Annotated in this window: 57 protein-coding genes, 1 pseudogene and 1 riboswitch (1 of these 59 running past the window's edge); of the genes and pseudogenes, 33 read left to right on the top strand and 25 right to left on the bottom strand. The window is 45.6% G+C overall.

All coding sequences use genetic code 11. The features are described 5' to 3' along the window. The 5 genes from JMX92_RS02510 to adk all read left to right on the top strand — a co-directional run. Window positions 1-561, top strand: partial view of a heme lyase CcmF/NrfE family subunit gene (locus tag JMX92_RS02510; RefSeq protein WP_155586938.1) — the 3' end only. The gene continues 1,389 nt to the left of window position 1, outside the view; 561 of the gene's 1,950 nt are visible here — the last part of the coding sequence; its start codon lies off the left edge, out of view; its stop codon occupies window positions 559-561. Window positions 562-634: 73 nt separating this feature from the next. Then, complete coding sequence (locus tag JMX92_RS02505; RefSeq protein WP_011960076.1) at window positions 635-1,255, top strand: DsbE family thiol:disulfide interchange protein; 621 nt, start codon at window positions 635-637, stop codon at window positions 1,253-1,255. An 80-nt stretch (window positions 1,256-1,335) separates the two neighbouring features. Next, a complete protein-coding gene (locus JMX92_RS02500) occupies window positions 1,336-1,884 on the top strand; it encodes a cytochrome c-type biogenesis protein (RefSeq protein WP_413786853.1) in 549 nt (182 codons plus the stop codon). A gap of 85 nt (window positions 1,885-1,969) precedes the next feature. Continuing rightward, window positions 1,970-3,385, top strand: a complete 1,416-nt coding sequence (ccmI, locus tag JMX92_RS02495) for a c-type cytochrome biogenesis protein CcmI (RefSeq protein ID WP_201543732.1) — start codon at window positions 1,970-1,972, stop codon at window positions 3,383-3,385. A gap of 419 nt (window positions 3,386-3,804) precedes the next feature. Beyond that, window positions 3,805-4,458, top strand: coding sequence for an adenylate kinase (gene adk / locus JMX92_RS02490; RefSeq protein WP_197708931.1), 654 nt, complete (start codon window positions 3,805-3,807; stop codon window positions 4,456-4,458). 83 nt (window positions 4,459-4,541) lie between these two features. On the opposite strand, the gene secB is transcribed toward adk, so the two are convergent. The 4 genes from secB to rsgA form a co-directional block, all read right to left on the bottom strand. Further along, window positions 4,542-4,991: a protein-export chaperone SecB gene (gene secB, locus JMX92_RS02485; RefSeq protein ID WP_110816336.1), complete on the bottom strand. Its 450-nt coding sequence runs from the start codon at window positions 4,989-4,991 to the stop codon at window positions 4,542-4,544. 93 nt (window positions 4,992-5,084) lie between these two features. Further along, window positions 5,085-5,348: a glutaredoxin 3 gene (grxC, locus tag JMX92_RS02480; RefSeq protein ID WP_011960081.1), complete on the bottom strand. Its 264-nt coding sequence runs from the start codon at window positions 5,346-5,348 to the stop codon at window positions 5,085-5,087. A 215-nt stretch (window positions 5,349-5,563) separates the two neighbouring features. Then, the gene (locus JMX92_RS02475; RefSeq protein ID WP_011960082.1) at window positions 5,564-5,992 is read right to left on the bottom strand and encodes a rhodanese-like domain-containing protein; all 429 of its coding nucleotides are present in this window, start codon (window positions 5,990-5,992) and stop codon (window positions 5,564-5,566) included. A 125-nt stretch (window positions 5,993-6,117) separates the two neighbouring features. Further along, complete coding sequence (rsgA, locus tag JMX92_RS02470; RefSeq protein ID WP_110816337.1) at window positions 6,118-7,242, bottom strand: ribosome small subunit-dependent GTPase A; 1,125 nt, start codon at window positions 7,240-7,242, stop codon at window positions 6,118-6,120. A 542-nt stretch (window positions 7,243-7,784) separates the two neighbouring features. On the opposite strand from rsgA, the gene orn reads away from it, so the two are divergent. After that, on the top strand, window positions 7,785-8,366 hold the full coding sequence (orn, locus tag JMX92_RS02465; protein ID WP_011960084.1) for an oligoribonuclease: 582 nt from the start codon (window positions 7,785-7,787) through the stop codon (window positions 8,364-8,366). Between the two features lie 23 nt (window positions 8,367-8,389). On the opposite strand, the gene JMX92_RS02460 is transcribed toward orn, so the two are convergent. Together JMX92_RS02460 and JMX92_RS02455 are read right to left on the bottom strand one after the other, a co-directional pair. Then, window positions 8,390-9,280 carry a UDP-2,3-diacylglucosamine diphosphatase gene (locus JMX92_RS02460; protein WP_011960085.1) on the bottom strand — a complete coding sequence of 297 codons (891 nt, stop codon included), beginning with the start codon at window positions 9,278-9,280 and terminating at the stop codon, window positions 8,390-8,392. A gap of 18 nt (window positions 9,281-9,298) precedes the next feature. After that, window positions 9,299-9,811 (bottom strand): peptidylprolyl isomerase, encoded by a 513-nt coding sequence (locus JMX92_RS02455; protein WP_041773541.1) that lies wholly within the window; start codon window positions 9,809-9,811, stop codon window positions 9,299-9,301. Between the two features lie 471 nt (window positions 9,812-10,282). Between JMX92_RS02455 and JMX92_RS02450 the strand changes: the two genes are divergently transcribed. After that, window positions 10,283-12,034, top strand: a complete 1,752-nt coding sequence (locus tag JMX92_RS02450; RefSeq protein WP_041773294.1) for a glutamine--tRNA ligase/YqeY domain fusion protein — start codon at window positions 10,283-10,285, stop codon at window positions 12,032-12,034. 98 nt (window positions 12,035-12,132) lie between these two features. Here the strand turns inward: JMX92_RS02450 and JMX92_RS02445 are convergent, their stop codons facing one another. Then, window positions 12,133-13,767, bottom strand: a complete 1,635-nt coding sequence (locus JMX92_RS02445) for an aminotransferase class I/II-fold pyridoxal phosphate-dependent enzyme (RefSeq protein WP_201543723.1) — start codon at window positions 13,765-13,767, stop codon at window positions 12,133-12,135. Window positions 13,768-14,200: 433 nt separating this feature from the next. On the opposite strand from JMX92_RS02445, the gene msrB reads away from it, so the two are divergent. The 12 genes from msrB to radA all read left to right on the top strand — a co-directional run bounded on the left by msrB (window position 14,201) and on the right by radA (window position 26,040). Beyond that, the gene (gene msrB, locus JMX92_RS02440; RefSeq protein WP_011960089.1) at window positions 14,201-14,623 is read left to right on the top strand and encodes a peptide-methionine (R)-S-oxide reductase MsrB; all 423 of its coding nucleotides are present in this window, start codon (window positions 14,201-14,203) and stop codon (window positions 14,621-14,623) included. 218 nt (window positions 14,624-14,841) lie between these two features. Beyond that, entirely contained in the window at window positions 14,842-15,435 is a 594-nt protein-coding gene (locus tag JMX92_RS02435; RefSeq protein WP_011960090.1) for a 6-pyruvoyl trahydropterin synthase family protein, read from the top strand. Between the two features lie 62 nt (window positions 15,436-15,497). Next, window positions 15,498-15,983 (top strand): tRNA (adenosine(37)-N6)-threonylcarbamoyltransferase complex ATPase subunit type 1 TsaE, encoded by a 486-nt coding sequence (gene tsaE, locus JMX92_RS02430; protein ID WP_011960091.1) that lies wholly within the window; start codon window positions 15,498-15,500, stop codon window positions 15,981-15,983. 100 nt (window positions 15,984-16,083) lie between these two features. Continuing rightward, window positions 16,084-18,036 (top strand): DNA mismatch repair endonuclease MutL, encoded by a 1,953-nt coding sequence (gene mutL, locus JMX92_RS02425; RefSeq protein WP_201543721.1) that lies wholly within the window; start codon window positions 16,084-16,086, stop codon window positions 18,034-18,036. An 84-nt stretch (window positions 18,037-18,120) separates the two neighbouring features. Further along, window positions 18,121-19,218 (top strand): tRNA (adenosine(37)-N6)-dimethylallyltransferase MiaA, encoded by a 1,098-nt coding sequence (miaA, locus tag JMX92_RS02420; RefSeq protein ID WP_201543712.1) that lies wholly within the window; start codon window positions 18,121-18,123, stop codon window positions 19,216-19,218. A gap of 369 nt (window positions 19,219-19,587) precedes the next feature. Then, window positions 19,588-20,193, top strand: coding sequence for an RNA chaperone Hfq (gene hfq / locus JMX92_RS02415; RefSeq protein ID WP_011960094.1), 606 nt, complete (start codon window positions 19,588-19,590; stop codon window positions 20,191-20,193). A 291-nt stretch (window positions 20,194-20,484) separates the two neighbouring features. Beyond that, a complete protein-coding gene (locus JMX92_RS02410; protein WP_110816343.1) occupies window positions 20,485-21,483 on the top strand; it encodes a KpsF/GutQ family sugar-phosphate isomerase in 999 nt (332 codons plus the stop codon). Window positions 21,484-21,612: 129 nt separating this feature from the next. Then, window positions 21,613-22,140, top strand: a complete 528-nt coding sequence (locus tag JMX92_RS02405) for a KdsC family phosphatase (protein ID WP_011960096.1) — start codon at window positions 21,613-21,615, stop codon at window positions 22,138-22,140. 48 nt (window positions 22,141-22,188) lie between these two features. Next, window positions 22,189-22,776, top strand: coding sequence for an LPS export ABC transporter periplasmic protein LptC (gene lptC, locus JMX92_RS02400; protein WP_011960097.1), 588 nt, complete (start codon window positions 22,189-22,191; stop codon window positions 22,774-22,776). 221 nt (window positions 22,777-22,997) lie between these two features. Then, window positions 22,998-23,471: a lipopolysaccharide transport periplasmic protein LptA gene (lptA, locus tag JMX92_RS02395; RefSeq protein WP_011960098.1), complete on the top strand. Its 474-nt coding sequence runs from the start codon at window positions 22,998-23,000 to the stop codon at window positions 23,469-23,471. 108 nt (window positions 23,472-23,579) lie between these two features. Beyond that, entirely contained in the window at window positions 23,580-24,290 is a 711-nt protein-coding gene (gene lptB, locus JMX92_RS02390) for an LPS export ABC transporter ATP-binding protein (protein WP_110817297.1), read from the top strand. Between the two features lie 301 nt (window positions 24,291-24,591). After that, a complete protein-coding gene (gene radA / locus JMX92_RS02385) occupies window positions 24,592-26,040 on the top strand; it encodes a DNA repair protein RadA (protein ID WP_110816346.1) in 1,449 nt (482 codons plus the stop codon). Between the two features lie 18 nt (window positions 26,041-26,058). Here the strand turns inward: radA and thiD are convergent, their stop codons facing one another. From thiD to JMX92_RS02340, 9 genes are all read right to left on the bottom strand, one after another. Next, a complete protein-coding gene (gene thiD / locus JMX92_RS02380; protein ID WP_011960101.1) occupies window positions 26,059-26,853 on the bottom strand; it encodes a bifunctional hydroxymethylpyrimidine kinase/phosphomethylpyrimidine kinase in 795 nt (264 codons plus the stop codon). A gap of 48 nt (window positions 26,854-26,901) precedes the next feature. Further along, window positions 26,902-27,543 (bottom strand): thiamine phosphate synthase, encoded by a 642-nt coding sequence (gene thiE / locus JMX92_RS02375; RefSeq protein ID WP_201543704.1) that lies wholly within the window; start codon window positions 27,541-27,543, stop codon window positions 26,902-26,904. Then, window positions 27,536-28,336: a hydroxyethylthiazole kinase gene (thiM, locus tag JMX92_RS02370; RefSeq protein WP_201543703.1), complete on the bottom strand. Its 801-nt coding sequence runs from the start codon at window positions 28,334-28,336 to the stop codon at window positions 27,536-27,538. Before thiM ends, thiE begins: the two co-directional genes overlap by 8 nt. Before the next feature lie 101 nt (window positions 28,337-28,437). Beyond that, window positions 28,438-28,526, bottom strand: a riboswitch (TPP riboswitch). Window positions 28,527-28,572: 46 nt separating this feature from the next. Further along, window positions 28,573-28,824: a hypothetical protein gene (locus JMX92_RS02365; protein WP_201543702.1), complete on the bottom strand. Its 252-nt coding sequence runs from the start codon at window positions 28,822-28,824 to the stop codon at window positions 28,573-28,575. Continuing rightward, window positions 28,802-29,398, bottom strand: coding sequence for a septal ring lytic transglycosylase RlpA family protein (locus JMX92_RS02360; protein WP_011960104.1), 597 nt, complete (start codon window positions 29,396-29,398; stop codon window positions 28,802-28,804). Before JMX92_RS02360 ends, JMX92_RS02365 begins: the two co-directional genes overlap by 23 nt. A gap of 352 nt (window positions 29,399-29,750) precedes the next feature. Beyond that, window positions 29,751-30,227, bottom strand: a complete 477-nt coding sequence (greA, locus tag JMX92_RS02355; protein ID WP_011960105.1) for a transcription elongation factor GreA — start codon at window positions 30,225-30,227, stop codon at window positions 29,751-29,753. 577 nt (window positions 30,228-30,804) lie between these two features. Next, entirely contained in the window at window positions 30,805-34,065 is a 3,261-nt protein-coding gene (carB, locus tag JMX92_RS02350; RefSeq protein WP_201543701.1) for a carbamoyl-phosphate synthase large subunit, read from the bottom strand. A 79-nt stretch (window positions 34,066-34,144) separates the two neighbouring features. Further along, complete coding sequence (gene carA, locus JMX92_RS02345) at window positions 34,145-35,401, bottom strand: glutamine-hydrolyzing carbamoyl-phosphate synthase small subunit (protein ID WP_155586923.1); 1,257 nt, start codon at window positions 35,399-35,401, stop codon at window positions 34,145-34,147. Window positions 35,402-35,671: 270 nt separating this feature from the next. Then, a complete protein-coding gene (locus JMX92_RS02340; protein WP_011960108.1) occupies window positions 35,672-36,217 on the bottom strand; it encodes a phosphatase PAP2 family protein in 546 nt (181 codons plus the stop codon). 316 nt (window positions 36,218-36,533) lie between these two features. Between JMX92_RS02340 and JMX92_RS02335 the strand changes: the two genes are divergently transcribed. From JMX92_RS02335 to JMX92_RS02320, 4 genes are all read left to right on the top strand, one after another. Next, window positions 36,534-37,070 (top strand): gamma carbonic anhydrase family protein, encoded by a 537-nt coding sequence (locus JMX92_RS02335; protein ID WP_011960109.1) that lies wholly within the window; start codon window positions 36,534-36,536, stop codon window positions 37,068-37,070. A 122-nt stretch (window positions 37,071-37,192) separates the two neighbouring features. Further along, the gene (locus tag JMX92_RS02330; RefSeq protein ID WP_201543695.1) at window positions 37,193-37,888 is read left to right on the top strand and encodes an HAD family hydrolase; all 696 of its coding nucleotides are present in this window, start codon (window positions 37,193-37,195) and stop codon (window positions 37,886-37,888) included. Window positions 37,889-38,041: 153 nt separating this feature from the next. Further along, window positions 38,042-39,137, top strand: a protein-coding gene (gene prfB / locus JMX92_RS02325) for a peptide chain release factor 2 (RefSeq protein WP_110816354.1) whose coding sequence is annotated in 2 segments (ribosomal slippage) — window positions 38,042-38,113 and window positions 38,115-39,137 — 1,095 coding nt in all. Because the reading frame shifts where the segments join, the coding sequence is not laid out codon by codon here. A gap of 272 nt (window positions 39,138-39,409) precedes the next feature. Further along, complete coding sequence (locus tag JMX92_RS02320) at window positions 39,410-39,844, top strand: DoxX family protein (RefSeq protein ID WP_011960112.1); 435 nt, start codon at window positions 39,410-39,412, stop codon at window positions 39,842-39,844. Window positions 39,845-39,906: 62 nt separating this feature from the next. Here JMX92_RS02320 and JMX92_RS02315 read toward each other — a convergent pair whose 3' ends face one another. Further along, complete coding sequence (locus JMX92_RS02315) at window positions 39,907-40,728, bottom strand: HAD family hydrolase (RefSeq protein ID WP_201543693.1); 822 nt, start codon at window positions 40,726-40,728, stop codon at window positions 39,907-39,909. 330 nt (window positions 40,729-41,058) lie between these two features. Between JMX92_RS02315 and JMX92_RS02310 the strand changes: the two genes are divergently transcribed. The 5 genes from JMX92_RS02310 (at window position 41,059) to JMX92_RS02290 (ending at window position 44,475) form a co-directional block, all read left to right on the top strand. Beyond that, entirely contained in the window at window positions 41,059-41,346 is a 288-nt protein-coding gene (locus JMX92_RS02310; RefSeq protein WP_201543691.1) for a hypothetical protein, read from the top strand. Between the two features lie 145 nt (window positions 41,347-41,491). Continuing rightward, window positions 41,492-41,914 (top strand): tetratricopeptide repeat protein, encoded by a 423-nt coding sequence (locus JMX92_RS02305; RefSeq protein ID WP_201543689.1) that lies wholly within the window; start codon window positions 41,492-41,494, stop codon window positions 41,912-41,914. Window positions 41,915-41,939: 25 nt separating this feature from the next. Continuing rightward, window positions 41,940-43,049, top strand: a complete 1,110-nt coding sequence (gene cobT, locus JMX92_RS02300) for a nicotinate-nucleotide--dimethylbenzimidazole phosphoribosyltransferase (protein WP_201543687.1) — start codon at window positions 41,940-41,942, stop codon at window positions 43,047-43,049. Window positions 43,050-43,054: 5 nt separating this feature from the next. Further along, on the top strand, window positions 43,055-43,849 hold the full coding sequence (gene cobS / locus JMX92_RS02295) for an adenosylcobinamide-GDP ribazoletransferase (protein ID WP_201543685.1): 795 nt from the start codon (window positions 43,055-43,057) through the stop codon (window positions 43,847-43,849). Between the two features lie 11 nt (window positions 43,850-43,860). Continuing rightward, window positions 43,861-44,475: a histidine phosphatase family protein gene (locus JMX92_RS02290; protein WP_201543683.1), complete on the top strand. Its 615-nt coding sequence runs from the start codon at window positions 43,861-43,863 to the stop codon at window positions 44,473-44,475. 92 nt (window positions 44,476-44,567) lie between these two features. On the opposite strand, the pseudogene JMX92_RS02285 reads toward JMX92_RS02290, so the two are convergent. Beyond that, a pseudogene (locus tag JMX92_RS02285) lies at window positions 44,568-45,095 on the bottom strand (HPP family protein); the annotation flags it as partial. 456 nt (window positions 45,096-45,551) lie between these two features. On the opposite strand from JMX92_RS02285, the gene JMX92_RS02280 reads away from it, so the two are divergent. Then, window positions 45,552-46,142 (top strand): YhgN family NAAT transporter, encoded by a 591-nt coding sequence (locus JMX92_RS02280; RefSeq protein ID WP_201543681.1) that lies wholly within the window; start codon window positions 45,552-45,554, stop codon window positions 46,140-46,142. Window positions 46,143-46,219: 77 nt separating this feature from the next. Here JMX92_RS02280 and hutI read toward each other — a convergent pair whose 3' ends face one another. From hutI to hutU, 5 genes are all read right to left on the bottom strand, one after another. Then, window positions 46,220-47,560: an imidazolonepropionase gene (hutI, locus tag JMX92_RS02275; protein WP_201543679.1), complete on the bottom strand. Its 1,341-nt coding sequence runs from the start codon at window positions 47,558-47,560 to the stop codon at window positions 46,220-46,222. Window positions 47,561-47,600: 40 nt separating this feature from the next. Continuing rightward, window positions 47,601-48,677, bottom strand: a complete 1,077-nt coding sequence (gene hutG, locus JMX92_RS02270; protein WP_201543678.1) for a formimidoylglutamase — start codon at window positions 48,675-48,677, stop codon at window positions 47,601-47,603. A 55-nt stretch (window positions 48,678-48,732) separates the two neighbouring features. After that, window positions 48,733-50,292 (bottom strand): histidine ammonia-lyase, encoded by a 1,560-nt coding sequence (gene hutH, locus JMX92_RS02265; RefSeq protein WP_201543677.1) that lies wholly within the window; start codon window positions 50,290-50,292, stop codon window positions 48,733-48,735. 163 nt (window positions 50,293-50,455) lie between these two features. Further along, the gene (locus tag JMX92_RS02260) at window positions 50,456-51,847 is read right to left on the bottom strand and encodes a YjiH family protein (protein WP_201543676.1); all 1,392 of its coding nucleotides are present in this window, start codon (window positions 51,845-51,847) and stop codon (window positions 50,456-50,458) included. A gap of 243 nt (window positions 51,848-52,090) precedes the next feature. Continuing rightward, window positions 52,091-53,812 carry a urocanate hydratase gene (gene hutU, locus JMX92_RS02255; protein ID WP_201543675.1) on the bottom strand — a complete coding sequence of 574 codons (1,722 nt, stop codon included), beginning with the start codon at window positions 53,810-53,812 and terminating at the stop codon, window positions 52,091-52,093. Between the two features lie 247 nt (window positions 53,813-54,059). Here hutU and JMX92_RS02250 point away from each other — a divergent pair, with 247 nt between their 5' ends. The 4 genes from JMX92_RS02250 to JMX92_RS02235 all read left to right on the top strand — a co-directional run bounded on the left by JMX92_RS02250 (window position 54,060) and on the right by JMX92_RS02235 (window position 56,602). Beyond that, on the top strand, window positions 54,060-54,851 hold the full coding sequence (locus tag JMX92_RS02250; RefSeq protein ID WP_049750986.1) for a UTRA domain-containing protein: 792 nt from the start codon (window positions 54,060-54,062) through the stop codon (window positions 54,849-54,851). A gap of 318 nt (window positions 54,852-55,169) precedes the next feature. Next, on the top strand, window positions 55,170-55,571 hold the full coding sequence (locus JMX92_RS02245) for an ArsR/SmtB family transcription factor (RefSeq protein WP_265089762.1): 402 nt from the start codon (window positions 55,170-55,172) through the stop codon (window positions 55,569-55,571). A 96-nt stretch (window positions 55,572-55,667) separates the two neighbouring features. Beyond that, window positions 55,668-56,096 (top strand): YeeE/YedE family protein, encoded by a 429-nt coding sequence (locus JMX92_RS02240; RefSeq protein ID WP_201543674.1) that lies wholly within the window; start codon window positions 55,668-55,670, stop codon window positions 56,094-56,096. A gap of 56 nt (window positions 56,097-56,152) precedes the next feature. Next, window positions 56,153-56,602 carry a DUF6691 family protein gene (locus tag JMX92_RS02235; protein WP_201543673.1) on the top strand — a complete coding sequence of 150 codons (450 nt, stop codon included), beginning with the start codon at window positions 56,153-56,155 and terminating at the stop codon, window positions 56,600-56,602. Window positions 56,603-56,756: 154 nt separating this feature from the next. Here the strand turns inward: JMX92_RS02235 and JMX92_RS02230 are convergent, their stop codons facing one another. Together JMX92_RS02230 and JMX92_RS02225 are read right to left on the bottom strand one after the other, a co-directional pair. Continuing rightward, window positions 56,757-57,254, bottom strand: a complete 498-nt coding sequence (locus JMX92_RS02230) for a GNAT family N-acetyltransferase (RefSeq protein ID WP_201543671.1) — start codon at window positions 57,252-57,254, stop codon at window positions 56,757-56,759. Between the two features lie 3 nt (window positions 57,255-57,257). Next, the gene (locus JMX92_RS02225; protein WP_201543669.1) at window positions 57,258-57,515 is read right to left on the bottom strand and encodes a hypothetical protein; all 258 of its coding nucleotides are present in this window, start codon (window positions 57,513-57,515) and stop codon (window positions 57,258-57,260) included. Window positions 57,516-57,671: the final 156 nt, after the last annotated feature.

Genomic DNA, 57,671 nt, shown 5'->3' with positions numbered 1-57,671 from the left:
GGCTGGATGTTGTATGACATCAAAGAAAAAACCCGCAATGCACCAAGCCTTGGGCAAGGTCTAAAGCGTTTAAAAGCTCATTATTGGGGCATGCAAATTGCGCATGTGGGCGTATTGATTGTCGCTTTGGGTATTGGTGTGACCACCGCGCTGAGTGTCGAAAAAGATGTGGCAATGACGGTGGGCGATACTGTGGATGTCAATGATTACCACTTTACTTTAGTTGACTTCGAACAAGTGCGCGGCAAAAACTATGATGCCACTCAAGCGGAGATTAAGGTCGAAAAAGACGGTAAGTTTGTGACCACGTTATATCCACAAAAACGTGATTATGTGGTCAGTAGCATGCCTATGACCGAAGCGGGTATCCAAACCACTATGCTACGAGATGTCTATGTGGCCCTAGGCGAGCCGATTAATGTCAATGAGCCTGAGGGTAATTGGGCAGTGCGTGTGTATGTTAAGCCCATGATTGCATGGCTATGGCTTGGTGCCATAGTGATGGCGTTAGGCGGCATTATCAGTATGCTAGATCGTCGTTATCGCCTAAAAAAATCTTAATTAAGATTGGTTAGGCGTAGTCAGTCGTATACGTTAAGCTAGGTTCATAACTTGTTATTTAAGGAAGCTATAAATGTCTGATCCGGTCATGAAGAAGTCACAATTTAAGGTCTGGTTTTTAATTCCACTGATTGTCTTTGCAGGTCTGATTGTCATGTTCTTTGCTCGGTTGGGTAAACCGACAGAGGTGGTCATTGATAATGCGCTCAACCGTCCGGTTCCGACTTTTGACTTGCCGCTTTTGTCTGACCCTTCAAAAAATGTGACCAATGCAGATTTACCTAAGACGCCATTTTTAATTAACGTCTGGGGCTCTTGGTGCCCAACCTGTATCGTTGAACACCCTTATTTAATGCAGCTGCATGAGCAGGGCGTCCCTATTGTGGGTGTTAACTATAAAGATGAGCTTGAAAATGCCAATGGCTATCTGGCGGATGGTGGCGATCCTTTCTTATTTAGCTTCCGTGATTATTCAGGTAGCTTTGCCATTGATCTAGGTCTGACAGGAGCGCCTGAGACCTTTGTCGTGGATTCGGAGAATAACATTCGCCAACACATTATCGGTGAGGTGGCTGAGGAGAACTGGAAGGCGCGTATTGAACCTTGTGTCTCTTTGCTCAATAAGCTTGGTGAACAACAAGCGGATTTATCTGCCGCAGATACCGCCAAAAATATCGCAGAGGTGTGTAAATGAATGCATCAAGCCTAACATTACAGTCATTTGGCCGAGCCCTAAAATATAGCCTAAGTATCTTAGTTCTGGCCTTTAGCCTTATGGGATTTCATACTTCGGCGCATGCTGCCATTGAGGTGTACGAGTTTAACAGCCCCAGCCAAGAGGCGCAGTATAAAGCCTTGATTGAAGAGTTTCGTTGCCCAAAGTGCCAAAACCAAAACTTAGCCGGCTCTGACTCACAAATTGCACAAGACCTAAAGCGTAAAACTTATGAGATGGTCATCGCCGGACAAAGTGATGCGCAAATTCGCGAATACATGTATGAGCGTTACGGCGACTTTATCAGCTATAAACCGCCTGTACGTCCTTCTACTTGGATCTTATGGTATTTTCCACCACTGATTTTAATTTTATTGGTAGCGGGCTGGTTGTGGCGTACCAAACAAGGCCAGAGAAATAAGGCGTTGGCCACAGCACAGGCTGCTCAAAGTGATACAAAAGCGGCGAGCCGCCTAACCGATGCTGACAAAATTGAGTCAGAATTATCCAGTGAAGAAGCAGCCAAGCTAAATGCGTTACTACGCAAACACGGCTCAACATCTGATGCAAATAGCCCAACAAAACGCTCCGATAGCGATTTAAAATAGCCTAAGCTTTTATAACGCAGCAGTGAATGTAGGCTTCACAGCCTATCTTATGCGCTTTATACCTCAACTTGTAAGGAGTTAAATCATGCCAACGTTAGTGATTTTTGTCGCGCTGGCAATAATATTGACACTTGTCTTGGCGGTTATTGTCTTAATGCCTTGGCTTAGAGTGGATAAATCTGCTCAAAATAATCAACTGATCGTGCTAAATATTGAGGTATTTAAAGAGCGTCTAGAGGAGCTAAAAGCCGACTATAATTTAGGCGGCATGAGTGAGGCTGAGTTTAAAACTCAAAAAACTGAGCTTGAGCGTCAACTGCTTTTGGCCAGTGATGATAAAAACAGCCTTATTTTGGACGATAACCTAGATACCGATTTGGCACATAATGGGCATAGCAGCAGCGCCATTGCCAAGGCCCAGCGTGAGCAAAGATTCACCCGCAGTGCCAAAGCACGCTTAACTATCTTAATCTGTGTGCCCATTTTGATGATCATGGCATACTTTTTGTCTGGTGATCGAACCGCTGTGACGAATCTGTGGCAAGCGCAAGATAAGGTGGGGCAGGTAGCAGATGACTTATTGACCGGCAAAATTGATGCCCCGCCTGAGTGGGCCACCGAAGATAGTATTGGTCTGATGGGCGCCATCCAGACCAACGTGCATCATCATGCCTATGACCCTATGCGCTGGATGCGATTGGCCGATATTTTAATGGCATTTGAAGCCAACGACCAAGCTTTAGAAGCCCAGTCACGTGCTTATCGCTTAAGCCCAGAAGATGAAGAAGTCGCCGTTGCCTACGCTCAGACCAAGTTCTTCACCAGTGGCGGCATGCTAGATAGCAGCAGCCGTGAAGCATTACAAAATGTACTAAGAAAAAATCCAGAGCATCAAGGCGCCCAAATGCTTATGGCAATGGGTGAGGCCCGCTCAGGTAACTATGAGCAGGCACAAGCATGGGTTGAGCGTTTAAGACAAGGCATTGCTGCCAGAGATGGCGATCACAGTGAGGCTTTAAATAGCTTAAATGAGTTAAGCCGTAATATTGCTCAGCAGCAACAGGCAGCGTTACAAGCACAAACCTCAGGAGCCAAGAGCACTACAGATAGCGCTGCTTTTGCTCAGTCTGTGGCAGTTACCGTGACGTTAAACAAAAGCTTGGACAGTATGGTTGAGCCCAGCGATATACTGTTTGTGACCGTTCAAGAGGCCACAGGCGGTGCCCCATTGGCAGTGAAGCGCGTGCCGGCTACTCAGTTAAGCAGTGCAGTGAGTGGCTTTAATATCGAGCTTAATGACAATGATGCGATGATGCCCACCCATACCTTGTCAAAAGCTATGGCTGAAGGCAAGTCTTTGGTAGTAAAAGCCCGTATTAGTAAATCAGGGCAAGCGATGACAGCGTCCGGTGATTTAGAAGCCACTGATTTACCCTTAGAGTATCAGGGGGTAGCGGGTGATTTAAAAGTGGCACTTGAGATTAATAAACAGGTGCCTTAATGGGCATGGGTTTTGAGATCAGTTGCAACAAAGCTTTTCTCAAAACCGTAGGGCAAAGCACAAACAGGGCATAACAAAAATAGGGTAAAATAAAATAACAAAGTGAGCCGTTACCCTAGCCATAAGCGTGGCTATGCTGTTGTCATAAAAGTGACTTAATTTTGACTAATAAGTTTTCGTTATATCGGTATTTATTATCAAAATAGCTTGAGCTTTTTTTCAGCACAATGTAAGGTATTTGTGTTTTATATGACAGGATTAAAGCGTCCCTAGTGGCTACTAGCGAATGAGAAGTTGTCACCACCTTATGATAAATAGTATATTTAGGGCTTGTGGTTATCGATGCTCAATTAATTTAGGCGCTTTATTTTTTGGATGATATTTGCTCATCTACACAACTTAAGAGGATTACGACTATGATGCGTATTATTTTGCTAGGGCCTCCAGGGGCAGGTAAAGGCACCCAAGCACAATTCATATCTAAACAATATGATATTCCACAGATTTCTACCGGTGATATGCTACGTGCTGCCATCAAAGAGGGCACTGAGCTTGGCAAAAAAGCAGAAGGTATTATGAAATCTGGTGGCTTAGTATCAGACGACTTAATCATTAATTTGGTGAAAGAACGTATCGCTAAGCCTGACTGCGCTAATGGTTGTATCTTCGATGGCTTTCCACGCACTATTCCACAAGCTGAAGCGTTGATTGAAGCGGGTGTGGACATCGATCATGTGGTAGAAATCAGCGTACCTGATGATGAGATCGTCTCTCGTTTATCAGGCCGTCGTCAGCACCCAGGCTCAGGCCGTGTGTATCACCTAAAATACAATCCGCCTAAGCAAGAAGGCTTAGATGATGAGACAGGTGAGCCACTTATCCAGCGTGATGACGATAAAGAAGAAACCATCCGTGATCGCTTAGCTACTTATCATGAGCAAACCTCTACTTTGGTTGGTTTTTACCAAAACAAAGCCAAAGAAGATGCCAATGCCCCTAAATATCATCAATTCGATGGTACCAAAGATATTGAAGTGGTTAAAGAAAATATTCTTAGTGCTCTAAAAGGCTAGTCTTCAACGTTATTTTAAGCATTAACGTAAAAAAACCTCAGTTCATCTTTGAACTGAGGTTTTTTTATATCACAATAAGCTGATTAAGCGTTGCCTTCACCATCAGTAACCTGCTGCTGGCTTTGAGCATAAGCTTGATCAAAGTTAACAGGCGCTAGTAGCAATTGAGGGAAGCTACCACGAGTCACGATATCACTGATGACTTCACGGGCGTAAGGGAATAGGATATTAGGGCAGTAAGCACCTAAAATTTGACCCACTTGATCTTCTGGGATGTCTTTGATTAAGAAGATACCCGCTTGATGCACTTCAGCGATAAAGGCAGCAGCACCTGCGTTTTGTGCATTAACGGTTACTGTTAAAATCACTTGATAATGATCTTCATCAAGTGGCTCAGCTGTGGTGGCCAAATTAATATCAAGCTCTGGTTGCCACTCTTTGGTAAATACTTCGGCACCGGCCACTTCAAGTGACATGTCTTTTACGTAAATACGTTCAAGGGCTAGTTGAGGTTGGGCTTGCTGTTCTGCCATGAAAATTATCCTTAGTTATGGGTTGTAAATTGTAAGCGGGGTTATCCGTTGAAAGTTAAATATCTGGCGCAAAATAATAAAAGGCGTGGGTGATTAGCCGTTTACCATTTCATCTAGTTTACCGCTTTGGTTAAGCTGATTTAACTGATCAAAACCACCCACAAACGTGTCGCCAATGAAGATTTGAGGGACAGTTCTGTAGTTATTGGTTTTTTTCATAAGCTCCATACGCTCATCCGAGCTGATATCATGCATACCAATTTCTTTAAATTCAATACCTTTTGATTTCAAAAGTTGTTTGGCATTAGAGCAGTAAGGGCAAATGGGGGTGGTATATACAGTAACAGGAGCAGTCATGTCATAATCCTTTTTGTTATTTATTAAAATAGGCCAATCATTAAACCAGCAAAATTAGGGTAAGATGATACAATCCTTGATTTTACTAAACTGGGCCTGGTTTATAATGGGTTATTTAACTGTTTTTTGTATTCAATGTATTACTTAAGATACCAATCTGACACAAGGGTGGCCTATAGGTGTCAATAGGCAAAGCGACTTCTTATGCTAGTCAATTAACGGGCTTTGGCTTTGCCATTTACAGTTTTAGTGGTTTTTACGGTACCACCCACTAAAGGCATGCCGGCTGCCTGCCAACCGCCGATACCGCCATCTAGGCGAAATACATTAGGTTTGCCAATCATTTGTACGGCAGCTCCTGCTTGAAGGCCCATATCACAGACGATGACCACAGGGGCTTCAATGGCACGAATCTCTTCTAGACGGTCTTTAAGCTGAGTAAAAGGAATGTTGCGGCTGCCTTGAATGTAACCGGTTTCAAATTTCTTCTTGGCACGAATATCAATGATTTGTGCATTTTGTGAGTTCACTAAGGTGCCCAAAGTATTGGGAGACACCTTTTTACCACTGCGTTGGTTTTCTACAGTGAAGAACAAAAAGATAAGCACGGCCAATGTGCCGAATAAAAACGGGTGGTGGGCCATGAACTCAAGCCAGCGATCTAAAGACAAAACACTTCTCCAATAAAATTTTTATGGCAATTATTATAACGTGATAAGGCTATAAATGCATTAGCGACTGTAGACTATTGCTACTAGGGCACTCATACTTAATAAGTGGGGGTATCGGCCTCAGCTTGCAAGGTCACCAAGCTCTCTACCCGGCGCTGTAGCACCCTGCCTTCAGCGACCGCTTCCCAAAGTGCGCAGCCTTTACTGTTATGGGTATGCTTGCAATCTCTAAATTGACAATCTGCCGCTAAGGCAGAGAGCTCAATGAAGCCTGCAATAATATCATCAGGGGTCAAATGCCAGATACCATATTCACGAATACCAGGCGTATCGACAATGCCGCCTTGGGTCAAGTCGTCACGATTAAAGGGCAAAAGGCGACTGGTCGTGGTGGTGTGCTGGCCAAGCTTAGAGTTGGTGGATATGACGTTCACGCTTTGCTCAGAGTCTGGCAATAACGCATTGACCAAGGTGCTTTTACCGACCCCAGATTGACCGGCGAAGATAACCAACTTATCTTTAATTTTTTGCTGCAAGTCCGACAAGCCCAGCTGAGCTTTAGGCTGATCCTCACTTTGGGCACCATGTAAGATATTTTCAGGACAAGGCGCGGCGGTGAGCACCGTCTCATAACCTAGGTTTTGGTACTCATCTAGCAAGGCTTGGGTAAACGCATAATCTTCAATGGATAATAAGTCAGCTTTATTGAGCACCAATAGCGGCTTAACATCGGCATGATGACAGACCACCAAGTAGCGGTCAATCAAATTAGGCGCAGCTGCTGGCAAGGGGGCAAAGACGATGGCTAAGATATCTACGTTGGCGGCCACAGGCTTAAGCTTGTGATAGCGATCGGGGCGTGATATTAGTGAGGTTCTAGGCTGCACCGACTCAATGCGACCAAAGCCGGTATTGGGATCGGCCACCCAGCGTACTTTATCGCCTGTGGCTATCATAGGTAGATTGGTACGCACATGACAGCGCCAGATATCACCCAGCTCAATGGCCTGCCAAAATGGTTCAGGCTCTCCTTCGACCACTTCAGGTCGCTCAGGTATGAGGGTAGGCAGTGAGGTCACTTGCACCTCTAATTGCTTACCATAATGGGCCATTACTACGCCATCCATCAAGCTGCCATCTATCGATTCTTGTTGCTGAGCTTGCTGTTTATCAATGCGTCTTAGTTGTTGTTTGGTCAGCTTACGTTGTCGTATTAAAGCCATAAATTCAAATTACCTGTGGTTTGTTCTAAAAGAAGTTTTTTGTAATATCTGGATGGTCAATGAGGGTGAATGCAGTCTGGCTCAAGGGCTATTAGCATATCGCTTAATGACCGGCTATACAATAAAGTGACAGTTTACGCCTTCTAGGCGCACAATAGTTACGGCCAAAGCGTCGAAATTTGTTACCATAGAGGGCTGACGAGCTGGCAGCTTAAATCGATAGCGCCAAACCGGATATCAAGCGGCAGTGATGCCGCATAGCGTGATGTCTCTTGTCGTGTGTCCTTGATGGTGCACCCTAGGCAATGTGCCCTGTATTGTACCCTGATTTGACGCGTTGTTTTGCCCCATTGTTTTGACCCTATGCGGCTAGTGTCTAAAATAACGAGTGGCTAAACAGATGGCCAAATGGGTGGCCAAAATAAGAGGCGCAGCGGGCTCGTGATGTTTTACAGGCTATCTATAATAGTTTATTACCGTGATTTACGCTTTAAATTAGCAGCGTTTATGTTTTTTGTATATTGGCAGGTTTAGGAAAAATTATGAGTGACCACCCCAACAAAATTAGAATTAAGAATCAAGGCAAAAAAGGGCTTATCTGGATCGATTTAGAAATGACCGGCCTAGACACAATGAATGATGACATCATTGAAATTGCGACCATAGTCACCGATGAGGATTTAAACATATTGGCAGAAGGTCCAGTATTTGCCATTAAAGTCTCAGACCAAAAGCTAAACGCGATGGATGACTGGAATACCAAGCAGCATGGGCAGTCAGGTTTAATTGATAGGGTGCGCCGTAGCAGCGTAACTTTAGAGCAAGCCGAGCAAGAAACCATTGCCTTTTTGAATAAATGGGTCGATGAGGGTAAGTCTCCAATGTGTGGCAACTCAATCTGCCAAGACCGCCGTTTTTTAGCGCGTCAGATGCCGCAGCTAGAGCGCTTTTTTCATTACCGAAACCTAGATGTGTCCTCTATCAAAGAGCTGTGCTATCGCTGGCGACCTGATATCTTAAAGGGTGTTGAAAAAACGGGCAGCCACTTAGCGATGGACGATATTCGTGATTCTATTCGTGAGTTGAAGCACTATCGTCAGCATTTTTTCAAACTGTTGGATTAAGCACTTAAATAAAGGGCAGCGGCTTAACGGGTTGGCCACTCAAACGTAACCAGCTCAAAGCTTGAGCTAATCTGAGTGTCCAAAGCCAAGCCAATCACCGCTTGTACTTGTTCACAGCGGGTATCTGGGTCTAGGATACGCCAATCCCCGAGCACATAGCGTTTTTTAAACTCAAGGGTTTGAGAGCGGGCTTTGGCGTTTAACGCCAGGTGAGTTTGATGGCAGGCTGGGCGGTGGGTATGACCATGAATGAGGCCATCGACTTTTTTAAGAGCACAGGTGACCGCCTGCTCATTTACATCCATAATTTGTAACGATTTGGCTGATTTATCGAGCGCACTTTGACTGCGTATCTTTTGTGCTAAGGCTTGGCGCTTATGTAGCGGCTGCTTAAGTAATAGCCACTGTACCAATGGATTACGCATGACCTTACGAAAGCGCTGATAGCGCTTATCATCTGTGCACAAGGCATCGCCATGCTCTAGCCGATACGTCATCTTGCCAAGCTTTAATAGATAGGGCTCATCAATCAGCTGTCCACCGAAGCTGTCACAAAAATCTTGACCGATTAAAAAGTCGCGATTGCCATGCATCACAAAGCTTTGGCAGCCTTTATTTTTAAGCTCAGTAAGTTTGGTTATGAGGGGAGTTAGCCAATGGCGTTTTTGCTCTGTAGCAGACAATGACAAATACGCATCGTCGCCAATCCAAGCATCAAACCAGTCGCCTAAAATATATAGCTGATGTACATTGGGCAGCACCAACACATCATCAAGTAAAGCCAAAAAAGCCTGCACTAAGGCAGGCTCATCAGCGGATAAATGCAAATCACTGATAACCACCCGATTGATATCATAGGGTCGGGTGGTTATCAGGTGATGATAGCTGCTAATAGCAAAATCTTGATTAGACATAAATCAGCTAAAACTTACTTATTCGCTGACCACAACCGCAGAGTTGATAATCACAGGCTCTTTTGGTACATCAGCGTGCATGCCATAACGGCCAGTAGGTACGCCTTCAATTTTCTTAACCACGTCCATACCGCTGGTTACTTTACCAAATACGGTATAGCCCCAACCTTGCATGTTTTTGCCAGAATGGTTTAAGAAAGCATTGTTTTTTACGTTAATAAAGAACTGACTGGTGGCTGAGTGTGGATCTTGAGTACGCGCCATAGCAATGGTGCCTTCCTCGTTCTTCAAACCATTGTCTGCTTCGTTTTCGATAGGCGCGTTGGTGCTTTTTTCATTCATGTCAGCATCCATACCGCCGCCTTGAATCATGAAATCTGGAATAACACGGTGAAAAATCGTGCCGTCATAATGGCCTGATTTTACATAAGACACAAAGTTTTCAACAGTTTTAGGTGCTTTTTCAGCGTTAAGTTCGATTACGATCTCACCCATAGAGGTGTTTAGTTGTACTACTGGCATATCGCTCATTTGTGTATCCTTAGAATTTGTAGTGATGTTGGTACTGGGGGTTTGAGTAGCAGTGGTATTGGTACAGCCCATCAAAAAAAGAGGCAAAATTAAGCTACCAAAACCTAACGTTTTAAGTGTGCTCACAGGGTGTCCTTATCGGATGAAATGGGCTGGTTATTGGTTAAACTACCCGTTATGTCCTAAATATAAGTGATGAGGCAACCGGCAAAATACCAAAAAGGTAGGGTTTATCACCTGTGGTTAGCGAATGAGTTCTCGCCAGCTAGGCAACAAAATGGTCAGTTATCCCCTTGTTTAAGAGCACAATGGGCTCTATATAGAGCAGATGCTCTTAAATTTAAAGGGGTAGTCTAACCTCTTTTTTTTGGGTTGTCATGTGTCTAGCTGTTACAGGGTTTGGTAAACCTGATAGAATGGGGCAAAATTATGAATGATACCCCCAAGTTTTATAATAGGAGAAGTAATTCGATGAGCACTGAAAATAATAAAGCGAATGCCTCAGCTGAGCACAAAGAGGATCAAAAAAACGATTTTATTCGTCATATTATTCGTGAAGATTTGGCCCAAGATAAATACAATCAAATCGTGACCCGATTTCCGCCTGAGCCAAATGGCTACTTGCATTTGGGTCATGTCAAATCTATCTGTCTAAACTTTGGAATTGCCAAAGAGTTTGGCGGTATTTGTAATCTGCGCTTTGACGATACCAACCCCACTGCCGAGAAGCAGGATTATATTGATAACATCAAAAACGACGTACAGTGGTTGGGCTTTGAGTGGGCCGATCAGCCTTATTATGCGTCAGGCTACTTCGATCAGCTACATGAATGGGCCATTAAACTGATCAAGCAAGGCGATGCCTATGTTGACTTGCAAACACCGGAGCAAATTAAAGAAAACCGTGGTTCATTTAATGAGCCAGGTAAGCCGTCGCCACAGCGTGATACCAGCGTAGAAGAAAACTTGCAGCGCTTTGATGATATGAAAAATGGTAAATATGCCGAGGGTGAGGCGGTACTGCGTGCCAAGATTGATATGGCAAGCCCCAATATGAATATGCGTGACCCTGTTATTTATCGCGTTATGCATCAAGCACATCACCAAACGGGTGATAAATGGTGTATCTATCCGATGTATGATTATGCGCATCCCTTATCGGACGCCATTGAAGGGATTACACACTCCTTATGTACGCTAGAGTTTGAAGATCATCGTCCGTTTTATGATTGGGCTGTAGAGAAGATTGGCTTTGATGTACCACCACATCAGTATGAGTTTAGCCGCTTAAACGTCGATCACACCATGACCAGTAAGCGTAAGCTTAAGCAGTTGGTTGATGAGCACATTGTCAGCGGCTGGGATGATCCACGTATGCCGACCATTGCTGGCATGCGTCGCCGTGGCTATACGCCAGAAGGTCTACGTGATTTTTGTGACCGTGTTGGTGTGACCAAAGCCGATAGCGTGGTAGATTTCCGTTTGCTTGAATTTAGTATTCGTCAATCGCTTGAGAACACCACCGCGCGTGGTATGGCGGTATTAAAACCTCTAAAAGTGACCATTACTAACTTTGATGAGGCGTTAAGTGAGTGGGAAAGCCTAAAAGATGACGGCGTTAATGCGCGCTGGGATGAGGCGAGCAAGACCTTATGGATCAATCAGCCCAAGCACCCAAATATTGATATGGGCGAGCGTGAGATTCCTTTTACTGAAACCATCTATATCGATCAAGGTGATTATGAGCTTGAGCCGCCAAAAGGTTATAAGCGTCTGTCTCCTGAGAAGCCAGAGATTCGTCTGCGCAATACCTATGTATTGGCCGTGACTGAGCATGTGCTAGATGATGCAGGCAATGTGGTAGAGCTAAAAGCCACTATCGATAAGACGACGCTGGGTAAAAACCCAGAAGACCGCAAAGTAAAAGGTGTGATTCACTGGGTATCAGCCACGCAAGGCGTACCCGCAACCGTGCGTTTGTATGAGCATCTGTTTGCAGCAGAGAACCCAAGTGCGGTAGAGGACGTACATCAAGCACTTAATGATCAGTCTTTAGTTGAGCTAGAGGCAGTCGTTGAGCCCGCTTTGGCCAATGCTGAGCCGGGCACTCGCTTCCAGTTTGAGCGTGAAGGCTATTTTGTGGCGGATGAGGTAGAGCACAGCAGTGATAAGCCTGTGTTCAACCGCACTGTGACGTTACGCGATAGCTTTAAGCCAGAATAAAATAAATAGCCTGGTAATCTTTGATAGACTAAAAGGCGCTAACGACATCTCGTTAGCGCCTTTTTTGGGGTGGTAGCAGTAACATAAACGCCAGCACTTTACCCTAAACTATCAGTACCATACTGTTTGCGCTTGTTGCTGAAGAACCTGTCCAATCTGTCCATGGCATCTTCTAAATCTAATAAGTTAGGTAAGAACACCACACGGAAGTGATCGGGCGCATCCCAGTTAAAGCCCGTGCCTTGTACCATCAGCACTTTTTCTTCGATTAATAAGTCCATCATAAACTGCATGTCATCTTCAATAGGGTAGATGCTGCGGTCAATTTTTGGGAAGCAATAAAAGGCGCCTTGCGGCATGGTGCATGAGATACCTGGGATGGCATTTAGACGCTCTACCGCTAATTGGCGCTGCTTGTATAAGCGGCCTGTTTCGGCCGTTAAGTCCTGCATGCTTTGATAGCCGCCTACTGCAGTTTGGATGGCATGCTGAGCTGGCACGTTAGCACACAAGCGCATCGAGGCGAGCATATCTAGGCCTTCAATGAAGTCGCTGGCATGTTCTTTATTGCCAGAGAGCATAAGCCACCCCGCTCTAAAGCCGGCAATCCTATGTGACTTTGACAGACCATTGTAGGTCAAAATCAGGACATCTTGCGCTAAGGTACACATGGGGGTGTGCACTGCATTATCATATAAAATGCGGTCGTAGATTTCATCTGCCATCAGGACTAAATTGTACTCACGTGCCAGATCGATAATTTGTAGCAGCACATCGTTAGAGTAGAGCGCGCCGGTGGGATTATTGGGGTTAATCACCACTATGCCACGGGTCTTATCGGTAATTTTTGCACGGATATCTTCAATATCAGGCTGCCAGTTATTCTCCTCATTACAGCGATAATGTACCGCGGTGCCGCCAGCAAGATTGGCCGCGGCTGTCCATAGTGGATAATCTGGCATAGGGATAAGCACCTCATCACCATCATTCATCAAAGCTTGCATGGTCATGACAATAAGCTCTGATACGCCATTGCCTAGGTACACATCACGCACATCAACCGCTGATAACAGCCCCTTTGATTGATAATATTGTAAGACGGCCTTTCGGGCTGAGAAAATACCTTGTGAGTCTGAATAACCGGTCGCATTGTGCAAATTTAGCGCCACATCTTGCAAGATTTCATGCGGGGCATCTAAGTTAAATGGCGCGGGGTTGCCGACATTAAGCTTTAAGATGCGCTGACCTTGAGCTTCCATTTGCATTGCTGTCTTAAGGAGCGGGCCTCGGATGTCGTAGCAAACGTTTTGTAATTTATCAGATTTTTTTAAGGGCTTACGGATAGGGGCGGTGTTTTTCATGATGCTGTTGCTCGTACTTAGGTGAGAAGAAGGGGTCTGGATAACGCTTGGAGTAGCATTGGTGCTTGAGTTAATAGAGGGTGGGTTGCTGGCAAGGCTTGAGCGTTGAGTACTATTATCTGGCTCAGCGTTGTCTGCTGGCTCACCACGCAATAAATAGCCCTCAGAGCAGCCTAAGATATGAGCCAAAGCGGGCAGCTTGGAGGAGACAATCCCATTTATGCCACGTTCCCAATTAGATATGGCGCCACGACTGACTTTAGAACCGGACGCTGTCATTGCCGTAGCCAATTGCTCAGCCGTAAGACCCTTGGCCTTACGCAGCTTACTGAGCCTTGCGCCTTGTGCCTTAAATTCAGATTGCTCACTCATAACGGCTACTCTTTGTTGTTTGGTTTATATGCTTTTAGCCACCGTCTAACCTAGGTGTGCTAAACAATTTGATGTAGAAATTCTCTAATGCAAGATATTATTGCATTAAATGGTTTTTTTCAATGGGCTATAATGCAAGTAAATCTTGCATTGCGAGAGGTGCATTTGAAATCACAGAGGTTTCTAATAACAGGTTTTTTATAAAAAGTATTTAAAATTAATGGCTTAGCTATGATTAATGAGCCAGGCGCGTCTGCTAAAGGTATCCTATTGTCACGCCTATCTTTGATGATAAGAAGTTTTATGATTATGTAATCAAGCTCTATATTTGGTAAGATTAGGCAAAGGGGTGATTGAAGTTATCAAGGATGCCCGCATAATTGACAGTAGCGCACTCAAATAACTGATGATAAAAATACCAAAAGGACATGTTATGCAAGACTCACAATTGACCCCAGAAGAAATCGCCCAATTAACCGACGCAGACTGGCGGGCGCGCTTAAGCGATGAGGAATATCGTGTGCTGCGTCAAAAAGGCACAGAGCGCCCTTTCACCGGCATCCATAACGACATGAGCGAGCAGGGCGTGTATCGCTGTAAAGGCTGCGGTGCCAAATTATTTGATTCAAGCAATAAGTTTGATGCCGGCTGTGGTTGGCCAAGCTTCGATGCCACCTTAGATGAGTCGGCCGTAGATGAGCACTTAGATACATCGCATGGCATGCGCCGCGTTGAGGTCACTTGTCGTAATTGTGGCGGTCATTTGGGACATGTGTTTCCTGATGGCCCAAGAGAAACCACAGGGCTGCGCTACTGCATTAATTCAGTGGCCATTGACTTGGAGCCAAAACCCTAAGTTCAAGGGTAGCGATTGTGGCTAAAATCTAGTAACTGAGGCTCTACATTTAAGGACTGAGCTTCTATTAATGATTGAGCGTCAAGTCTTGGGCCGCCATTAATTTAAACAATGGGTAACACTGACAGGTGTTATCCATTTTGTTTTTTGTCTATAGTGGTAAACTATGGCGTAATATCGAAAAAACCTATTGACTCTAAGTTTTAGTGAGAATAATCATGCGAATACGTAAGCTGTTTAAATTTGAAAACGCCCATATTGTGCGTAACTGCAGCTCGGATAGATGCAAGCGCTCTATTCATGGACACAGCTATCAAATTGAGCTGATTTTGCAAGCAGACAGACTAGATAATGGTCAAATGGTATATGACTTTGGCCTGTTAAAATCCTCTATCAAAGACATTATTGATAGCTTTGATCATGCCATTTGTTTTTGGAACAAAGATGATCCTGAATACATTGCAATGTGTAAAAAATTCAGCGCCCGCTGGATCAGCTTGCCGGTATCACCTTCAGCGGAGCAGTTTTCTCGGGTCATTTTCTTTTGGGCCCAAAGTATTTTAGAGCAGACCAAAATGGCCAATGGCGAGGCAGATGTCAGCGTGTATTCGGTGATTGCTCATGAGACGGCAACTGGCTACGCTCAGTGCTTTGCTGAAGATGTGAGCAACGAGCACATGGGTAAATTGGCGCTAGAGGATTTTGAATTTAGCGATCAAATCAAGCAAGAGTGGAGTGATCCGGCGATGTATGACAAGCTAAAAGCAGGTGAAGCTTTTATAAACCCTGAAGTGGCACTGCAAGTAAAATAATAATCAGCAGCTGATAACCAGTCATCAACCTATGGGCTACAAAGAGAATAAAAGGAGTGCCAATGACGCGCCGCAATGTACAGCTTACGCTAACCTCTGAGAGCGATACTCAGGCCTTGGCCAAACAGTTGGCCCAAGCCCACATCAAAGGTAGTGTCTGGCTATCAGGAGATCTGGGTGCCGGAAAGACCACTTTAACCCGCTACTGGCTGCGTGCCCTAGGCCATGAAGGCGCGGTAAAAAGCCCGACCTATACTTTGGTTGAGCCTTATGAGCTAAAAAATAGCACGAATGTGGCGGTTGATCGGGTATATCATGCCGACTTGTATCGTCTACAAGACCCAGAAGAGCTGTCATTTATAGGCTTTGAAGAGTATTTGGAGGATGAGCGGGCGTTGGTAATTATCGAATGGGCCAGCCGTGCTGAGGCGTATTTGCCGCCACCGGTAATGACAGTCACCCTTACTGTGGTCAGTGATGAGCAAGGCACACGCCGAGAGGTGAGCGTGGACTTTGATGACGCTATTGATTTTGTTGCACCAGATTAATGACTTGATCTTTTGCAGTGATTTGGATGCTCATATCCTTAATTATTTACCTTAATTTATTGGTCCTCATTTATTTATCGTCCAGCTTTGAGCTTTATACATGATGTTTCGCCGTAACCCGCTCGATGGCTTAGCCGACACTGGCCTACAGGTCAGCACTCAGGCTCAGCATAGCAATCGCATAAAAAAACTGCCGCCTTTATTGGTCAATCAGCTGGCAGCAGGCGAGGTGGTGACTCGGCCTGCCTCAGTGGTCAAAGAGCTGATTGAAAATGCGCTTGATGCTGGCGCGCGCCAAATTGATGTGCGCATTACTCAAGGCGGTATGGGCATTATTGAGGTGGCCGATGATGGCTGCGGCATTCATCCTGAGGATATGGTAATGGCGGTGACCCGCTTTGCCACCAGTAAAATCGCTGATGTGGCGCATTTGCAAGGCATAGCCACTTTAGGGTTTCGTGGTGAAGCACTGGCCGCTACAGCTGCTGTGTCCCGATTGAGCTTAACCAGCTGCTGTGATGACAGCGGTATTGGCCGACAGCTTAATGTGGCCGGTATTTTAGAGGACACGCCGCAATTGGTGCCGGTAGTGCATCGCCGTGGCACCACAGTAAGCGTAAAGGACTTGTATTTTAATGTGCCGGCAAGACGTGGCAATCTAAAGGCCATCTCGACTGAGTTTATGCACATCGAGACGGTGGTCAAACAGTTGGCATTGGTAGCAAGTGATGTCAGCTTTAGCCTTTGGCATAATGACAAACGTCGTTTTAATTTTGCCGCCATCCATGCTGAGCCGTCATCGCCGTTAACCGTATCTTCGTCTAACCTTGCCTCAGAAGCCTTATCTACCCAAGTGATGCAAGCCTTGCTGACACGATTAAAATCGGTGCTACCCCCAAGTCATGAGCAAGCAAGTTTATTACATGACAACAACTTGCAGGTGTTATCCTTAGATTTAGAGGCGCTGCGTGTGCAATATGAGGGCATGCGCGGCATCAACAGCAGCCAAGAGCCACTAGGCATTGAAGGGCTGATAATTCCAAGTACAAAGGCACTGGCCAATCATCCTTATAAGCTGATTTATATCAATGGTCGCTTGGTCAAAGATAAGCGTATTGCCCAGAGCCTACGTGAGAGCATTAATGGCTTTGATCACATTGCCAGCCTAGGCTACGTGCTGTTTTTTAATCTGCCCAAGGCGTGGCTAAATCTTAATGTGCATCCCTCGAAGCTGTGCATAAAAATCCAAAATCTGGCCAATGTCATGGCGCACTTTGAGGTGGGCGTGCGTGAGGCCTTGCAGCGTTGGCAGAAGCGTCAGCCGATAATACAGCCGATAGTGCAGCCGCCGCAATACCAGATCAACGCCCAAGCATCAGTGCAAGTGGCGCAGTCCCACTCTCACCAGATATCTGTCAGCCAAGGCTCTAAGCGGATTGCACCATCTAATCACATAGACTACCCGCACAATAGCAGTGCTACAGCGTCTGAGACGACAGTACCTCAGTTAAAACAGCCGGTACAGACAAATGAGTCGATAGCCTATTATCAGACACAGGGCCACCACGGCCAGTATACGCAAAGCCACCCCCATGTCGTCTCTGATTCACGCTTATCAGGTTTTGACACTGTAACAGACTTGCCTCCTGTGTCTTTTACCCAAAAAGATGGCCCAGTGCAGTGCTTATATTTGTTAAAGGACAGTCTGTTGAATGAGAGTCTGTTGAGTGACAGTCTTTTAAGTGATCAGCAGCTGGCGTTATTACAAATACAGCACACCCTGTATGTTTTTTTGGAGACTGAGTTGATACGGTGGCTACAGGCTAGCTTCTGTACGCTGCTAGAGGATGAATGGCAGAGACACTATAAAGACTATCAAGCCTGCGTGAGTCAAGGGCAAAAACTAGCCTGGATAAACACCCAGCTACAAAATCTAGCTAAAGCGGCTCAAAACCAATGGAAGCAGCCTTGGAGCAAGCAATTGGCCGACCAAGCGCTTGGCGAGCTGCCTTTATCGCAGCTGATTCAATTAATACTAAAAAACGACCCGTAAAATCAGTTAGGTTTATGACAGTGTCCAAGCCGTTTATAACCGCTAATCCAATCAAAAAAAACCATAACCATAAGAGTAGATACCATGGGTGATGTTGATAATTTAAGCTTGCCAACAAAGCTGCCAGACAATGCGGTGGTGTGCTTAATGGCTCCCACAGCCAGCGGTAAAACCTCGTTGGCTTATGAATTGTATGAGACCGGACGCTTTGAGATTGTTTCGGTCGACTCTGCGCTTATTTATAAAGACATGAATATAGGTACCGCTAAGCCCACACAAAGTGAGCTTGAGCAATATCCGCATCATTTGGTGGATATCATCGATCCGACGCAAAGCTATAGTGTGGCAAACTTCGTCAGCGACACACAGCAGCTTGTTGAGCAAATTCATCAGCGCGGCAAAATTCCGCTATTGGTTGGCGGTACCTTGATGTATTACATGGCACTGTTTAACGGCTTATCTCCAATTCCCGATACCGACCCAAACGTTCGTGCCCAAGTAGAGGCTCAGCGTCAGCAGCAAGGGATTGAAGCCTTGCATGACTATTTATCTAAGATAGATCCACTGCTGGCTGAACGCTTACCTATAGGTGATACCCAAAGAATTACCCGCGCCATCGAGGTATATCAACAAACCGGTAAACCCTTAAGCTATTGGCAGCAACTTCCCAAACAGGCCTTATCAGACAATCCTCAGCAGTACTGGCTAGGCTTAGCGGTCATTCCAGATAGAGCGTGGCTCCATGAGCGTATTGCCTTAAGGCTTGAGATGATGTGGGCAGATGGTTTTTTTGATGAGGTGGGGCAGCTGCTTACCAATTACTCATTGGATGCGCAGATGCCATCGATGCGCTGTGTGGGCTACCGCCAAGTCATTGATTACCTGATAGCCACCGATCATCCTCTGATTAGTCGGCTGAAAATAAACGGCCAATCTGTTGATAATAAAGGGCTAGAAGTGAATGAGGCGCACAAGTCAATTGCTTGTCAAGATATGAAAAATAAGGCATTATATGCGACGCGACAGCTGGCTAAGCGCCAATATACCTGGCTTAGAAACCTGGTAGCAAGCCATCAGCCCTCTGATACGCTACAGACAAGCGGTGCACAAACTGAGCAAAAAGTGGTGCACAGCTTCGATACCATACAAGACGCTAAGGCCTATTTATTCTCCCGTCTTTAATAAAAGCACAATAAAAAGTGTCACAAAAGATGTCAAAGGCAATGTAGCCGATGCGTAAGTAATATATCTTGAGCGTAGTTCGCTATAAAGGGTATGGACTGGATTTTGAGAGTGAAAATAGCCCGCTTAATATTGTGAACATCAAATATAAGCCAGCCAAACGTATATAAAACCTGTGCTTCACTTTTTTTGTAAGACGAAGAGCAAAAAAAATGCTATGGTAAAGACAACTTAAGTATTGACAACTTCATTTAGAAATACAACCAATTAATAACGAAACGTAATAGCTATTTTGGGATTACAGTATTACCCTAATTACTTATTTGTCATCCATCTATAATAAATTAAAAAATTCAGGAGACATACCTCATGTCAAAAGGACAAACGCTTCAAGATCCATTTTTAAATTCTTTGCGCAAAGATCGCATACCCGTATCTATCTTTTTGGTAAATGGTATTAAACTACAAGGTCAAATTGAATCTTTTGACCAGTATGTGGTGTTGTTAAAAAACACGGTCAGCCAAATGGTATATAAGCATGCCATATCAACAGTAGTACCTGCCCGCAATCCACGTAGCAGTGGAGCAACACCGGGCGGCTCTATTCAACAACCTGCAGGCTACCCTAGTGCAGGCGGCTTTAGTGCACCGCCAGCTGCAGGGGGATTTGATCGAGGCGCGCCTGGTTTTGAGCCGGGTGGTTTCGCCAGTAAGCGCAGCGGCTTTAATCGTGGCGGCTTTGCCGATCGCGGTTTTAATCAAGAGCGTGGCGGCTTTGCCCAAGAGCGTGGTTTTGGGGTAGAGCGCGGCTTTGAAGGCGATCGTGGTTTTGATTCTGATAGAAGCTTTGGCGCCAGTCGTCCACAACCACAGCGCGGCTTCGATGAGCGTAGCTTTGAAAAGCGCGGCTTTGCAGCGCCCAACCAGGTCGATAATGATGAAGACTTAGGTGGTGGTTTTGGCAGTGATGATTAACTGTTGATGCTGATTTCAAGAGCAATACTCAACAGCCGCCCATTTAAATCTAACGGCTTTGAGTCAACAATAAAAAAACCTGCTTTCTGGCAGGTTTTTTTATGCCTAAAATCGGATAAGGTTAGATATTATTACATTCTATTGACATCTAGAGCTGCTCGTAGCTTGGTGGAATATGCTAAACTTACCCCTTATAGTGAGCTATGAAATAGACCCTGAAGCGTAAGGGTTAAAAAAGCCATATTCTAATAAAAAATTACATTCCAATAACTCATAAAGCCTGATTTTATTATGCAAACACAACTGCCACCGCCCACTTATGAACAGTATATCAAGTATGCGGTAGATGCCATCCGTACTGAGCAAGCTGCATTACAGTTACTAATTGAGCAGCTTGATGAGCGTTTTGTCGAAGCGTGCGAGCTGATTCGCAATTGCAAAGGCCGAGTGGTGGTCACTGGTATGGGCAAGTCAGGCCATATTGGCCGTAAAATTGCTGCCACCTTTGCCTCAACCGGTTCTCCCTCCTTTTTTATGCATCCTGGGGAGGCAGGCCATGGTGATTTGGGCATGTTGGTGGCAGGGGATGTGCTGCTGGCCATCTCAAACTCTGGTGAGTCTGATGAGATTAAGACCTTGTTGCCTGTGGTCAAGCAATTGGCCATTCCTTTAATCAGTATCAGCCGTGATAAGCGCGGTATGCTGCCTAAGTCTGCAGATGTGGCGCTCACTTTGGGTGCTTCTGAAGAGGCTTGTCCTTTGGGGCTGGCTCCCACTTCAAGTACCACAGCGACTTTGGCCTTAGGCGATGCTATTGCTGTGGCATTGGTACATGCGCGTCATTTTACCTCAGAGGATTTTGCGCTGTCACATCCAGCAGGTGCGCTAGGACGTAAGTTATTGATGCGAGTTAGTGACTTGATGCATCAAGCCCAAAAAGATTTGCAGCTGCCCCTGGTATCGACCGATACCACGTTACATCAGGCACTATTTGTCATGACCAATGGGCGCTTAGGCATGGCGGTGGTTATGGATGAGGCGCACAAGGTAGTGGGGATTTTCACCGATGGTGATTTGCGCCGTGCACTTGAAAAACACATTGATTTGCAAACCCCTATGTCACAAATTATGACCCCCAATCCCAAACAAATCTCAAAAGATATGCGGGCCTCAGATGCTTTAAGTTTAATGAACGAAAAAGCCATCAGCCAGCTACTGGTAGTCGATGAGCAGCAGCAGCTTGAAGGGGTGATTAGCATTCATGACTTACTACAAGCGGGCGTGAGTTAGGCGTGATCATAAGCTTGTTATCTTAAATCATAAAAGGCTGTGCGCTTTTTACAGCTGTTGAGCCACTAAATACTGTCTTATTTTTTAATACATTTCAATTCGCGACGACACATAGGGTAAGTAGATATTATGCAAGACTTAATCCAAGCTGCAGGCAAAGTAAAATTGTTGGTGCTCGATGTAGATGGCATCTTATCTAATGGCTATATTATTTATGATGGCGAAGAGATAGAGACCAAGTGTTTTAATGTGAAAGATGGCATGGGCATCAAAGCAGTAAAATGGGCTGGCGTTAAAACGGCTATTATCACAGGTCGATCAAGTCCTATGGTCAATAAAAGGGCCAAAGAGATGGGTATTGATTATGTGATCCAAGGCCGTGATGATAAGCTTGAAGCGCTTAATCAGCTCCTATTAGATTTGCCAATAAGCTTAGAGCAGTGTGCTTATATGGGTGATGATCTGCCAGATATTAAGGCCCTGCAGTCGGTGGGTTTCTCTGCTACAGTAGCTAATGCCCATGCTGAGGTATTAAGCCGAGTGATGATGGTCACCACGCGTGCAGGTGGAGAGGGTGCCGTACGTGAGGTTTGTGATTTGATTTTAAAAGGTCATGGCAAGTACGAGCAATATATTAGCCAGTATGTGCTTGATTAATCAGCACTTAACACCATTTATTTTTTGTTATGGTCATAAAGAGGTGTAATGAATACCCGATTTTTATTTATCCTATCCTTGCTTGTGGCAGTATTTGCGGTATGGTTTTATCGCAATCAGGGCGAGCTTGACTCGATTATCAACTTATCTACTACCAATATTGAGTATGAAGCTACCGATATTTTGGCAGTTCAGACCAATGATGATGGGGTGGCTGAGTATTCATTAGCTGCCGATACTTTGACCCATTATGCCGATCAAAACTTGGATAAATTGGAGGCGATGAAGCTTAACTGGCGCCCCAGTCCCAATCGCAGTGTGTTGATTAATGCTGACGAAGCGGTGATGTATCATGAACAATCCAAAGTGGTGATGACCAATAATGTGTTGTTCTCGAGCCAAACTGCCGCAAATAATCTGGACAATAAGCCGCCTATGAAATTAGTGGCTTCAGAGCTTATAGGCGATTTGGAACAAAAAAGGGTCTATAGCAACACGCCCATTAAAGTGACCCAAGGACAAAACAGCTTTGAATCTTCAAGATTTTTGGCAGATGTGAACACAGGTGATTACGAGTTTGCCCAAGTGGCGGTTACCTTCATGCCACCGGCCCGCAAAGACGTGCCCTTATTTTAGATAGCTGTCTATTTTAAATGACGACTTATTTTTGATAGCTACTTATTCATTATTGTAGATAGCTACTGACTTTAAATAATTACTTTAGGCCATAATTTAGGAAAAACATTGTGAATAAACGCTCAAATACGCTAGCGCCAATACTCTCAACCCCGCACTCACCAAGCTTGATACCGGTGCTGAGCAAAATCACGCTTTTTGCCGCCACTGCTTTGGCGTCTATGGTCTCATTTAATGCCAATGCCTTGCCCTCTGATGCGCAGCAACCTATCCATCTGTTGGCGGATAAAGCCACTTATAGTGAGCGCACCGGTGTGACCTCCTACTCAGGCAATGTCACCATTACTCAAGGTACTTTAAAGCTTGCAGCAGATAATATTACCGTGAATTTATCTAATAGCCGCAGTATCTTATCCGCTGTCGCCACAGGCCGCCCAGCCACCATGCAGCAAGTGGTCACCAAAGAAAAAGGCTTGGCTCGCGGTCAAGCCAACAAGATTGATTACAATGCCCAAAATGGTATTGTGACTTTGACCGGTAACGCCAAGCTTACCCAAAATGGCGCAAGTTTCGCCGGCAACGTTATTCGCTATAGCTTAAAAGTGGGTGACGTTGAGGCTACTGCAGGCGGCAGTCAGCGTGTTGAGCTTGTTTTCCCGCCCAGTGAATCCAATAGTCGTACAGGAATTAGGTAGGTTATGAGTAACTCTGCATCGAATGCCCCAAAGCCTGAAGTGATAAGCCCTTTAGAGAAAACCCCCGTGTCGATAGCGCAGCCAGTTAGCTCGGATACTGCGTTGACCATGCTTAATCTGGCCAAGCGCTACGGTAAGCGCTGGGTGGTAAAAGATGTATCATTTAGCGTAGAGCCAGGTCAGGTTGTGGGTTTGTTAGGCCCGAACGGCGCTGGTAAGACCACCAGCTTTTATATGGTGGTAGGGCTGGTGAATATGGATAAAGGCATGGTAAAGCTTGGCAATCAAGACCTGTCTAAATACGCCATGCATGAGCGCGCGCGCGCCGGTATTGGTTATCTACCCCAAGAGGCTTCTATTTTTCGTAAGCTGACCGTACGAGAGAACATTCTTGCGATTTTACAAACCCGAAAAGACTTAGATAAAGCGGCGCAGGAGCAAGAGCTTAACAAACTCATCGCTGATTTTAGCTTAGAGCATGTGTGCCATTCGCTCGGTATGAGTGTATCAGGGGGTGAGCGTCGGCGCTGTGAGATTGCACGTGCACTGGCGGCCAATCCGAAGTTTATTTTATTGGATGAACCCTTTGCTGGTGTTGATCCTATCTCAGTCAGTGACATCAAAGAGGTGATTGTGGCGCTAAAACGCCGCGGTATTGGGGTGCTGATTACCGACCATAACGTGCGTGAGACGCTGGCGATTTGTGAGCATGCGTATATCGTAAGTGAGGGCGCTATTATTGCCCATGGTACCTCAGAGGAGGTGTTAAATAACGAGCTGGTGCAAGAGGTGTATTTAGGCCGCGACTTCCAGGCTTAGTCGTCACCTATTGTCAGCGGGGGGTCAGCCGGTGGCATCACTATTAAACACAGCCTTTTAGACAATCCGTTATAGATTAAATGAGGCAGATGTCGTAGACGCATAGGCTTTTTAGTCCGTTGTTTATGGCATGCCCATACTTATTGCTATTTTCATTCTCCTCGCATCCTAAAGATAGCTGGCTGTTACAGGCTGGCTATTTTTAACGCCAAAGTTTGTCGCAATCGGCGCATCTTTATTAATCAACCATTTTGCATATGAGACGCCTCATATGTAGCATCACTTACTAAGGGTAGCGGTTATGGCCAAATCAAAATCAAGTTATGTCTGCCAAAATTGCGGCGCCTATTTTGGTAAATGGGCCGGACAATGCTCTGACTGTGGGGAGTGGAATACTCTTGTTGAGGCGCCCAATGTCAGCCTACCGCATCACAATAAGTCGGCGGCTAAAGGCGCTATGGCAGCACATACAGGCCCTAAGGTGTTGGCTGGTGCAAAGTCTGATCGTATGAATTATTCAGGCTCACAAAGCGGCGTTGTCACGTTAGGCTCAGTCAATGTCACCTTCGATACCCGTCTGCCTACTGGGATTAGTGAATTTGACCGCGTCCTTGGTGGCGGCTTAGTGGCCGGCTCAGTGGTGCTTATTGGTGGTGACCCTGGTATTGGTAAATCGACCATTTTATTGCAGACAGCGGCCAATATGGCAGACCCTGAGTCTTTGTCCGGCAGTGCATTGTATGTGACCGGAGAGGAGTCGTTATCGCAAGTGGCCATGCGGGCACAGCGCTTAGGGTTATCCAGCGATCACTTAAAGGTCATGACAGAGACCAATGTGGAGACCATCTGCGCAGCACTGACCCAAGAGCAGCCTGCGGTGGCTATTATTGACTCTATTCAGACTATTTATACCGATGCCATAAACTCGGCACCCGGGGGCGTCAGTCAAATTCGAGAGTCAGCAGCAATGCTCACCCGCTATGCCAAGCAAACCGGTACGGCCTTATTCTTGGTGGGTCATGTGACCAAAGAGGGTACGTTGGCTGGGCCACGCGTGCTTGAGCACATGGTGGATACGGTGTTGTATTTCGAGGGTCAGTCTGATTCTCGCTTTCGTATGATACGTGCGGTAAAAAACCGCTTTGGCGCGGTCAACGAGCTGGGTATTTTTGGAATGACAGATACCGGTCTAAAAGAAGTGGCCAATCCTTCAGCCATATTCTTAAGTCGTTATGATAAGCCGATATCTGGATCCATTGTCATGGTTAGCCGTGAAGGCACTCGGCCGCTATTGGTAGAGGTGCAAGCGTTGGTCGATGATTCTGCGGGGCAGCCCAGACGTATGGCATTAGGCCTAGATCCTCAGCGCTTGGCGATGCTGCTGGCGGTCATGCACCGTCATGGCGGTATACATACCAGCGGACAGGATGTGTATGTCAACGTGGTGGGCGGGGTAAAAGTGATGGAGACCGGCTCAGACTTGGCGGTACTGTTAGCTTGTGCCTCAAGTATTAAGGAGCGGCCGTTGCCCTCATCTTTGGCGGTATTTGGTGAGGTGGGGCTATCGGGCGAGATACGCCCGGTTCCCAACGGTCAAGAGCGCCTAAAAGAGGCAATGAAACACGGCTTCACCCACGCCATCGTACCCAAAGCCAATGCCCCAAAAAACCTTATGGGGCAGTTTAAGGGTATCACAGTGATAACGGCTGATCGCTTGGATGATGCCATTGACCGAGCGTTTGAAATTTAAGGCGCTGAGTGTTTTAAATTAGCGCTCATAATACGCGTAAAAATGATGCACCGGACCATGGCCATGACCGACATTAAGCTCATCTGCATGCGCTAGAGCACCCGTCAGATAAGCTTTGGCCTTAGCACAAGCTAGGCTTAAGCTGTCTCCTTGACTCCAAAAAGTCGCGATGGCGGCAGATAGGGTGCAGCCAGTGCCGTGGCTGTTTTTAGTAGCGATACGCGCCGCCTCCAGCCACTGACTTTGACCCTCTACCCATAACAGATCTGGAGAGTCTGGCTGATTAAGCAGGTGACCGCCTTTTAAAAAGGTGGCGACCCCTAAACGCTCTGCCTGCTCGAGCATCTGTTCTCGGGTGGTGGCCTCAGCTTCACCCAGTAAATCAGCAGCTTCTGGCAGGTTGGGGGTAATCAGCCCCACTTGGGGCAATAATAGCTCACGCAAGGCCGCCACCGCATCACTGTCCAGCAGTCTATCGCCGCTTTTAGCAACCATGACCGGGTCTAGCACTACCTTGGTGGGTTGGTAAGTCTGAAGCGCTTCTGCCACACAGCGGATGACCTCAGCGGTACCTAACATTCCAATTTTCACCGCATCGACCTGTACATCGCTAAATACAGAATCTAATTGAGCACGAATTAAGTCAGTTGGCATCATCTGAATTTGCTGCACACCTTGGGTGTTTTGTGCCACCACGGCGGTGATGACACTCATCGCATAGCTACCATTGGCGCTAATGGCCTTAATGTCGGCTTGAATACCGGCGCCGCCTGTACAGTCTGTACCAGCAATAGTTAATACATTTTTAATCACCGCTACGCTCCTTAAAAATTAGGATGGTTATTGATAGCCTATCTTATGTTATCGCTGTGCTATCAGCAGCTCAGCTGCTTGCTTTGGATCATCGGCCGCACAAATCGCAGAGACTACAGCGATCCCATGACAGCCTGTTTGGTACACTTGCCTGGCATTAGCATGGTTAATGCCGCCAATGGCCACTGTGGGCAATACGCTGGCCTTGGATAAAGTGCTCAATCCCTCTAAGCCTATAGGCTCGGCATGATCTTGTTTGGTAGCGGTAGCGAATACAGGGCCTAGTCCGACATAATCGAGCAGATCAAGGTGATGGTGGTGCGTCTGCTGTAACTGCGCTAAAGCATTAATAGACAGCCCCAGCCAAGCATCATGGCCTAAAATATTTCGGGCCTGTTCAACACTCAAGTCGCCTTGACCGATATGAGCACCATCGAGTTTGGCTTTATGTGCAATCTGCACTTTGTCATTGATAACCAAAGGAACACGACCAGCAATGGCCTCTTTAAGCTCACAGGCTGTGGTATACAAGGCCTCATCGCTGGCGTGTTTGTCACGCAACTGCACTAGGGTCACGCCGCCATCGATGGCAGCAAGCACCGTCTCAATCAGTCCCTTATCAGCGCATAGAGCGCTATCGGTGACCAAATATAGCGATAAGGCATCGGCAGATTTATTATGTTTATTCATAAAATATTACTCGTGCTTGTTGAGAGACATCGGTTGCCTGTAGGGCATACAAACTATCGAGGAAGTGGATATAAAAGCTGCCAGGCCCTTGAGCAATCTGCATGGCGTGCTCAGCGGCCTGTCCGTAATAACATAAGGCGGTGACAGCCGCTTGTGCCATAGCCTTCTTATTGGCGCCTACAAAGCCGGCTATGAGCGCCGTTAAGGCACAGCCAATGGCGGTGACTTGAGTCATCATAGGATGGCCATGATTAATAGCCCAGCGGTTCATGCCATCGGTCACCCAGTCAATCTCTCCGGTAACCACCACTACCTTGGCATATTGGGTCAAGGCTTCAGCTGCTGCATGGGCCGCCGCCACGCTATCGCCGCTATCGGTGCCCCTGCTTTGACTACTCATACCCGCCAGAGCCAATATTTCTGAAGCATTGCCGCGAATGACATCAGGCTGTAGTGACAGTAGCTGCCGGCAAGCTTGTTGCCGAAATGCAGTGGCACCCACAGCGACTGGGTCTAGCACCCAAGGAATGCCTTTGCTGTGTGCCATCTTGGCCGTGGCCAGCATGCTGTTTAGACGAGTTTGGGTCAGCGTACCGATGTTAATCGCTAGGGCATCAGATAAGCACACAAAGTCAGGGGCTTCTTGAATGTCATGTACCATAGCAGGCGAGGCGCGACAGGCCAAAAGCACATTGGCAACCGTATTATGGGCGACATCATTGGTGAGGTTATGGACCAAAGCAGATTGGTCTTTAAAGGCGTGAAAACAAGACTCGATGAATGGTAACTGCATCTTCCCTCCGAATAGGATAAGAGGGCGTTTAGAAACACACAGCATGACGGCACGCTTATGATAAAGGTGGCAAGTTAACAATCAACCCTTACCCAAAGATGCCGTTATCGCTATACACTCCCTACGCCAGTATAATCTGGATCAGGTTCAAAGGGTGCATCTCAGCCCAAGGGCGCCCCTGTGATAACTTAAAAACAAATAAAACAGCTGCTTATCATAGCTAAGATGGCTTTTTTTCACAAGGGTTTGAGCGGCCTATCTTGCTCAGCTTTTTTAAACTTAGGGCTTTGAAGTTGCCGACTCAAAAATTGGGCATAAAAAAAGACCTGCCGTTTACGGTGCAGATCTTCTTTTGATCCTGGTTTTAGCCCACCAGGCCGCTTATCGACAAGCGTAAATTTATCACCCTGACTTGATTTAGCAACTGTACTTTTAAAAACCAGCAGCTTACTAAGATTAGCAGGATTAAGGTGAACCCACTCTTTCAATGGTCACATTGGCAATACCACGGCTTACCAAACCGATCTGCTTAGCAGCAGCATAAGATAAATCCAACACACGGTTACCATGGTAAGGACCACGGTCATTCACTTTGACTACCACGCTCTTACCGTTACCTTTGTTGGTGACACGTAAGTAAGTATTAAAAGGTAAAGAGGGGTGTGCTGCGGTTAATGAGTTCATATCAAAGCGCTCACCACTGGCAGTCTTTCTGCCATGGAACTTGCCACCGTACCAAGAGGCACGACCACTTTGTTTGAATTTGTTAACAGCATTTGAGGCTACTAACGTTAAATGAGATAACACATCATCGTTATCTTGGCTAACTTTACTACCTTTGGCATTCATCAATGAGCTGCTGGCAGCTAAAGATGAGGGCTCAAAGGAGGTTTGTAATAAAGAGGTGGGTTGGCTTTTTTTGCGTGCTAACTCGTTGAGTACACTGTCGATATCGCTTGGGCTTTTAACGCTGATAGTTTGCTTAGAATCCGTAGCGTGAGCCAGATTAGTGGCTCCTACCATGCATGCTAGCGCACATAGAGCTGATGTGAATTTCTTCATAATTGCCTCGTAAGCATTTATCTTAAGTAATGGAAACTCAAAAGATTATGCATTTACTATAAAAATACTACTTAATTAAATAGCTTAAATAAAAATGGGTTAAATAAAAAATACTTATCTAAATTGTTAACATTGGCTATAAAACCATAGGAGGTAAAGATACACACGAAGTGTCACATTTAGATTTGCCAATGTTATCTTTTTGTAACTTAACATTAAGCAAAGGGGATTTGCAAGTGACGCTAGAGTTCAATTTTATAGATAATAGACCATTTTTTGATCTATGAATAGTAAAAATATTGAACTCTAGCTAAATAAAGGACGCAATAAATTAAAATTTATTGGTTAAGCATTACTGATAAATAACTTCGATAATTTCAAATTCTACCAGGCCGCTTGGGGTCTCAATACGTGCCTCATCACCCTCTGATTTACCGATTAAACCTCGAGCAATAGGGGAGTTGACGGAGATTTTGTTGTTCTTAAAGTCTGCCTCATCATCGCCCACAATCTGATAGCGCTTTTGCTCTTCAGTGTCTAGGTTTTCGATAACCACAGTCACACCAAATACGACGCGGCCCTCACGTGGTAAGGTAGCCGGATCAATAACTTGAGCGCCAGAGAGTTTGGCTTCAATGTCACGAATACGAGCTTCACAAAAACCTTGTTGCTCACGGGCGGCGTGGTATTCTGCATTTTCTTTTAAGTCGCCATGTTCGCGGGCTTCAGCAATCGCAGCCGTGATGCGCGGACGATCTACGCTTTTGAGTTGCTTAAGCTCGGCTTCTAACGCAGCATGTCCTTGCGGAGTCATTGGGTAACGTTGCATATCATCTTCCTCATATACATATATGGATGAATAAATTAATAAACAAAAAACACCCCAGCACTCATCACTAAGAGGGTGCTGTTGGTGTCAGGCTTAGGTTAAGTTGTGTGTCGACCTTCTATTTTCAGCGCTGAGCTAAAAAAAGACGACTTATAACAAAAATTGCTAACCGAAGCTGTCGATTAGCAATTAAAAAAAACATAAGGTGGTACGTTATCAAGCCAGTGTATTAATGTTGAACAAAAAGCGACTGCTTAATAACAAGCCTAGAGTTATTAGCCTAAACTTTTTAGGTCAATAAGTCCACTTTTATATTAGGGTTTTCACATCAATAACGGTATCATATAAATGATAAGAGGTCTTATTATAAAAGCTCATCTTGGTTTGTATCGCTAAATTTTGTTACCGGCGACTGCCATGAGCTGTGACAATTTAGAGCCATCACAACACACAACAGCCACCCGCGAAACTTACGTTTTAGCTTTCAGTTTATAGTAGCCAAGCAGCTTACTTAATAGCTGCTTGCAACCCGTTGGCTTTATAAGTCTACTTTTGGCAGCTTTAATCAAACCAGTGACTAAAGTGCGGCTTCGTGTAACGCTTGTAATTTATAGACATCAAAAGGCAAGTCGATGGCATAAGACTTACATACCGCATCGGCTGCGCCTAAAGTGGTGACATAGAACACCTTGCTTTGAAGGGCATTGCGGCGAATTGAGAACGAGTCCTCTTGCGCTTGCTTACCTTCGGTTGTATTGATAATAAGGTCGATTTCACCATTTTTCAAGGCATCAACGACATGAGGACGACCTTCAGTCACTTTATTAATGCGTTTGCACTCGATGCCTTGCTCGGTGAGATACTGCTCAGTACCTGCGGTGGCCACCAATTTAAAGCCAAAATCAATGAGCTGTTTGGCGATAGGTGCAATGTTAGGCTTGTCGCTATCACGCACTGAGATGAATACCGTCTTAGTCTCGCCCTGTTTTGGTAGGCCTGGTAGACGCTCATTAGAGCCGATAATGCCTTTATAGAAAGCTTCACCGAAGGTTTTGCCAACGCCCATCACTTCACCGGTTGACTTCATTTCAGGGCTTAAGATAGGGTCCACACCTGGGAATTTAGCGAATGGGAAGACCGACTCTTTCACTGCAAAGAAAGTGGGCTTAATTTCTTGGGTGAATTTTTGATCCTGTAGTGAGGTACCAGCCATACAGCGAGCCGCCACTTGAGCCAGTGACTTGCCAATGCATTTAGAAACAAAAGGCACGGTACGCGCAGCACGAGGGTTCACCTCTAAGATGTAAACGGTGCCATCTTTTACCGCAAACTGTACGTTCATTAAGCCTACCACGCCAAGCTCTTTGGCCATGGCCACGGTTTGAGCGCGCATCTCATCACAAATCTCATCAGATAGAGAATAAGGCGGTAATGAGCAGGCTGAGTCGCCTGAGTGAACACCGGCTTGTTCGATGTGCTGCATGATCCCGCCGATAACCACTTCATTGCCGTCACTAACACAGTCTACGTCCACCTCAATGGCGTCATCTAAGAAGCGATCTAACAGTACTGGTGCTTCATTAGAAGCTTGTACCGCTGTGCGCAAATAGTGCTTAAGCTCTTCTTCGTTGTAGACAATCTCCATGGCACGGCCGCCGAGTACATAAGATGGGCGAACGACTAATGGATAGCCGACGCTGCTGGCCTTCATTAAGCCATCTTCCATGCTGGTGGCTAGGGCGTTTGGTGGCTGAATCAGATTTAGCTGCTGAATCATGTGTTGGAAGCGCTCACGGTCTTCAGCGCGGTCAATGGCATCAGGAGAGGTACCAATGATGTTCACGCCTGCAGCTTCTAAGGCACGAGCTAATTTAAGTGGGGTTTGACCACCGAATTGCACGATAACCCCTTCAGGTTTTTCGATACGGACAATTTCTAGCACATCCTCTAGGGTGATCGACTCAAAGTACAAGCGGTCTGAGGTATCATAGTCGGTTGAAACCGTTTCTGGGTTACAGTTCACCATGATGGTCTCATAGCCGTCTTCACGCATGGCAAGGGCTGCGTGCACACAGCAGTAATCAAACTCAATACCTTGACCAATACGGTTTGGGCCACCGCCAATAACCATGATTTTTTTGTTATCGGTTGGATTCGCCTCGCACTCTTCATCATAGGTTGAGTACATATAAGCGGTAGAGGTCGCAAATTCAGCGGCACAAGTATCCACACGCTTATAAACCGGATAGACCTGTAAGTCCCAGCGCTTTTTGCGCAGCTGCTTTTGAGATACGCCGAGCAGTTTGGCCAAGCGTAAATCAGATAGGCCTTTGCGCTTAAACTTGCGTAGATTTGCGGCATTAAGACCACCGAAGCCTAGCAGCTTAACCTGCTCTTCGGTTTTTACAATGTCTTGAATTTGAACCAAGAACCAAGGGTCGATATTGGTCAGTTTAAATACTTCATCAACACTCATACCTAAGCGGAAGGCATCTGCGATATAGAAGATACGCTCAGGAGTAGGGACGGTTAAACGGTTTTTAATCTCAGCCTTTACTTTGTCCTCGCTGATTTTGCCGGCTTTTAGAGCAGCAAAGTCGATTTGCTCATCAAAACCATCAGCACCCGTCTCAAGGCCACGCAGCGCTTTGTGCATCGACTCTTGGAAGTTACGGCCGATAGCCATGACTTCACCCACAGACTTCATCTGGGTTGATAAGATGTTTTCTGCTTGTGGGAATTTTTCGAAGTTAAAGCGTGGAATCTTGGTGACAACATAGTCAATAGATGGCTCAAAGCTGGCTGGTGTTTTACCGCCAGTGATGTCGTTTTGCAGCTCATCAAGTGTATAACCCACGGCCAATTTGGCAGCGATTTTAGCAATTGGGAAGCCGGTTGCTTTTGAGGCCAGAGCTGATGAGCGAGATACACGAGGGTTCATCTCAATCACCACCATACGGCCGGTTTTTGGGTTCACCCCAAACTGAACGTTAGAGCCGCCGGTTTCCACACCAATCTCACGCAGTACGGCCAGTGACGCGTTACGCATGATTTGGTATTCTTTGTCGGTAAGCGTCTGAGCAGGGGCAACTGTTATTGAGTCGCCGGTGTGCACGCCCATTGGGTCGACGTTTTCGATGGCACAGATAATGATACAGTTATCATTTTTGTCGCGTACCACTTCCATCTCATATTCTTTCCAGCCGATTAATGATTCATCAATCAATAACTGGTTGGTAGGCGATAAGTCAAAACCACGCTCACAAATTTCGATAAACTCGTCACGGTTGTAAGCGATACCACCGCCTGAGCCGCCCATAGTGAATGATGGACGGATGATACATGGGAAGCCAAGTCTACTTTGAATGTCAAAGGCTTCTTCCATGCTCTCAGCAATCTCAGCGCGTGGACATTCAAGGCCAATACGCTTCATGGCTTGGTCAAACAGTTCGCGGTCTTCAGCCATCTCGATGGCATCTTTGGTTGCCCCGATGAGCTCAACGTTGTATTTTTCTAAGACGCCGTTTCTATCTAAGTCTAGTGCACAGTTAAGTGCCGTCTGACCACCCATGGTCGGCAAGATAGCGTCTGGACGTTCTTTATCAATAATTTGCTCAACCGTTTGCCAAGTAATCGGTTCAATATAGGTGGCATCAGCCATCACAGGGTCAGTCATGATGGTGGCGGGGTTTGAGTTGACTAAGATAACGCGGTAGCCTTCCTCGCGAAGTGCTTTACAAGCTTGTGCGCCTGAGTAGTCAAACTCACAAGCTTGACCGATAACGATAGGGCCGGCGCCAATAATTAGGATGCTTTTAATATCAGTACGTTTTGGCATAAGTCTCTCTTTTTTATATATTTAGTTCTGTGTCTATGGGTGACAATCAGCAAAATGCGTCGAGCGTATTGGCTGGTGATTAAGCCTGTTTGTTCTGCTGCATTAAGTCAGCAAATCTCTTAAATAAGGGCGCCGCATCTTGAGGGCCAGGGCTTGCCTCTGGGTGACCTTGGAAACTAAATACAGGTTTGTTGGTCAGCTCAATACCTTGGTTGGTGCCATCGAATAATGAGCGGTGCGTGGCTTTGACATTGTCTGGTAAGGTGGATTCGTCTACGGCAAAGCCATGGTTTTGAGAGGTAATCATCACCTTTTTGCTGGCCAAATCCTGTACAGGGTGGTTGGCACCGTGGTGACCGGTTTTCATTTTCATGGTCTTGGCACCGCTGGCAAGGCCGACCAGCTGATGACCTAAGCAGATACCAAAGGTTGGGATGTCTGTCTCTTCAATGATGTGACGTACCGCATCGATGGCGTAATCACAAGCGGCAGGGTCACCAGGGCCATTTGATAAGAAAATACCGTCTGGGTTTTGTGCCAAGACATCAGCAATAGGCGTTTGCGCCGGTACCACAGTCACTTTACAGCCCAAATCTACTAACATGCGTAGGATATTGGTTTTGGTGCCAAAATCGTAAGCGACCACGTCATATTGATGATCAATATGCTCGCCAAGCTTTTTGTAATAGCCGCCGGTTTGGCTCTCGGTTACCCCATGTACGCCACGGTCTGCCAGCTCCCAAGTGCCTTCTGTCCACTCAAAGCCTTCAGGGTTGCAGCACTCTTTGGCCAAGTCCATACCTTCTAGGCCTTCCCACTGCTGGGCAATTTCGATGGCTTTTTGGATATCTTCTTCACTGATGGTCGCGCCATTGCTGGCAGTCATGATACAGCCATTTTGAGCGCCTTTATCACGCAGGATACGGGTCAGTTTGCGGGTATCAATCTCAGCGATAGCCACAGTCTGCTGGCGCTGTAAATAATCGCTTAAGCTTTCTGAGTTGCGGAAGTTTGAGGTGGTCATGGTGGCATCACGAATGATTAAGCCCTCTGCCCAAACTTGGTTGTTTTGATAGATGTTGCCAGATTCGGCATCTTCAACGTTGGTACCTGTATTACCGATGTGTGGGTAGGTTAGGGTAACGATTTGTTTGGCATAACTTGGGTCAGTCAGGATTTCTTGATACCCAGTCATTGAAGTATTGAAGACTACTTCACCTACGCGGCTACCTGCTGCACCAATTGAGATGCCACGAAAAATATTACCATCGGCCAAAGCCAAAATAGCTTCAACTTCATTAGAGATATTGTGTGTTGTGTCTTGTTGTACGCCCATATTACCACCCTTATAATTCGTGTTTATCATGACCTAGTAATTGTGAAGGTTGCGGCTATGTTGTGACCTAAAAACCGCTAAGGCACAAATTTTAGTCGCAAAAAAAGCGAGTAGCACGGTAACAGAAAACAACAATATCACTAAAAGAAAAGTCATTAGTGAACGTTGCAAACTGTGTCATGTCTACTCGCTTAGGTACAGATTTTGCGTATTATACAAAACCTGACTGCAAATGGCTAGGCAATCCTAAAAATATTACATAAAACAAAGTTAGAATTGATAGTGAACCGCCAATTGATAAGACTCAGGGGCTAAATTGGCACTGATTAATAAGTCGTCATTGTGATAGCTTTTGGTTAAAAACATGCTGCTGGCTATCCCAAGCGCTGCGCCAGCCAGCACATCTGAGGTATGATGTTTGTCTGACTCTACGCGGCTGTAGCCCACAAATGTTGCACCAACATAGGCGGGTATACTGTACTCAAGTCCATAGCGCTTGTGAATAAAGCTTGCTCCCTGAAAAGCAATGGAGGTATGTCCTGACGGAAATGAGTCATTGTCACTGTGATCAGGGCGCTCTCTATCAATGCTCTTTTTTAATCCATACGTCACCACAGCATTGGTCGCAAAGGATTTATAAAATTGACTGCGCCCCTCAGGGTCATCCATATAATAGGTAGAGCCATAAGCCAGGGCGGGAATTGTGACGGCGATAACATCACCTGCAGTTTCGATGTCTGATTTTGCATACGCGGGGCTGGCAGCCAAAGCTGAGCCTGAAAGTAGTAAAGCGGCGGTAAGGTGCTTGTGATGCATCAAAGAAATCCTAAATTAAGGGACAACATTTAACTAAAAAGTGACAGATAAGCTGAACTGGCTCTATAGTACTATGCCAGCTTTGTATGACAGCGATATATCTTTGTCGTTTTTTGTGAAAAATTTGCTAATAACAGCTTAAAGCATTGATAATAGCACGGGATGAAATCTCAATGCACGAGCTTGTATAGGCTTGGATAACATTTTACTTAATGACGTTAAAAATATATGTAATTAATGCTAGCCTAGTCAGAGAACTGACATCAAGGTAGGGTCAGCAATAACCGCAAACAAATAACTTAAAAGGATGTCACCGATGATTTATAAATTTTTGGACAAAGCCCCGCAGTTTGCCACCCCTTTTCAAGGCTGGGTTGCCGATAGCGCCCGCGTGATTGGGGATGTGTATTTAGGCCATCAAGCCAGCGTTTGGTTTGGTGCGGTAATCCGTGGTGATAATGAGCGCATTCATATTGGTGATTACAGTAATGTGCAAGAAAATGCGGTGATTCACACGGATGCTGGCATACAGGTCACTATCGGTGAGTATGTCACCATAGGACACTTGGCCATGTTGCATGGTTGCACAGTCGGCGATAATAGCTTAATTGGCATCGGCGCTGTGGTATTAAACAATGCCAAAATTGGTAAAAACTGTATTATTGGTGCCAAGGCCTTGGTGACTGAAGGCAAGGAGATTCCTGACAACTCATTGGTGATGGGCGCGCCGGCCAAAGTGGTTAAAACCTTAACTGAAGAGCAGGTGGCTTTTTTAAAAATGTCAGCGCTGCACTATGCAAAAAAGTGTCAACAATTTAAAGCAGGCTTAGAGCCAGTGAGCGCACCTGAATAATGAAATGAGCATAAATACCACACATCAAAACGACGCTAAACACAACATATAAAACGATGGGCAGCTTTTACAGTGTTTAAGTATGGCCCATCCACTTATGACCCATGCACTAAGGAAAATACATGCAGCAAAGTGATGCCCAGCAAAAAGAATTGGCCTTGTTCGACTTAGACCACACCTTACTTGATGTCGATAGTGACTATCTGTGGGGCGAGTATATTGTAAAAAATGGCTTGGTCGATGAGGCGCAGTACCGCACTGCCAATCAAAAATTTTATGAGCAGTACATAGAAGGTACCCTAGATGCGACTGAATACAATGAATTTGTGGCTCAGTTTTTAACCAGTTTGCCTCTTGATGAGCTGTGTCAAATCCGTGAGGCGTATATAAAAACTGAAATTGAGCCACACATACGGCCAAAAGCCATTAGTGCCATCCAGCATCATATCGAAGCGGGGCATGACGTGGTCATTATTTCAGCCACCAATGATTTTGTGGTATCTGCTATCGCTCAGCGCTTCGGTATCGAGCCGGTCAATGTGCTGGCCACGCCGCTTGAGGTGCAGGATAATCGTTATACGGGCAAATTAACCCACAAACCCAACTTCAAAGAAGGTAAAATATATCATCTAAATAAGTGGTTAGAGGCCAAGCACGCACAAGGCACTCGTTACAGTAAGACTTATGCTTATTCTGACTCAAAAAATGATCTGCCTTTATTACAATGGGCAGATATACCAGTGGCAGTTACCCCAGATGAGGTGCTGCACGCGCATGCTTTAGCGCACCGCTGGGCAGTTGAGGACTGGAAATTATAACCTCTTGTCCCCAGTATGACGCCTTCACGATATTTATATGGTTGATAGGCTCATTAGAGGGGTAGGTCGATTTATGACACTTATCTACTTAATGAGCGCTATCCATTCATTCTTTTTTATTCCTTATAGCTGACAAACAACCGCGGAAACCCTATGGAAATTAACCAATATCAAGAACAAATCAAAGATTTAAGCGAGCGCTCACAGGACATGCGGAGGTATCTTTGACTTCGATGGTAAGTCAGAGCGCCTAGAGGAGGTTAATCTTGAGATGGCGTCGCCAGAGCTTTGGAATGACCCAGAGCGCGCGACCAAAATCAGCAAAGAAAAAAGCCAGCTTGATGCAGTGATTACTACCATTACCGGTCTAGACACTACTCTTGAAGATGCCGCTGCCATGCTTGAGCTGGCGGTAGAGGCCGATGATGAAGGCTTGCTTGAAGAGGTGCAAAATGAGCTTAATGCTGCCCAAGCTTTGGTAGAGGATTTAGAGTTTAAGCGCATGTTCGATGGCGAGATGGATGCCAATAACTGCTTCGTTGATATTCAATCAGGCAGTGGGGGTACCGAGGCGCAAGACTGGGCGGAGATGCTGCTACGCATGTATACCCGTTGGTGTGAGTCGCACGGATTTAAGGTTGAGATTATTGAGGTGTCAGCGGGTAGTGTGGCTGGCGTGAAATCAGCCTCATTTAAAGTCAGCGGTGATTATGCCTTTGGCTGGCTGCGAACCGAGACAGGTGTACATCGCTTGGTGCGCAAATCACCCTTTGATAGCAATAATGGCCGTCATACCTCGTTTGCTGCGGTGTTTGTGTCGCCTGAGATTGATGATGATTTTGAGATTGATATTAATCCGGCTGATTTACGTATTGATACCTATCGCTCAAGTGGGGCAGGTGGTCAACACGTCAACACCACCGACTCTGCGGTGCGTATTACCCACGTACCGACGGGTACCGTGGTGCAGTGTCAAAATGAGCGCAGCCAACACGGCAACAAAGCCACGGCCATGAAGATGCTACGCGCTAAATTGTATGAGCTTGAGATGCAAAAGCGTATGGAGCAGCAGCAAGCCGTTGAAGATAATAAATCTGATGTGGGCTGGGGCAGTCAAATTCGCTCGTATGTGCTTGATGACTCACGTATTAAAGATTTACGTACTGGTGTTGAGACCTTTAATACCGGTGCAGTATTAGATGGTGATTTGGATCAATTTATTGAGGCAAGTCTTAAAGCAGGATTATAAACAGGCTCATCAGGCCCTAGGCGAACAGCAGTAAACAGGTACTATTCTTAAACAATTCTTAAACATTTTTTATTTGGTAAAATTTTACTTATCAATGTAGGCTAAGTGTCGTTCAGATTTTTTGGGCCAAGCGCCCAATAATCAAAGATCTTTAAGCATAACGATGCAGTAGGATGTCTTGAGCTTTTGATGATGGTTTTGTCTAGTCATCAAAGCGCACCACAGAGTACTTAATGTTAATCATGATAAGAAAACAGTTTAAGGAGCGGTCTATGAGAGTGTACTTTAGTCCTATGAGTCGTTTTGAGCCTTATGTATTAGCCGTCTTACGCATTGTCACCGCGTATGCTTATTTATTAAACGGCACAACTAAGCTATTTGGTATTCCCATGAGTGAGCACCCCATGCCTGAGGTGTTCTCATTTATGTGGACAGGCAGTGTGCTTGAAGTGGTGTTGGGTGTGATGTTATTAATCGGTTTTCAGACCAGATTGGCGGCGTTTATCAGCTCGGGTATGATGGCTGTTGCTTATTTTGGCTTTCATGCCCAAGTAGATAACTTCTGGTTGCCGCTGAATAATGAAGGGGAAGCGGCCGTTTTATATTGCTTTATTTTCTTATATCTATGGGTGCGAGGCTCGGGTGCTTGGGCGGTGGATAAAGAGACTTATTTGCCAGCAACGCACACGGATACGCGCCGCCACTAAGCTTAGCGTATGAATGACCCTAAGGACTAATGGCTTGTAACATACCGCACATCACACCACTTTTAGTCTAAAAGGTGGCGTACTGCTGCCTGTATTCCATACTCTTCAATGGTGCCTGTCACCCAGTCTGCCCTTTGTTTAAGTGCAGGCTGGGCATCTCCCATGGCCACACCAAAACCCACCACATCGAACATCTCTAAGTCATTAAAACCATCTCCAATGGCCATTGCTTCACTAACATCAATACCAAAGTAATGGCAAACGTCCCGAACCCCGCGCTCTTTTGAAGCTTCAATCGGCAAAATATCACCGCCAATTTTATGCCAGTGCACCAGCTTTAATCCAAACTCTGCGAAATCCACGTGTTGCATTTTGTCTTTTTTGCTTTCAAAAAAAACCGAGCATTGATAGACCGGATGCGTTTTGTAATAGTCAGGGTCAATGATTGAGCTGGGATTATTGGGAATAAAAGCCCGTATATTCTCGTTATCATTGGCCCAAGCCAAGTGGGTCGCTGAATCAAATTTGTGAATAAGATGGTCTTGGCGACACAATTTATCGATATTACTGGCCTGCTCAAGTGTGAGTGGATAATGACTGATGATGCCGTGCTTATCAAAGCTGTATTGACCATTGGTACAGACAATGGCGTCAAAAATATGTGATTCAAACAGTGCCATAATATCTTTGGGAATGATGGACTTTGAGCGGCCGGTGGCGATGACTAACTTAATATCTGTTTTGGCAAGATCTTCTAAAGTGGCTTTGTTGTGCGGCGCGATGCTGCCATTGCGGCTTAAGGTATCGTCAATATCAAAGAATATAATCTTTGGGATAAATATAGGCTGAGTGGGCGTTACGTCGGTTGCCAAAATTTGAGTCATGACGGTCCTATTTTTGAGTTATCTATTTTATCAGGTATCTGTATTTTTACGAATTTACGAACATGGCGGTATCAATTTGTTGTCTATTCTGGTGAGCAAGCCACCGAGCAACAACTTATTGTACTTAAGTATACGCAAGTATAGACACAGTAATTTTTCATAGCAACCATATAGAGAAATAGAGGATTGAACAGCAGAGGATTGCAAATCAAAGGCTGATGACGGGCTTTTGTACAGTCAAGGTTATAGACAATTTTTGTAGATGATTTTAAACTTATTTGTGTTTCATCTAAAATATACACGGTAAAAATCATTTATTTGGAGAAGTAGATGCCCGCTTTCGCTTTGGTTTGTGTTGTCATAGGTTTTATTATTCTATGGTTTTATGGTATTCAGCTTATCATTATCGCGTTTAGAGAGTCGATAGCGTGGGGCCTGATGTATTTATTTGTGCCTTTTGCTAACCTTTATTATGTGACTAGCCGCTGGGATAAATGTAAGTCTCCTTTTTTAAAGTCGCTGTTGGCCTTGCCTTTTATTATCCTAGGTTTTTATTGGCTCAATACCAGTATAGCTGGCCCAGGCTATGAAATGATTGACGGTCTAACTCAGCTCTAAGCGCTTAAAGTGGTGACAACCTCAGTGGCTCGCCTGTATATAAGGTATAATCAATAACACACTCATTTTTAGCAAGTTTTTAGCCAATGGCTTGCCGCTGCAAGGGCGGCTATTGAGCGTTATTCATCCCCACTAAGGCCCATTTATGATTAATACAAAAATATATCGCGCAATTTATAATTTAGCTGAAGACTTATTAGAGGCCGATAGCAAAAACGATCAAGCCCGCTTTGATAAGCTGTATGCTGATCTTAAAGCCATTTGTGACGACAATGAAAATAGCGATAAAGACCATCCGGAGCAGTGGGAAACGTTGGCGGACTTTACCGCCGATCTGGATCAGGCATTGGTCATCTATGACAAAGCCTTGGCCAAAGCCACTGCCATTAATTCCAAAGATCATATGTCCTCCATCGCTTTTTCGATGGCAGAGCTGCAGTTAGAATTGGGTCAGACTGAGGCGGCCATTAAGAGTCTAAAGCAGGCCAAAATTACGGCCAATAAAATCGAAGACAAAGAATTTAAGCAAGAGATTGATACGCTGCTGACCAAGTTGTTAACTCATTAATTTGTTAGATTGATAAGGATGTACCTTGGACTGCTTAAACTTCCCCGCTATTGCTAATATCGATAATCCTCAATTGGCAGCTGATCTACAGCAGCTTCTGGATAACAAAACCAAGCCACTTGGTGCACTGGGCCGGCTAGAAACGCTAGCGCTAAAAATCGGGCTTATCCAAGGGACAACGCAGCCAAAGATTGTTAGCCCGCACATTCGAGTGTTCGCCGCTGATCATGGGTTAACCAAACATGGTACCTCGGCTTTCCCTAGTGAGGTAACGGCGCAAATGGTGCTCAATTTCTTAAAAGGGGGCGCGGCAATTAATGTGCTGGCTCGTCAGCATAATATTGAGCTCAAGGTGGTCGATGCGGGCGTGGCCACTGACTTTGCTGAATATGGGGTAGACCATCATCCGCAGCTTTTGGATTACAAAGTGCGCCTGGGGAGCCGTGATGCGCTCACTGAACCGGCCATGAATAGTGAAGAATGTATCGAAGCGCTTAAGGCAGGTATGCAGGTTGCCAAGTCTCTAAAAGGTAATCTGTTTATTGCAGGTGAGATGGGTATCGGTAATACCTCAGCGGCAAGCTTACTGCTCGCCAAGTTAGAAGATATACCTATTGCCCAGTGTGTTGGCCGTGGTACGGGACTTGATGATGCTGGCTTACAGCACAAAGTTGACGTGCTAAGCCAAGTATTGCAGCGTTATGAGCACGTGATCACGCCACTTGAAGTGTTGGCGGCTGTGGGCGGGCTTGAGATTGCCATGATGGCCGGCGCCTTTATCCAAGCGGCCAGTGACCGACGTATTTTATTAATAGATGGTTTTATTGCCAGCAGTGCGCTACTGGTCGCAGAGCGTTTGGTACCCGGTGTGGCCCAATTTGCGATATTTGCCCATCAGTCGGTAGAGCCTGGCCACAGCAGGATGTTGGCGGCGCTAGATGCTGAGCCCCTACTGGGCTTTGAGTTGCGATTGGGCGAGGGCAGTGGTGCGGCGCTGGCGTATCATTTATTGCAATCAGCGTGCGCCATTATCAATGAGATGGCAAGCTTTAGTGATGCGGGGATTAGCACGCAAAGTGAGCCAGGTTCACAAGCCAATATAGCCGCAGTTGTGGCCACTAGTGATGGGCAATAACGCCAATGTCTGTTAAGCACGAGTGGCGCTTATTACAGGTTGCTACTCAGTTTTTGACCCGCATTCCTGTAAAAATGGATGATTATCAGCCTGACTGGTTACATCAAAGCAGCCGTCATTTTTCGGGTGTCGGGCTATTGGTGGGCATACTTTGCGCCGCTGTGTTTTGGGCAGTGAGCTTGGGGTTTCCCTCTTTGGTAGCAGCCATCGCCAGTACCACCTTTGGCATTAAACTGACGGGCGCTTTTCATGAAGATGGGCTGGCGGATACTTGTGATGGGCTTGGCGGCGGGCTTACTCGAGAACGCACCTTAACCATTATGAAAGACTCTCGTCTTGGTACTTATGGCACCCTAGGCTTGGTGTGTGCTTTGTTATTAAAAGTGAGTCTGCTTGCGGCAATGCCGATTATGACAGCCGTGGTGGCTTTGATTGTCGCCCACAGTGCCTCGCGCCTGTTGTGCACCTCGCTGATAGTGCTGCTGCCTTATGGCGGTGAAATAGAGCATGCCAAGGCCAAGCCCATGGCGCAGCAAATGACATTTAGGCAGTGGCTGGCAAGTGCACTGTGGCTGATACTTATTGGTCTGCTACTGCCTTTGTTGCTGCCACAAGCTATGCACAGTATCAGCTTAAAGCAATGGGTGCTGGCATTCATATTTGCCCTACTTGGGGTGACCCATATGTACCGTTTGCTTAAAAGACGCTTGCAAGGCTATACCGGTGATGGCTTAGGAGCCACTCAGCAAATCACTGAGATTGCTATTTATGCTGGTCTAGCGGCCAATTTTACCGGATAGATGTTTCTCTTATGCAATTATACATCTGGCGCCATCCTAAACCAAAGCAGGTGCAAGGGCTGTGCTTTGGTCAACATGAGGTTATGGTTGATAGGCGCAAATTAAAACGACTGGCGCATCAAATTCTGCGCTTTGTTAGAGTCAATCAATTGCCTAAGCGAATTTGGGTGAGCCCCTTACAGCGCTCCAAGCAAGTGGGTGAGTATTTAGCAGCACAAGGCTTTGAATGTCACGTCGATGCTCAACTGCTCGAGACCCATTTTGGTGCTTGGGAAGGTAGGCTTTGGTCAGACATTAGCAAAGATGAGATTGATCAGTGGTGTGAGCATTTTGCGGATTTTATACCCCCAGGCGGTGAGAGCCTACGCCAGTTATTTGAGCGAGTGGCGGCTTGGATTGAGCAGCAAAAGCAGACCCAAACTGAGCTGAATATTGATGCTGCTACTACTCATGCTAAGCTTAATGTCACGCACCAGACAGTCTTGCATCAGGCAGTCTTAGTCGTGGGGCATGCTGGCTGGATTAGTAGCGCAAAATTTATTCAACAAGGTCAACAGCCGCCTACTCAAGCAGCACACTGGCCGCGGTCTGTCGGTCACGGCCAATTGAGCTGTTTTAAGTTTTAACCTTGACGGCGCATTTGAGGTTGTGGGTTTTGTGCCTCAATTTGCTCTTCGATAAAGTGAGTGTCTGCATGATGCTCAATGTGATGTTCAATGCGGGTTTTTACTAAGGCAAACCAGTAAGCCGGCCATTTTTGATTGGGTTTGATATTGTTCACAATCAGAGCCACGACAATGAGCGCTACAGAGCCTGCCAAGACGGGCATGATCAAAAAGCCCCAGTCATAATGCGTGGTTTGCGCGGTCAATAGCACCACTAAGGTGGTGGCGCCAGCAGGGGGATGGATGCATTTAAAATAGTGCATCAATGAGATCGATAAGCCAACGGCGAAGGCGATGGCAAAGATAGAGGTGCCAATATATTTTAAGAATACCAATCCCACAAAGGCTGCAATCAAATGACCAAATATGACGTTACGCGGCTTGGCCAAAGGGGAGTGAGAGACAGCAAAGAGTAAGACGCAGGTGGCACCAAAGGGGGCCATAATCATTAGGTTGCCGGTATATTGGGTAAGTAACAATAGGATTAAAATCCCTAAGGTGCCGCCTATTAATGAGCGTAATAAATCTATGGCACTGGCATTTTCAGGTAGTTTTTCGGCCCTATCAAATAAAAAATGCATACACACCCCTAAAACAAACATCATGCGCTAAGCTTTTAATTAAAACGCTTTCAAATTGAAATACTTTCAGATTAAAAAATTTCATCGTAATAGGTATAACCTGAAATATTTTTAACTGGGTGGCAAATATTAGCACAACACATCAAGGCGCAGTAGATGGATAAATATGCCTTAATGGGAGCATAAAAGTCACTTATGGAATAATAATGGACACACAGGCAGCATAGCGCTGCTTTTTTTTGTTATTATTTCAGCCTGAAAATGGGTATAAAAATAGGGCAGATAGCTGCGTGCATGGCTCAAAATATTGAGATTTTTATTGGCTTATGAGGATATGTGTTTTATCCAAAAGCCGAAGCGCGACTATCTATTTAATACCTAAACAAGCAACAGCGGTCTTAGATTAAGGTCTAAGACCGCTGTTTTTGCCGGTTATAAAGAACACTAAGGAGCAGTATGGAGATTTACGCCACCGCACTAACTTTGTTTTTGATTATGGATCCATTGGGGAATATTCCCATTTTCTTATCGGTACTTGATAAGGTGCCAGAGCAAAGGCGCAGATTTATTATTATCAGAGAGCTACTGATAGCCTTAGTGCTTATGATCCTGTTTTTATTTGCAGGTGGCAGTATTCTACATACCTTGGGGCTTAGTACTGAAGCGGTTGCTATTGGTGGCGGTTTGGTGATGATGATTATCGCCATTCGTATGATTTTTCCGAACCGTGGTTCAGTCATGGGCGATAAAGATGACGTAGACGGTGAGCCATTTATTGTGCCTTTGGCCATTCCCTTAATTGCTGGGCCTTCTATTTTGGCCACGCTGATTTTATTGACTGAAAAAAACCCAGAGAGTATCCCGAAGGCGTTAGTGGCCCTACTTTTGGCGTGGTTTGTCTCGGCAGTTATCTTGTTCTTTTCAACCAAGCTGTACAAAGTGCTGGGTAATCGTGGTCTAAAAGCCATTGAGCGCTTGATGGGGATGATTCTAATCTCAATTTCGGTACAAATGCTGTTAAACGGTTTTTCTTCGTTTATGAGCTAACTGATCATATAGATACAAAAAAGCGCGCCTCATTGAGTGGAGCGCTTTTTTTGGCGCTAAATAATAAAGGGCCGTTATTAGCGGCGCCATTGACCGCCTACCATCACACCCTCTATTGGGTTTAACCCCATTTGATAGGCTAAATCTGCTGGGCGCTCGATATCCCATAAGGTTAAGTCGGCATCTAGACCGATTTCAATCCGGCCTTTGTTGTCTAAACCTAAGGCCTTAGCAGCATGCGTAGTAATCCCTGCTAATGCTTGCTCGGGAGTCATAGCAAACAAGGTACAGCCCATGTTAAGCGTCATGAGTAGCGACGTTAACGGGGAAGTCCCTGGGTTACAGTCTGTGGAGAGTGCAATTGCCACATTGTGCTTATATAGCGCCTGCATAGGCGGCAGCTGGGTTTCTTTTAGGGTATAAAACGCACCAGGTAGCAGCACTGCCACTACGTCATGCTCGGCCATCTTCTGTACATTTTGTTCAGATAAATACTCAAGATGGTCGGACGATAAGCCATTATACTCAGCAACCAAGCCGCTACCGCCCATATCGCTGAGCTGCTCAGCATGTAATTTAACCGGTAGGTTTAACGATTTGGCCACATCAAATACTTTAGCCATTTGCTCAGTGGTAAAGCCGATATTCTCAACAAAACCATCGACCGCATCGATTAAGCCCTCGTTATGCAAAATAGGCAGCCACTCACACACCGCATCAATGTACTTATCAGAGCCGTTTTCTTTGTCTTTATACTCAGTCGGTAAGGCATGGGCAGCAAGATAGGTGGTCTTGACTGTAATGTTGTAGTCTTTACCTAATTGACGAGCCACTTGCAGCATTTTGCGCTCAGTGTCCAAATCAAGGCCATAGCCTGATTTAATTTCAATCGTGGTCACACCCTCAGCAAGCAGTGCTTGCAAGCGGCGCTCAGTTTGGGCATACAAGGTATCAAAGTCTGCCTCACGAGTGGCGGTGACGGTCGCCACAATACCGCCGCCATTGTCAGCGATTTGTTTGTAGCTGACACCTTGCAGACGTGCTTCAAATTCATTGCTGCGGTTGCCGCCATATACCAGATGCGTATGACAGTCGATAAGACCAGGCAATAACCATTGGCGATTGGCATAAATGATTTTGTCATCAGCATCGGCTTGCATGATGGCTTGATGATAAGCTGCGCTGTTTAAGGCACTTTGACTGTCACCAATCCAGCTGATTTTGCCCTCTTTAATCGTCAACGCACCATCTATGATCTGACCATAAGGGCTGTGCGGTTTTGATGACTCTGATGGCTCAGCGTTGGCCACTGCCAATGCTCTATCAAAACCATACTGCTCCGAAAACGTGGCAATATTGGCATGTAAAATCAGGGTGTCAAAATCTTCTGGAAAATCTTTAATCATTGAGGATGTCATGTGAGACTCCAAATGGATAAATGGGTTTGTATACGACTTATTAAGCGGCAGGCAATAACAAATGATGTTGAATCATCAGCGCCAACAGACGTGCTGTTACTTTACAGCTGCGAGCATCAATGTCATAAGTGGGGTTTATTTCGGCAAAATCAGCCATTTTTACTTTACCGCTTGCAAATATCACCTCAAGGCAGCGTTCGGCAAAGTCAAGAGAGATGCCTTTGGCCGCAGGGGCGCTGACACCAGGCACCACGCTGGCAGGAAAGGCATCCATATCAATGGTGACATATAGCATATCTACTTGATCGATAAACTGCTTAAGCTGCTTATCAATTGTCTCCCAGCTGTCTCGTGCACAGGTGTCATCGCTAATAATGGTGACGCCAAGCTCATCGGCTCTGTCAAATAAAGCCGCGGTATTAGAAAACTGACTAATACCAATAGCGCAGTAATAAAAGGGCTGTCCGTGTGTTTGATTGTGCTCGGCGATTTGGCGAAACGGTGTACCAGAGGTGCCTTTTGGTGCATTGCGAATATCTAAATGGGCATCAAAGTTAATAATACCAATCTTAGGGTTATTTGACTCAGACTGACCATTTAATGCCTGCCATAATCCCATATAACTGGCATAAGCAATGGCGTGCCCACCGCCTAAACCTATGGCTAGGCTACCTTGATTAATAATATCTGTTACTTGTTGGCTGTACAGGGCTTGAGTTTGCTCAAGCACCTCAGGCATTAAGCTGTCGTTATCTTGACAGACAATGTCACCAGCATCAGCCAGTAATGTGCCATAGTCAACCTTGCTAAATTTGTCTTGCAGCACAGGCGTGATAGGCAGCTTAGCAAAGGCTTGACGAATGGCAGGCGGTGCATGGCGAGCACCGACACGGCCTAAATTACGGCGCACACCTTGATCACAAGCAAAACCGACTAAGGTGACCTTTGAGTGATGCTCACTCTTATCGGCTGCTTGACTGGGAGCCACGACTTGATACCAGTATAGTGCCCGCTGTGATTCGTCTGGCTCAGCACGTCCGGTCCATAGGCTGGCATCAAAAGGTATATGCTCGGCACCAAGCTTAACATCATCAGTGCTAGGGTATGAGGTCGACATAATCAGTACTCTCAAAAGTCAGTATAAGGGTTAAAGCAGTGGTTGCTAATACGCTTTAGTCTTGCAAAAACCAGTCGGTTCGCAGCTCAGACCAGTGCTCATTGAGCGCAGCAGACAACACCAGTTGTTTGGCCGCTTCGATATCAGGGGCAAGATAGCGGTCTTTGTCGTAGAAGCTTACTTTTTCACGTAGTAGAGCATGTGCTTTGGTCAACAGCTTAGAGGTTTGCAGTCCTTTATGAAAATCAATCCCTTGTCCGGCGGCCAACAGCTCGATGCCGACAATGGTTGCGGTATTTTGTGCCATGTCATATAGACGGCGACCAGCAAAAGTGGCCATAGACACATGGTCCTCTTGGTTGGCAGAGGTCGGAATGCTGTCGACGCTGGCAGGATGGGCCAAAGATTTATTTTCTGACGCTAAGGCAGCAGCGGTCACATGCGCAATCATAAAGCCTGAGTTGACGCCTGGGTTATCGACCAAGAAGGGCAGCAGGCCGCCATTTAAGGTGGCATCGATTAACAGGGCCACACGGCGCTCTGACATCGAGCCAATTTCAGCAATGGCAAGCGCCAAAGTATCTGCGGCAAAAGCAACTGGCTCGGCGTGGAAGTTACCGCCTGAAATGGCAACTGGTCCATCTTCATTTCTAAAGATTAGCGGGTTATCGGTGACCGCATTGGCCTCAATCAGCAAGGTATGGCCGGCCTGATTTATGATATCTAGGCAGGCACCCACTACTTGTGGCTGACAGCGTAGGCAGTAGGGGTCTTGTACACGGTCGTCATTTTCGGTATGTGAGGCACGAATTTCACTGCCAGCGATTAAGCGGCGGTGTGCTTTGGCAACTTGGATTTGGCCGTGATGGCCACGTACCTCATGGATACGGGCATCAAAGGGTGAGTCCGAACCACGCGCCGCATCAACCGATAATGCCCCAACCACAGTGGCTGTAGCGACCAGATCACGGGCCAAGAAATAACCACGTAAGGTCAGCGCAGTCGATACTTGGGTGCCGTTGATTAGGGCCAAGCCCTCTTTGGCTGCTAACGTGACAGGTTCAAGACCTGCTTGTGCCAGTGCGTCTTTGGCAGACATCTCTTGGCCATTGATATAACAGGTTCCTTGACCAAGCAGGGTCAAAGTCATGTGCGATAACGGCGCTAGATCGCCTGACGCGCCCACTGAGCCTTTAGCAGGAATGTGCGGAATAATATCGTGATTGATCAGCCCGATTAAGCCATCAATCACCTCACGGCGCACGCCAGAGAAGCCTTGGGCAAGGCTGGCCACTTTCATGACCATAATCAGACGTACCACACCGTCTTCTAAGCGCTCACCGGTGCCAACAGAGTGCGACACAATCAAGTTGTATTGCAATAAGCCCAATTGATCATCACTGATACGCGTCTTCGCCAGCAGTCCAAAGCCGGTATTGATACCATAAGCACTCTTGTCACGGGCAATGATTTCTTTGACGCAATCATGCGAGGCATCTATGTCTTTGTATGCACTGTCATCAAGACTGACTTGTACCGGTGAATCATAAACCTGGCGCAGCTGAGCGAAGGTAAGCTTGCGCGGGGTGAGGCTTAGGGTTTGAGTGGAGGGCATGAGAAAATCCTTTATAAATTGTTATCGCTTGGCATTAATACCAAGCTTTATTTTTTATTTATTTTGCAAGACAAATTAGTTTTAGGCCATCCAAATACAAGGAGTTGGCCTAAATTACGCAGGGAAGCTTAGCGCATTATGGTCATGCATGCTGTGTTACAGTTTAAGCTATCCATCCGGCAGCAATAGCAATATGAGCAAAGGCAGCAGCCAATAAGATGCTTAAAATAGTTCGCTGAAGCCAAATGATGAGCATTTTGGGGATAGATAACGGAATTTTTGTCGCCAATATACAAGGAATCATCGCCGAAAAGAACAACACACTACTAATAGAGACCACACCGGCAACGTAGCGGGTTATCATATCTGTCTCGCTAAGTAGTAATGCCGGTAAGAACATTTCAGCTAAGCCGGCTGATATGCCTTTGGCCGCAAGCAAAGGATCAGGCAAACCACCAACCAAAGTAAATGGATACAACAATAAGCCTAATACCTCAAAGACTGGAGTATATTTATCTAATAGTAAGCCGGCTAATCCCACAGCAATAATAGAGGGGACAATAGCGGCGGCCATCTCTAAGCCATCTTTAAAGTTTGACCAAAATATCTTGGGGATATTGCTTGAGCGTCTTGAGGTTTGAATGCCTAATTCAAGGGCTGCACTTAAGCGGTTTTCCTTAATATCTACGACAGCTTGCGTCGAAGGGTCAGCATCATCATTACGCTCTTGGCTAATGGGTGGAATACGGGCGGTAATGGCAGTGACTATGAAGGTAATGACCAAGGTAGACCAAAAAAATAGGTTCCAAAGCTCCATTAAGCCTAAGGTTTTGGCCACAATTACCATAAATGCTGCTGATACGGTTGAAAAGCCGGTGGCAATGATAATGGCTTCACGAGTAGAGTAGTGGCCTTGAAGATAGACGCGGTTAGTGATCAGAAGACCAATTGAGTAGCTGCCCACAAAGGAGGCAACAGCATCAATAGCAGAGGTTCCTGGGGTACGCCAAATGGGCTTCATAATCGGCTGCATTAACACCCCAATCATCTCAAGCAAACCAAAGCCAATCAGTGAGGCTAAAATAAGAGCCCCAATAGGTACAATCATACCCACAGGTAACGCCAACTTCTCAAACAAGAAGGGCATCATGTCTTTTTCCATAATGACATCGGGCGCCATACCCAGTACATACAAGCTGCCTAATATTAATCCAGCAATCTTTGCAGCGCTTAAGATAGCATGTGTCAAGTTTTCCTTATATTTACCAGTGACAATAGGCTTGATGGCGCCATAAGCCATGAGTAAAAATAATAATGCGACTGCGACAGCGTGTAAGTCATTGACCAAATACGAGGCGGCATGATCAAACAAAATGGTGCTTTTATCATTAATAGTAAATGGAATAAAAAACGTAGTAATACCAATAATACTAAAAACAATCAGCTGCAGGATGCCCCTTGACCGAGATAAAATTGGGTCGTCACTGATTAACGAGCCTGGCTGTAATTCTTGCTGATCTACGGTAAACATTTCAACGTTTTTATCGACTTCCATGATGACAAATCCTTGTCTGTAGCAATAAGTTAAAAATTGTTAGACTCACTGGTTGATAAGAAGCTGTTGGTTAGCAGCTTAGCGGCGTAATAACAGACGCTAACCAGAAAGCTTGTTTGCTTAATTTGCATACTTAGTTTTGTATACAGAGGTTTGTATAATTTGTATAAATGGTCGCTTAACTTGCCTATGTCTATAGACAAATTAAGCTTAGAGTATGAAGGCATAGGTCGATAAAAATAGTTATTTAATCATTGGTAGCTTTAAGCCGTAGTCCTTGGCAGTTTTGATGGCAAGCTCATAGCCGGCATCTGCATGACGCATGACACCTGAGCCGCAATCATTGACCAAGACGCGTGCCAGACGTTTGGCAGCGGCATCAGTACCATCAGCAACAATCACCATGCCAGAGTGCTGTGAGTAACCCATACCCACACCGCCACCATGATGTAGTGATACCCAAGTAGCGCCGCCAGCCACGTTTAGCATACCGTTAAGTAGCGCCCAGTCTGATACCGCATCACTGCCATCTTTCATGCTTTCTGTCTCACGGTTTGGACTGGCCACAGAGCCGGTATCTAAGTGGTCACGGCCAATGACGATGGGGCCTTTTAACTCACCGTTTTTGACCATCTCATTAAAGGCAAGGCCGGCTTTATCACGCTCACCTAAGCCAAGCCAGCAAATACGGGCGGGCAGGCCTTGGAACTTAATACGCTCATTGGCCATATCTAACCAGTTATGCACGTGTTTGTTCTCTGGGAACAGCTCTTTGATTTTTTGATCTGTTTTGTAGATGTCTTCTGGGTCACCAGATAAGGCTACCCAGCGAAAAGGTCCCTTACCTTGACAGAATAACGGACGCACATACGCAGGTACGAAGCCTGGGAAGTTAAAGGCATCTTTGACGCCCTCATCAAAGGCAACTTGGCGAATATTGTTGCCGTAGTCGGTCGCAGGGATACCCATTTGTTGGAAATCAAGTATGGCCTGCACATGAATTGCACAAGACTCTGCTGCTGCTTTGGCCAATCTTGGGTGCTGCGTGTCATCGGCTGCAGCCGCTTTCCATTCCTCTACTGTCCAGCCTGCTGGCAAGTAACCATTAATTAAATCATGTGCTGAGGTTTGGTCAGTCACTAGGTCTGGCTTAATCTCGCCATCTTTAGCACGTTTTACCATCTCAGGTAGGATTTCGGCAGCGTTACCAAGTAATGCGATAGAAACTGCATCACCGGCTGCGGTGTGCTTTTTGATGAGCGCATAAGCGTCATCTAAATCTTTGGCCTGCATATCGACGTAGCCGGTACGCAGACGAAAATCAATGCTGGTTTGCTGACATTCGATGTTTAGAGATACTGCGCCAGCAAAAGTGGCTGCCAGTGGCTGAGCGCCGCCCATGCCGCCAAGACCTGCGGTCAAGATCCAGCGGCCTTTCCAGTTATCGGTGCTGGCCGTTTGTGCACCTGAGCCATAATGCTGACGACCGGCTTCAGCGAACGTCTCATAAGTGCCTTGGACAATACCTTGGGTGCCGATATAAATCCAGCTGCCTGCGGTCATCTGCCCGTACATCATCAAGTCTTTACGGTCAAGCTCATTGAAGTGCTCCCAAGTTGCCCATTTTGGCACAAGGTTTGAGTTGGCGATTAACACACGAGGCGCGTCTTCATGAGTTTGGAACACACCGACTGGTTTGCCGGATTGAACCAATAAGGTTTGATCATCTTCAAGCTGTTTTAGAGACTCTAGGATTTGATCGTAGCATTCCCAGTTACGTGCAGCGCGGCCAATACCGCCATATACCACCAAACTTTTTGGGTTTTCGGCAACATCGGGGTGCAAGTTGTTTTGAATCATGCGAAACGGTGCTTCGGTCAGCCAGCTTTTGCAGCTTAACGTTGATCCGGTAGGGGAGGCAATTTCACGGCTTTCATCAGTGCGGGTAAATTTATAGTCAGTCATGGTCAGTCCTTTGGTTCTGGAATAATAGATTTTAGATTTTGTATATACAAATTATCAGGAAGGAAAACAGGATGCAAGTTTTTTTTATGGCCAATTTAAGAGTGCCTTTATTTTTATAGTAAAATTTTTTATAACTAAGTTTGTTGTGATTGGCTAAATTGTATTATTATCGCTATATCAATGTTTATGGATGTTCACTCATTGTGATGAGTATTCTTTACTTTCCTTAATAAATAAGTCTTTTATCATGTCAAAAAAGAAAACAATGGTGCCAAAGTCTAATTCAAGAGCGAAGCCTGCCTATCAGCGTATTAAAGACAGCATTTTAAAAAATATTCATTCGGGAAAATGGCAGGCAGGAGAAGCCATTCCGACGGAACACGCTTTAGCAGATAAATTTTCTGTATCACGAATGACTGTCAATCGTGCGTTAAAGGAGCTTAGTGAGGAGCGAGTATTACATCGCAGGCAAGGTTCGGGGACCTTTGTGGCGCAGCAGCAATACAACCATACGGTGGTAGAAGTGCGCAATATCGCCGCTGATATTAAAGCCACAGGCAAGCAGTATAGTGCGCAAGTCATCAGTCAGCGCCGGGTCGCTGCCAGTGAAGTCAGTCCGCGAATCTTGGCATTATTAACCCAGCCGATGCTGGACATCTCTCCGACACCGACCACAGGTCTTGAGCGGCGAGAGGACACCGATCTTATTGATGAGGTAAAGCTGGTACATATCGCCAATGGTAAGCCGCTACAATACGAGGAGCGCTGGGTAGATGCCTCATTAGTGCCGCAATTTATCGAGCAAGACTTCAGTGTGGTCAATACCAGCGACTATCTGATACAGCAGGCCCCACTACAAGGGGGTAGCTATACCATTCGTGCGGTGGCGGCGCCCAAGCCGGTGGCTAAGGCTTTAGATTTGGCAGTGGGTGCCCCTGCATTATTGCTCAGTCGTCAGACTTTCTCAGCCGGCCGCGTGGTTACCTTTGTTAATATGTGGCATGCCGGTGACAGTTATCAGATCTCTGGCACCTTGTAGCGACTTTAGCGTTTGGCTTTGCTGACATTTATATCTGCCAGTATCAGCTCTTTTAAGCCAAAATAAGTAACGCTTCGGCTGACTTTAACCTTGTGGGTAATCGGGTTAAGGTCGGCCTTTTTTAGTCAAATAAAGCCGTTACTAACCTGTCTATTGGGTTGTAAAAAGCCTGAGGCATAAATAATTTAGCGATACATATAGTCAAAGAGCATATAGTTATGCAATAATAGTATATAAAATTATATAATATATTTCTGTGTAACCTGAGTGGGTTGTATATAATACTTCTTTGATTGGTCTACGAAGGAGATATTAACTGTGTCAAATGCAATCGAACATGAGGCATCCAAACAAGATGACCGTACCAACGTGCTTAACCTAGATACAGGCGAATTAGATACAAGCAAATTAGATATAGCAGCGCTCAAGGCTTCAGCGACCAAAGCCTCAGCCTTACTTAAGTCGTTATCGCATTCAGATCGCTTATTGTTGTTGTGTCAGTTGGTGGAATCAGAAGCTTGTGTGCGTGACTTAGAGCAGGCAACGGGTATTAAGCAGCCCAGTCTATCGCAGCAATTGGGTGTATTGCGTGATAATGGCTTGGTCAATACCCGCCGTGAGGGCAGGCAGATTTTTTATAGTATTGCCAGTGAGGATGCGCTGGCCGTCATGCAAGTCTTGTATCAGCGTTTTTGTGCTACTGATGGCGATACTAAATAAGCTTTAGGTCAATAGACGCTATGGCAGTCAGTTCAACATGAGCTCAAGTGCGATGACTGGTAATACAGTGCAATACAGATAATTAGGAGTGTGACAATGCACACGTGGATAGATATGGCAAACTTTACGCCGTGGAGTGCCTTAATTGGCAGTATTATGATTGGTCTGGCAGCGTCTATTCTGATTGTCGGTATTGGTAAAATCATGGGTATGAGCGGTATCTTAAAAAGCAGCCTAGTGAGCTTACCTCGCTTTAGCTGGCAGTTGATGTTTGTCATTGGGATGGCTATTACTACTTGGCTTTATAGCTTACTGATTGGATTCCCAGAGCTTGAGATGGGGCAACCGCTTTGGAAAATTATAGTGGCAGGATTATTGGTTGGCTTTGGTACACGGTTGGGCTCAGGCTGTACAAGCGGTCATGGTATTTGTGGTATTTCACGTCTGTCAGGTCGCTCAATCACCGCAACCGTTTTATTTTTATTTAGCGGTATTGTCACAGCCACTTTATTTGCAATGGTTTAGCCGAGTTTTTATAACCACTGTCAAATTTATCTGTATTTATGTATCGAGATAATAATATGAGCACATCAAATAAAACCAATCCAATGACGTTAATTATCAGCCTATTGTCGGGCGCTGTATTTACTGTCGGGCTTATCGTCTCTGGCATGGTTAATCCAGAAAAAGTATTGGGTTTCTTACGCCTATTTCATGGCTGGGATCCGTCACTCGGTCTGGTGATGGGTGGCGGTATTGCCGTTGCCATGCCGACTTTCTTTTATGTCAAATCACGTATCGCTAAAGGTGAGAGGGCGATAGACAAAGGCAATTTTGATTTACCCACGGCGACCAAGATTACGCCGCAATTGGCTATTGGTAGCCTTATCTTTGGTATCGGCTGGGGTATGCTTGGATTTTGTCCTGCGCCAGTATTGGTCACTGCATTTGCCGGCTACACAGAGTCGATGATTTTTGTGGTCGCGATGCTGGCAGGCTTTTGGTTACATGCAAAATTTATTAAAAGCTAGGTGTTAATCTGAATCTATAGGGGTTGGGTATTCCTAATTAAATGGTCATCTATTTTAATTAGTTGCATTGTATCAGTCTACTTTAGGTGGTCTATTATCTAACTATAGATGGCTCTTGGGTGGTTCTGATAGGGTATACTCAAAATAACAGATGTTAGAGTAATTTTACCATTCTAATATCTGTTATTTTGGTGTCCTCATATAGCTCTTCATCACATTGACCGTCAGACTCAAAACCAAATTTTTCATAGAAACTAATTGCAGATAGATTTGTCTTTAAAACCCATAAAGATAGACTAGAACAGCTATTACATTGAGAAGCATCGATTAGGGCTGAGTTCATTAACTTTGCACCTATCCCTAAATTTTGGTATTGCGGTAGAAGATACAGAGTAGTTATTTCACACTCGTGATCTTTCTTAAAGTAAGAAATAAACCCTACAGTAGTACTCTCAGCATCATATGCTATCCAGGTATTCACACCAGAGCTAGATAATACCTTTTCCCACATCTCCATTTTTTGAGATAAATTGTTTTCTTTGTCTCTATACGTTGCGGGTAAAAGGTTTGAATACGTAGCATTCCAACTTTCAAAGTGTATATGAGCGATGTCTGATACATCGTTTTGGTTTGCCTTCCGTATAAAAAACATGTATCACTCCATAGTTGAATATTGGGGTAATACCACAGCGTAGCAAAATGCATCATCTGAGGTTTCATCTGATTGGTACGCAGATAAGGAAATATCTTGGCTGTCAGGATAATGTTTTAAAATTAATTCGATTTTGTCAACAATGCAATCTTCTGAATCTGTCATTTTCCCGTTGTAGACAGCTGGTTTAAAGTCCTCACCTTCGTGTAACTTAATTTTGTACTTATTTTCTATTTCTAGTAGTTTTGAAAAAATACTCATATTTAATCCATGTCTTTAATATTATTTAGAGGTGTAATGGACAAAATTCATGCTAAAAAGTAGAAGTTAGTCGCTAATGGACACAATTCATGCTATTTGAGTGACTTTGACCCTAAAAAGTCTTTAATAAACCGCAACTTACGCTGCTCACTTAGA

The organism is Psychrobacter sp. H7-1 (assembly GCF_904846585.1).
In the GTDB taxonomy this organism is placed as follows: Bacteria; Pseudomonadota; Gammaproteobacteria; order Pseudomonadales; family Moraxellaceae; genus Psychrobacter; species Psychrobacter raelei.
The sequence above is the reverse complement of the archived record's forward strand: the minus strand, read 5'-3'. Positions and strand labels throughout refer to the sequence as shown.

Coding starts and splice junctions, on each gene's coding strand:
- JMX92_RS02250 (WP_049750986.1), top strand. CDS start 54,060: ATGTCAAAAAAGAAAACAATGGTGCCAAAGTCTAATTCAAGAGCGAAG.
- JMX92_RS02410 (WP_110816343.1), top strand. CDS start 20,485: ATGCAAACACAACTGCCACCGCCCACTTATGAACAGTATATCAAGTAT.
- ccmI (WP_201543732.1), top strand. CDS start 1,970: ATGCCAACGTTAGTGATTTTTGTCGCGCTGGCAATAATATTGACACTT.
- orn (WP_011960084.1), top strand. CDS start 7,785: ATGAGTGACCACCCCAACAAAATTAGAATTAAGAATCAAGGCAAAAAA.
- hutI (WP_201543679.1), bottom strand. CDS start 47,560: ATGACATCCTCAATGATTAAAGATTTTCCAGAAGATTTTGACACCCTG.
- mutL (WP_201543721.1), top strand. CDS start 16,084: ATGATGTTTCGCCGTAACCCGCTCGATGGCTTAGCCGACACTGGCCTA.
- JMX92_RS02450 (WP_041773294.1), top strand. CDS start 10,283: ATGAGCACTGAAAATAATAAAGCGAATGCCTCAGCTGAGCACAAAGAG.
- adk (WP_197708931.1), top strand. CDS start 3,805: ATGCGTATTATTTTGCTAGGGCCTCCAGGGGCAGGTAAAGGCACCCAA.
- JMX92_RS02435 (WP_011960090.1), top strand. CDS start 14,842: ATGCGAATACGTAAGCTGTTTAAATTTGAAAACGCCCATATTGTGCGT.
- JMX92_RS02475 (WP_011960082.1), bottom strand. CDS start 5,992: ATGGCCCACCACCCGTTTTTATTCGGCACATTGGCCGTGCTTATCTTT.
- JMX92_RS02460 (WP_011960085.1), bottom strand. CDS start 9,280: ATGTCTAATCAAGATTTTGCTATTAGCAGCTATCATCACCTGATAACC.
- JMX92_RS02225 (WP_201543669.1), bottom strand. CDS start 57,515: ATGAGTATTTTTTCAAAACTACTAGAAATAGAAAATAAGTACAAAATT.
- JMX92_RS02230 (WP_201543671.1), bottom strand. CDS start 57,254: ATGTTTTTTATACGGAAGGCAAACCAAAACGATGTATCAGACATCGCT.
- hutU (WP_201543675.1), bottom strand. CDS start 53,812: ATGACTGACTATAAATTTACCCGCACTGATGAAAGCCGTGAAATTGCC.
- JMX92_RS02505 (WP_011960076.1), top strand. CDS start 635: ATGTCTGATCCGGTCATGAAGAAGTCACAATTTAAGGTCTGGTTTTTA.
- tsaE (WP_011960091.1), top strand. CDS start 15,498: ATGACGCGCCGCAATGTACAGCTTACGCTAACCTCTGAGAGCGATACT.
- JMX92_RS02290 (WP_201543683.1), top strand. CDS start 43,861: ATGCAATTATACATCTGGCGCCATCCTAAACCAAAGCAGGTGCAAGGG.
- secB (WP_110816336.1), bottom strand. CDS start 4,991: ATGGCAGAACAGCAAGCCCAACCTCAACTAGCCCTTGAACGTATTTAC.
- JMX92_RS02280 (WP_201543681.1), top strand. CDS start 45,552: ATGGAGATTTACGCCACCGCACTAACTTTGTTTTTGATTATGGATCCA.
- thiM (WP_201543703.1), bottom strand. CDS start 28,336: ATGCAGTTACCATTCATCGAGTCTTGTTTTCACGCCTTTAAAGACCAA.
- JMX92_RS02500 (WP_413786853.1), top strand. CDS start 1,336: ATGGGATTTCATACTTCGGCGCATGCTGCCATTGAGGTGTACGAGTTT.
- JMX92_RS02315 (WP_201543693.1), bottom strand. CDS start 40,728: ATGACTCAAATTTTGGCAACCGACGTAACGCCCACTCAGCCTATATTT.
- lptA (WP_011960098.1), top strand. CDS start 22,998: ATGGTCTCATTTAATGCCAATGCCTTGCCCTCTGATGCGCAGCAACCT.
- lptB (WP_110817297.1), top strand. CDS start 23,580: ATGCTTAATCTGGCCAAGCGCTACGGTAAGCGCTGGGTGGTAAAAGAT.
- grxC (WP_011960081.1), bottom strand. CDS start 5,348: ATGACTGCTCCTGTTACTGTATATACCACCCCCATTTGCCCTTACTGC.
- JMX92_RS02455 (WP_041773541.1), bottom strand. CDS start 9,811: ATGAGCGATATGCCAGTAGTACAACTAAACACCTCTATGGGTGAGATC.
- cobS (WP_201543685.1), top strand. CDS start 43,055: ATGTCTGTTAAGCACGAGTGGCGCTTATTACAGGTTGCTACTCAGTTT.
- JMX92_RS02310 (WP_201543691.1), top strand. CDS start 41,059: ATGCCCGCTTTCGCTTTGGTTTGTGTTGTCATAGGTTTTATTATTCTA.
- JMX92_RS02260 (WP_201543676.1), bottom strand. CDS start 51,847: ATGGAAGTCGATAAAAACGTTGAAATGTTTACCGTAGATCAGCAAGAA.
- hutH (WP_201543677.1), bottom strand. CDS start 50,292: ATGCCCTCCACTCAAACCCTAAGCCTCACCCCGCGCAAGCTTACCTTC.
- JMX92_RS02340 (WP_011960108.1), bottom strand. CDS start 36,217: ATGCATCACAAGCACCTTACCGCCGCTTTACTACTTTCAGGCTCAGCT.
- JMX92_RS02335 (WP_011960109.1), top strand. CDS start 36,534: ATGATTTATAAATTTTTGGACAAAGCCCCGCAGTTTGCCACCCCTTTT.
- lptC (WP_011960097.1), top strand. CDS start 22,189: ATGAATACCCGATTTTTATTTATCCTATCCTTGCTTGTGGCAGTATTT.
- radA (WP_110816346.1), top strand. CDS start 24,592: ATGGCCAAATCAAAATCAAGTTATGTCTGCCAAAATTGCGGCGCCTAT.
- miaA (WP_201543712.1), top strand. CDS start 18,121: ATGGGTGATGTTGATAATTTAAGCTTGCCAACAAAGCTGCCAGACAAT.
- carB (WP_201543701.1), bottom strand. CDS start 34,065: ATGCCAAAACGTACTGATATTAAAAGCATCCTAATTATTGGCGCCGGC.
- JMX92_RS02235 (WP_201543673.1), top strand. CDS start 56,153: ATGAGCACATCAAATAAAACCAATCCAATGACGTTAATTATCAGCCTA.
- carA (WP_155586923.1), bottom strand. CDS start 35,401: ATGGGCGTACAACAAGACACAACACACAATATCTCTAATGAAGTTGAA.
- JMX92_RS02240 (WP_201543674.1), top strand. CDS start 55,668: ATGCACACGTGGATAGATATGGCAAACTTTACGCCGTGGAGTGCCTTA.
- JMX92_RS02330 (WP_201543695.1), top strand. CDS start 37,193: ATGCAGCAAAGTGATGCCCAGCAAAAAGAATTGGCCTTGTTCGACTTA.
- JMX92_RS02405 (WP_011960096.1), top strand. CDS start 21,613: ATGCAAGACTTAATCCAAGCTGCAGGCAAAGTAAAATTGTTGGTGCTC.
- hutG (WP_201543678.1), bottom strand. CDS start 48,677: ATGTCGACCTCATACCCTAGCACTGATGATGTTAAGCTTGGTGCCGAG.
- JMX92_RS02305 (WP_201543689.1), top strand. CDS start 41,492: ATGATTAATACAAAAATATATCGCGCAATTTATAATTTAGCTGAAGAC.
- greA (WP_011960105.1), bottom strand. CDS start 30,227: ATGCAACGTTACCCAATGACTCCGCAAGGACATGCTGCGTTAGAAGCC.
- JMX92_RS02360 (WP_011960104.1), bottom strand. CDS start 29,398: ATGAAGAAATTCACATCAGCTCTATGTGCGCTAGCATGCATGGTAGGA.
- JMX92_RS02445 (WP_201543723.1), bottom strand. CDS start 13,767: ATGAGTGAGCAATCTGAATTTAAGGCACAAGGCGCAAGGCTCAGTAAG.
- msrB (WP_011960089.1), top strand. CDS start 14,201: ATGCAAGACTCACAATTGACCCCAGAAGAAATCGCCCAATTAACCGAC.
- JMX92_RS02320 (WP_011960112.1), top strand. CDS start 39,410: ATGAGAGTGTACTTTAGTCCTATGAGTCGTTTTGAGCCTTATGTATTA.
- rsgA (WP_110816337.1), bottom strand. CDS start 7,242: ATGGCTTTAATACGACAACGTAAGCTGACCAAACAACAACTAAGACGC.
- hfq (WP_011960094.1), top strand. CDS start 19,588: ATGTCAAAAGGACAAACGCTTCAAGATCCATTTTTAAATTCTTTGCGC.
- thiE (WP_201543704.1), bottom strand. CDS start 27,543: ATGAATAAACATAATAAATCTGCCGATGCCTTATCGCTATATTTGGTC.